Annotated in this window: 57 protein-coding genes, 1 other RNA gene and 2 pseudogenes (2 of these 60 only partly in view); 26 read left to right on the top strand and 34 right to left on the bottom strand. The window is 62.4% G+C overall.

Annotation, left to right across the window (positions count from 1 at the left end; genetic code table 11):
* Together BLS60_RS19180 and gudD are read left to right on the top strand one after the other, a co-directional pair.
* On the top strand, positions 1-7 hold the final stretch of the coding sequence (locus tag BLS60_RS19180; protein ID WP_092371228.1) for a LacI family DNA-binding transcriptional regulator. Its footprint begins 1,034 nt before the window's first position; the window shows 7 of its 1,041 coding nt (coding positions 1,035-1,041); its start codon lies off the left edge, out of view; it ends in the stop codon at positions 5-7.
* Between the two features lie 397 nt (positions 8-404).
* Positions 405-1,751, top strand: coding sequence for a glucarate dehydratase (gudD, locus tag BLS60_RS19175; RefSeq protein WP_092371225.1), 1,347 nt, complete (start codon positions 405-407; stop codon positions 1,749-1,751).
* Positions 1,752-1,923: 172 nt separating this feature from the next.
* Here gudD and hrpB read toward each other — a convergent pair whose 3' ends face one another.
* On the bottom strand, positions 1,924-4,455 hold the full coding sequence (gene hrpB, locus BLS60_RS19170; RefSeq protein ID WP_092371222.1) for an ATP-dependent helicase HrpB: 2,532 nt from the start codon (positions 4,453-4,455) through the stop codon (positions 1,924-1,926).
* A 151-nt stretch (positions 4,456-4,606) separates the two neighbouring features.
* Here hrpB and BLS60_RS19165 point away from each other — a divergent pair, with 151 nt between their 5' ends.
* The 4 genes from BLS60_RS19165 (at position 4,607) to ssrA (ending at position 7,008) form a co-directional block, all read left to right on the top strand.
* A complete protein-coding gene (locus BLS60_RS19165) occupies positions 4,607-5,026 on the top strand; it encodes a polyribonucleotide nucleotidyltransferase (protein ID WP_092371219.1) in 420 nt (139 codons plus the stop codon).
* Positions 5,027-5,213: 187 nt separating this feature from the next.
* Positions 5,214-6,101, top strand: a complete 888-nt coding sequence (locus BLS60_RS19160; RefSeq protein WP_092371216.1) for a cation diffusion facilitator family transporter — start codon at positions 5,214-5,216, stop codon at positions 6,099-6,101.
* Between the two features lie 155 nt (positions 6,102-6,256).
* On the top strand, positions 6,257-6,532 hold the full coding sequence (locus BLS60_RS19155; protein ID WP_070882777.1) for a hypothetical protein: 276 nt from the start codon (positions 6,257-6,259) through the stop codon (positions 6,530-6,532).
* An 84-nt stretch (positions 6,533-6,616) separates the two neighbouring features.
* Positions 6,617-7,008, top strand: a transfer-messenger RNA (tmRNA) gene (gene ssrA, locus BLS60_RS19150).
* A gap of 100 nt (positions 7,009-7,108) precedes the next feature.
* On the opposite strand, the gene BLS60_RS19145 is transcribed toward ssrA, so the two are convergent.
* Positions 7,109-7,549 (bottom strand): NYN domain-containing protein, encoded by a 441-nt coding sequence (locus tag BLS60_RS19145; RefSeq protein WP_338061643.1) that lies wholly within the window; start codon positions 7,547-7,549, stop codon positions 7,109-7,111.
* Positions 7,550-7,690: 141 nt separating this feature from the next.
* On the opposite strand from BLS60_RS19145, the pseudogene BLS60_RS21685 reads away from it, so the two are divergent.
* Positions 7,691-7,861, top strand: a pseudogene (locus BLS60_RS21685) (TolC family protein); the annotation flags it as partial.
* A gap of 126 nt (positions 7,862-7,987) precedes the next feature.
* Here the strand turns inward: BLS60_RS21685 and BLS60_RS19140 are convergent.
* The 4 genes and pseudogenes from BLS60_RS19140 to BLS60_RS19125 all read right to left on the bottom strand — a co-directional run.
* A pseudogene (locus BLS60_RS19140) lies at positions 7,988-8,692 on the bottom strand (ABC transporter ATP-binding protein); the annotation flags it as partial.
* Entirely contained in the window at positions 8,689-9,519 is an 831-nt protein-coding gene (locus BLS60_RS19135) for an ABC transporter permease (RefSeq protein WP_092371197.1), read from the bottom strand. The pseudogene BLS60_RS19140 and the gene BLS60_RS19135, both read right to left, overlap by 4 nt.
* A 3-nt stretch (positions 9,520-9,522) precedes the next feature.
* Positions 9,523-10,515 (bottom strand): aliphatic sulfonate ABC transporter substrate-binding protein, encoded by a 993-nt coding sequence (locus BLS60_RS19130; protein ID WP_092371364.1) that lies wholly within the window; start codon positions 10,513-10,515, stop codon positions 9,523-9,525.
* A 285-nt stretch (positions 10,516-10,800) separates the two neighbouring features.
* Complete coding sequence (locus BLS60_RS19125) at positions 10,801-12,120, bottom strand: OprD family porin (protein WP_092371194.1); 1,320 nt, start codon at positions 12,118-12,120, stop codon at positions 10,801-10,803.
* Between the two features lie 379 nt (positions 12,121-12,499).
* Between BLS60_RS19125 and BLS60_RS19120 the strand changes: the two genes are divergently transcribed.
* Entirely contained in the window at positions 12,500-13,459 is a 960-nt protein-coding gene (locus BLS60_RS19120) for an aliphatic sulfonate ABC transporter substrate-binding protein (RefSeq protein ID WP_092371191.1), read from the top strand.
* A complete protein-coding gene (locus BLS60_RS19115; protein WP_092371188.1) occupies positions 13,456-14,685 on the top strand; it encodes an acyl-CoA dehydrogenase family protein in 1,230 nt (409 codons plus the stop codon). Before BLS60_RS19120 ends, BLS60_RS19115 begins: the two co-directional genes overlap by 4 nt.
* A 323-nt stretch (positions 14,686-15,008) precedes the next feature.
* On the opposite strand, the gene BLS60_RS19110 is transcribed toward BLS60_RS19115, so the two are convergent.
* Positions 15,009-15,512, bottom strand: coding sequence for a ProQ/FinO family protein (locus tag BLS60_RS19110; protein ID WP_092371185.1), 504 nt, complete (start codon positions 15,510-15,512; stop codon positions 15,009-15,011).
* Between the two features lie 282 nt (positions 15,513-15,794).
* Here BLS60_RS19110 and BLS60_RS19105 point away from each other — a divergent pair, with 282 nt between their 5' ends.
* The gene (locus tag BLS60_RS19105) at positions 15,795-16,259 is read left to right on the top strand and encodes a hypothetical protein (protein WP_143024629.1); all 465 of its coding nucleotides are present in this window, start codon (positions 15,795-15,797) and stop codon (positions 16,257-16,259) included.
* Positions 16,260-16,301: 42 nt separating this feature from the next.
* On the opposite strand, the gene BLS60_RS19100 is transcribed toward BLS60_RS19105, so the two are convergent.
* Genes BLS60_RS19100 through BLS60_RS19090 form a run of 3 tightly spaced genes read right to left on the bottom strand, consistent with a single transcriptional unit; the run spans position 16,302 to position 19,266 of the window.
* The gene (locus tag BLS60_RS19100; RefSeq protein WP_092371179.1) at positions 16,302-17,078 is read right to left on the bottom strand and encodes an ABC transporter ATP-binding protein; all 777 of its coding nucleotides are present in this window, start codon (positions 17,076-17,078) and stop codon (positions 16,302-16,304) included.
* Entirely contained in the window at positions 17,075-18,148 is a 1,074-nt protein-coding gene (locus tag BLS60_RS19095) for a FecCD family ABC transporter permease (RefSeq protein WP_092371176.1), read from the bottom strand. The genes BLS60_RS19100 and BLS60_RS19095 overlap by 4 nt, the downstream gene beginning before the upstream one ends.
* The gene (locus tag BLS60_RS19090; RefSeq protein ID WP_092371361.1) at positions 18,145-19,266 is read right to left on the bottom strand and encodes an ABC transporter substrate-binding protein; all 1,122 of its coding nucleotides are present in this window, start codon (positions 19,264-19,266) and stop codon (positions 18,145-18,147) included. The genes BLS60_RS19095 and BLS60_RS19090 overlap by 4 nt, the downstream gene beginning before the upstream one ends.
* Positions 19,267-19,619: 353 nt before the next feature.
* Here BLS60_RS19090 and BLS60_RS19085 point away from each other — a divergent pair, with 353 nt between their 5' ends.
* The 3 genes from BLS60_RS19085 (at position 19,620) to BLS60_RS19075 (ending at position 22,111) form a co-directional block, all read left to right on the top strand.
* Positions 19,620-20,342: a response regulator gene (locus tag BLS60_RS19085; protein WP_092371358.1), complete on the top strand. Its 723-nt coding sequence runs from the start codon at positions 19,620-19,622 to the stop codon at positions 20,340-20,342.
* Positions 20,339-21,733, top strand: a complete 1,395-nt coding sequence (locus BLS60_RS19080; RefSeq protein ID WP_092371173.1) for an ATP-binding protein — start codon at positions 20,339-20,341, stop codon at positions 21,731-21,733. Before BLS60_RS19085 ends, BLS60_RS19080 begins: the two co-directional genes overlap by 4 nt.
* Positions 21,734-21,886: 153 nt before the next feature.
* On the top strand, positions 21,887-22,111 hold the full coding sequence (locus BLS60_RS19075) for a hypothetical protein (RefSeq protein ID WP_070882739.1): 225 nt from the start codon (positions 21,887-21,889) through the stop codon (positions 22,109-22,111).
* Between the two features lie 6 nt (positions 22,112-22,117).
* On the opposite strand, the gene amn is transcribed toward BLS60_RS19075, so the two are convergent.
* Positions 22,118-23,593, bottom strand: a complete 1,476-nt coding sequence (gene amn / locus BLS60_RS19070; RefSeq protein ID WP_070882738.1) for an AMP nucleosidase — start codon at positions 23,591-23,593, stop codon at positions 22,118-22,120.
* 71 nt (positions 23,594-23,664) lie between these two features.
* Entirely contained in the window at positions 23,665-25,005 is a 1,341-nt protein-coding gene (locus BLS60_RS19065) for an aminotransferase-like domain-containing protein (protein WP_092371170.1), read from the bottom strand.
* Positions 25,006-25,086: 81 nt separating this feature from the next.
* On the opposite strand from BLS60_RS19065, the gene BLS60_RS19060 reads away from it, so the two are divergent.
* Entirely contained in the window at positions 25,087-26,037 is a 951-nt protein-coding gene (locus BLS60_RS19060; RefSeq protein ID WP_092371168.1) for a threonine dehydratase, read from the top strand.
* Between the two features lie 30 nt (positions 26,038-26,067).
* Here BLS60_RS19060 and BLS60_RS19055 read toward each other — a convergent pair whose 3' ends face one another.
* From BLS60_RS19055 to rplM, 10 genes are all read right to left on the bottom strand, one after another.
* On the bottom strand, positions 26,068-26,946 hold the full coding sequence (locus BLS60_RS19055; protein WP_092371165.1) for a hypothetical protein: 879 nt from the start codon (positions 26,944-26,946) through the stop codon (positions 26,068-26,070).
* Positions 26,947-27,092: 146 nt separating this feature from the next.
* Positions 27,093-27,290 (bottom strand): CsbD family protein, encoded by a 198-nt coding sequence (locus tag BLS60_RS19050; RefSeq protein WP_070882734.1) that lies wholly within the window; start codon positions 27,288-27,290, stop codon positions 27,093-27,095.
* 61 nt (positions 27,291-27,351) lie between these two features.
* Complete coding sequence (locus tag BLS60_RS19045) at positions 27,352-27,717, bottom strand: BON domain-containing protein (RefSeq protein ID WP_070882733.1); 366 nt, start codon at positions 27,715-27,717, stop codon at positions 27,352-27,354.
* Positions 27,718-28,010: 293 nt separating this feature from the next.
* Complete coding sequence (locus BLS60_RS19040; RefSeq protein WP_092371162.1) at positions 28,011-28,433, bottom strand: ClpXP protease specificity-enhancing factor; 423 nt, start codon at positions 28,431-28,433, stop codon at positions 28,011-28,013.
* Positions 28,434-28,482: 49 nt separating this feature from the next.
* Positions 28,483-29,100 (bottom strand): glutathione S-transferase N-terminal domain-containing protein, encoded by a 618-nt coding sequence (locus tag BLS60_RS19035; RefSeq protein ID WP_070882731.1) that lies wholly within the window; start codon positions 29,098-29,100, stop codon positions 28,483-28,485.
* Between the two features lie 80 nt (positions 29,101-29,180).
* Positions 29,181-29,963, bottom strand: coding sequence for a cytochrome c1 (locus BLS60_RS19030; RefSeq protein ID WP_092371159.1), 783 nt, complete (start codon positions 29,961-29,963; stop codon positions 29,181-29,183).
* Positions 29,963-31,189: a cytochrome b gene (locus tag BLS60_RS19025; RefSeq protein ID WP_092371156.1), complete on the bottom strand. Its 1,227-nt coding sequence runs from the start codon at positions 31,187-31,189 to the stop codon at positions 29,963-29,965. Before BLS60_RS19025 ends, BLS60_RS19030 begins: the two co-directional genes overlap by 1 nt.
* Entirely contained in the window at positions 31,186-31,782 is a 597-nt protein-coding gene (gene petA, locus BLS60_RS19020; RefSeq protein WP_070882728.1) for a ubiquinol-cytochrome c reductase iron-sulfur subunit, read from the bottom strand. The genes BLS60_RS19025 and petA overlap by 4 nt, the downstream gene beginning before the upstream one ends.
* Before the next feature lie 475 nt (positions 31,783-32,257).
* Complete coding sequence (gene rpsI / locus BLS60_RS19015) at positions 32,258-32,650, bottom strand: 30S ribosomal protein S9 (RefSeq protein ID WP_070882727.1); 393 nt, start codon at positions 32,648-32,650, stop codon at positions 32,258-32,260.
* Positions 32,651-32,664: 14 nt separating this feature from the next.
* Complete coding sequence (rplM, locus tag BLS60_RS19010; RefSeq protein WP_042556349.1) at positions 32,665-33,093, bottom strand: 50S ribosomal protein L13; 429 nt, start codon at positions 33,091-33,093, stop codon at positions 32,665-32,667.
* 248 nt (positions 33,094-33,341) lie between these two features.
* On the opposite strand from rplM, the gene BLS60_RS19005 reads away from it, so the two are divergent.
* Entirely contained in the window at positions 33,342-34,379 is a 1,038-nt protein-coding gene (locus BLS60_RS19005; RefSeq protein ID WP_092371153.1) for an NADP(H)-dependent aldo-keto reductase, read from the top strand.
* A gap of 213 nt (positions 34,380-34,592) precedes the next feature.
* Here the strand turns inward: BLS60_RS19005 and nfi are convergent, their stop codons facing one another.
* Entirely contained in the window at positions 34,593-35,300 is a 708-nt protein-coding gene (gene nfi / locus BLS60_RS19000) for a deoxyribonuclease V (protein ID WP_092371150.1), read from the bottom strand.
* A 128-nt stretch (positions 35,301-35,428) separates the two neighbouring features.
* Between nfi and BLS60_RS18995 the strand changes: the two genes are divergently transcribed.
* Positions 35,429-36,445: a GlxA family transcriptional regulator gene (locus BLS60_RS18995; RefSeq protein ID WP_070882724.1), complete on the top strand. Its 1,017-nt coding sequence runs from the start codon at positions 35,429-35,431 to the stop codon at positions 36,443-36,445.
* 73 nt (positions 36,446-36,518) lie between these two features.
* Here BLS60_RS18995 and zapE read toward each other — a convergent pair whose 3' ends face one another.
* From zapE to BLS60_RS18980, 3 genes are all read right to left on the bottom strand, one after another.
* Positions 36,519-37,613, bottom strand: coding sequence for a cell division protein ZapE (gene zapE / locus BLS60_RS18990; protein WP_070882723.1), 1,095 nt, complete (start codon positions 37,611-37,613; stop codon positions 36,519-36,521).
* Between the two features lie 260 nt (positions 37,614-37,873).
* On the bottom strand, positions 37,874-39,223 hold the full coding sequence (locus BLS60_RS18985; RefSeq protein ID WP_092371147.1) for a tryptophan--tRNA ligase: 1,350 nt from the start codon (positions 39,221-39,223) through the stop codon (positions 37,874-37,876).
* Between the two features lie 137 nt (positions 39,224-39,360).
* Positions 39,361-39,990 (bottom strand): alpha/beta hydrolase, encoded by a 630-nt coding sequence (locus BLS60_RS18980; RefSeq protein ID WP_092371144.1) that lies wholly within the window; start codon positions 39,988-39,990, stop codon positions 39,361-39,363.
* 130 nt (positions 39,991-40,120) lie between these two features.
* Here BLS60_RS18980 and BLS60_RS18975 point away from each other — a divergent pair, with 130 nt between their 5' ends.
* Both BLS60_RS18975 and BLS60_RS18970 read left to right on the top strand, forming a co-directional pair.
* Positions 40,121-40,561, top strand: a complete 441-nt coding sequence (locus BLS60_RS18975) for a Z-ring associated ZapG family protein (protein ID WP_070882720.1) — start codon at positions 40,121-40,123, stop codon at positions 40,559-40,561.
* Positions 40,562-40,645: 84 nt separating this feature from the next.
* The gene (locus tag BLS60_RS18970) at positions 40,646-41,287 is read left to right on the top strand and encodes a TetR family transcriptional regulator (RefSeq protein ID WP_070882719.1); all 642 of its coding nucleotides are present in this window, start codon (positions 40,646-40,648) and stop codon (positions 41,285-41,287) included.
* Between the two features lie 557 nt (positions 41,288-41,844).
* Here BLS60_RS18970 and azu read toward each other — a convergent pair.
* Both azu and BLS60_RS18960 read right to left on the bottom strand, forming a co-directional pair.
* On the bottom strand, positions 41,845-42,294 hold the full coding sequence (azu, locus tag BLS60_RS18965) for an azurin (RefSeq protein WP_092371141.1): 450 nt from the start codon (positions 42,292-42,294) through the stop codon (positions 41,845-41,847).
* Positions 42,295-42,604: 310 nt separating this feature from the next.
* Positions 42,605-43,492, bottom strand: coding sequence for an MBL fold metallo-hydrolase (locus tag BLS60_RS18960; RefSeq protein WP_092371138.1), 888 nt, complete (start codon positions 43,490-43,492; stop codon positions 42,605-42,607).
* 331 nt (positions 43,493-43,823) lie between these two features.
* Between BLS60_RS18960 and BLS60_RS21410 the strand changes: the two genes are divergently transcribed.
* Both BLS60_RS21410 and BLS60_RS18955 read left to right on the top strand, forming a co-directional pair.
* Positions 43,824-44,579 (top strand): hypothetical protein, encoded by a 756-nt coding sequence (locus BLS60_RS21410; protein WP_143024628.1) that lies wholly within the window; start codon positions 43,824-43,826, stop codon positions 44,577-44,579.
* A gap of 378 nt (positions 44,580-44,957) precedes the next feature.
* On the top strand, positions 44,958-45,254 hold the full coding sequence (locus BLS60_RS18955; protein WP_208597323.1) for an REP-associated tyrosine transposase: 297 nt from the start codon (positions 44,958-44,960) through the stop codon (positions 45,252-45,254).
* Between the two features lie 445 nt (positions 45,255-45,699).
* Here the strand turns inward: BLS60_RS18955 and BLS60_RS18945 are convergent, their stop codons facing one another.
* Positions 45,700-47,199, bottom strand: coding sequence for a CoA-acylating methylmalonate-semialdehyde dehydrogenase (locus BLS60_RS18945; protein ID WP_092371135.1), 1,500 nt, complete (start codon positions 47,197-47,199; stop codon positions 45,700-45,702).
* A 204-nt stretch (positions 47,200-47,403) separates the two neighbouring features.
* The gene (gene aptA / locus BLS60_RS18940) at positions 47,404-48,750 is read right to left on the bottom strand and encodes an omega-aminotransferase AptA (protein WP_070882713.1); all 1,347 of its coding nucleotides are present in this window, start codon (positions 48,748-48,750) and stop codon (positions 47,404-47,406) included.
* Between the two features lie 165 nt (positions 48,751-48,915).
* Between aptA and BLS60_RS18935 the strand changes: the two genes are divergently transcribed.
* The gene (locus BLS60_RS18935) at positions 48,916-49,836 is read left to right on the top strand and encodes a LysR family transcriptional regulator (RefSeq protein ID WP_070882712.1); all 921 of its coding nucleotides are present in this window, start codon (positions 48,916-48,918) and stop codon (positions 49,834-49,836) included.
* Positions 49,837-50,020: 184 nt separating this feature from the next.
* On the opposite strand, the gene BLS60_RS18930 is transcribed toward BLS60_RS18935, so the two are convergent.
* Complete coding sequence (locus BLS60_RS18930) at positions 50,021-50,371, bottom strand: hypothetical protein (protein ID WP_092371132.1); 351 nt, start codon at positions 50,369-50,371, stop codon at positions 50,021-50,023.
* Positions 50,372-50,591: 220 nt separating this feature from the next.
* Here BLS60_RS18930 and BLS60_RS18925 point away from each other — a divergent pair, with 220 nt between their 5' ends.
* The 5 genes from BLS60_RS18925 to BLS60_RS18905 all read left to right on the top strand — a co-directional run bounded on the left by BLS60_RS18925 (position 50,592) and on the right by BLS60_RS18905 (position 54,389).
* On the top strand, positions 50,592-51,524 hold the full coding sequence (locus BLS60_RS18925) for an aldo/keto reductase (protein WP_092371129.1): 933 nt from the start codon (positions 50,592-50,594) through the stop codon (positions 51,522-51,524).
* Positions 51,525-51,640: 116 nt separating this feature from the next.
* On the top strand, positions 51,641-52,300 hold the full coding sequence (locus tag BLS60_RS18920; protein ID WP_092371126.1) for a TetR/AcrR family transcriptional regulator: 660 nt from the start codon (positions 51,641-51,643) through the stop codon (positions 52,298-52,300).
* Entirely contained in the window at positions 52,300-52,887 is a 588-nt protein-coding gene (locus BLS60_RS18915; RefSeq protein WP_092371123.1) for an IMPACT family protein, read from the top strand. The genes BLS60_RS18920 and BLS60_RS18915 overlap by 1 nt, the downstream gene beginning before the upstream one ends.
* A 60-nt stretch (positions 52,888-52,947) precedes the next feature.
* A complete protein-coding gene (locus tag BLS60_RS18910) occupies positions 52,948-53,460 on the top strand; it encodes a YbaK/EbsC family protein (protein WP_092371120.1) in 513 nt (170 codons plus the stop codon).
* Positions 53,457-54,389, top strand: coding sequence for a 2-hydroxyacid dehydrogenase (locus BLS60_RS18905; protein WP_092371117.1), 933 nt, complete (start codon positions 53,457-53,459; stop codon positions 54,387-54,389). The genes BLS60_RS18910 and BLS60_RS18905 overlap by 4 nt, the downstream gene beginning before the upstream one ends.
* 136 nt (positions 54,390-54,525) lie before the next feature.
* Here BLS60_RS18905 and BLS60_RS18900 read toward each other — a convergent pair whose 3' ends face one another.
* The 3 genes in view from BLS60_RS18900 to mpl are tightly spaced (at most 2 nt apart) and all read right to left on the bottom strand, a layout consistent with a single transcriptional unit that may run on beyond the window.
* The gene (locus BLS60_RS18900) at positions 54,526-54,819 is read right to left on the bottom strand and encodes a YceK/YidQ family lipoprotein (RefSeq protein ID WP_092371114.1); all 294 of its coding nucleotides are present in this window, start codon (positions 54,817-54,819) and stop codon (positions 54,526-54,528) included.
* Positions 54,812-55,444 carry a flavin prenyltransferase UbiX gene (ubiX, locus tag BLS60_RS18895; protein ID WP_164090966.1) on the bottom strand — a complete coding sequence of 211 codons (633 nt, stop codon included), beginning with the start codon at positions 55,442-55,444 and terminating at the stop codon, positions 54,812-54,814. The genes BLS60_RS18900 and ubiX overlap by 8 nt, the downstream gene beginning before the upstream one ends.
* 2 nt (positions 55,445-55,446) lie before the next feature.
* Positions 55,447-55,454: the final stretch of a UDP-N-acetylmuramate:L-alanyl-gamma-D-glutamyl-meso-diaminopimelate ligase gene (gene mpl / locus BLS60_RS18890; protein ID WP_092371111.1), read on the bottom strand. 1,345 nt of this gene lie beyond the right edge of the window; 8 of the gene's 1,353 nt are visible here — the last part of the coding sequence; the start codon falls outside the window, past its right edge — the gene reads right to left on this strand; it ends in the stop codon at positions 55,447-55,449.

Raw genomic sequence — 55,454 nt, 5'->3', positions numbered from 1 at the left:
GGCCTGAACGGAAGTCGGCTGCCCGTAGCCTGGGCTAGGGTGAGCTGGTCTGGGCTGGGCTGGGCTGGGCGCCGCGATACGCGGGAGCAGGCAAGCTGGGTATCAAATAAAGCCACGCATAGAAAACGACCCACGCTCCCCGCGTAGGAGATTCCATGTCAGCGAGGCCCTATGCCTGAGGTCGTTTCCGAATCAGATTCACGCCATGATCGCCATCAGCCGGGGGCTCTTCAAACTCCCCAATCGCTCCAAATGCATCTTCTAAAACCGCCAACCTGCAAATTCCGCACTTGAATGATAACGCTATCTGTTTATGATGATAACGTTATCTTTTCGACTATACCGCTGCCCGGCAGGGCAGCCAGACCATCCGCAACGCCGACGTCGGCAACAGGAGTCAAGCGATGAACAATAACAACACTCATACAGGCACCCCGGTCATCACCTCACTAGAGGTCATCCCTGTTGCCGGCCACGACAGCATGCTGCTCAACCTGAGCGGTGGGCATGCGCCCTTCTTCACCCGCAACCTGCTGATCCTGCGTGACAACGCCGGCCATGTCGGCGTGGGCGAAGTGCCCGGCGGCGAAGCCATTCGCCAGACCCTGGAAGACGCGCGCGAGTTGCTTCTCGGCCAATCCATCGGCCAGTACCAGAAACTCCTCGGCCAAGTGCGCCAGGCGTTCGCCGACCGTGATTCTGCCGGTCGGGGCCTGCAGACCTTCGACCTGCGCATCACCATCCATGCCGTGACCGCCGTGGAAGCCGCCCTGCTCGACCTGCTCGGCCAGCACCTGGACGTACCGGTCGCCGCCCTGCTTGGCGAAGGCCAACAGCGTGATGCCGTGGAAATGCTCGGCTACCTCTTCTATATCGGCGACCGCACGAAAACCGACCTGCCCTATCGCCAAGAAGCCGATGCCGATAACGCCTGGTTCCGTGTACGCAACGAAGAAGCGCTGGATGCTCAAGGTGTGGTGCGCCTCGCCGAAGCGGCTTACGAGCGCTATGGCTTCAAGGACTTCAAACTCAAGGGCGGCGTGCTGCGCGGCGACGAGGAAATCGAAGCGGTCACCGCGCTGGCCGAACGCTTCCCGGATGCGCGCATCACCCTCGACCCCAACGGCGCCTGGTCGCTGCAGGAGGCCATCCGTCTGTGCCGTGACCAGCACCATGTGCTCGCCTATGCCGAAGACCCGTGCGGCGCCGAGAACGGCTACTCCGGCCGCGAGGTAATGGCTGAATTCCGTCGTGCCACGGGCCTGCCGACCGCCACCAACATGATCGCCACCGACTGGCGCCAGATGGGCCATGCGATCCAGCTGCAATCGGTCGACATTCCCCTCGCCGACCCGCACTTCTGGACCATGCAGGGCTCGGTGCGTGTGGCGCAGATGTGCAACGACTGGGGCCTGACCTGGGGCTCGCACTCGAACAACCACTTCGACGTATCGCTGGCCATGTTCACCCACGTGGCTGCCGCCGCGCCGGGCAAGATCACCGCGATCGACACCCACTGGATCTGGCAGGACGGCCAGCGCCTGACCAAGGAGCCGTTCCGTATCGAAGGGGGTCTGGTCAAGGTGCCGCAGAAGCCGGGCCTCGGCGTGGAACTGGACATGGACGCCGTGGCCAAGGCCCACGAATGCTACAAGGGCATGGGCCTGGGCGCGCGCAACGACGCCGTGGCCATGCAGTACCTGATCAGCGGCTGGACCTTCGATAACAAGAAGCCCTGCCTGGTGCGCTGAGTACTGTCGAGAGCAACCTCTGGCCCGCAAGCCTGGAGTGAGTCAGCGGTACCCGGGAACTCGCCATCCTGGGTATCGCTGCGCTCAACCGCAGGCTCCGGTTCGGTAGCCGTGCCGGCCACGCGGTAAGGACCTCGGCAAAACCCCGGCCGCCCAGGCTAAGCGATTGTTGTTATTTCCGCGGTTTGGCCCGCGCCGTCGGTTCGGCGATCAGCGGGTCGTCGGGCCAGTAGTGTTTCGGGTATCGCCCCTTCAAATCCTTTTTCACCTCGGCATAGGTGGTGCGCCAGAAATTAGCCAGGTCCTGGGTCACCTGCACCGGCCGACGGGCTGGCGACAGCAGGTGCAATAAGACCTGCTGCCGGCCATTGGCGATGCGCGGTGTCTCGGCCAGGCCGAACAGCTCCTGCAGGCGCACCGCCAACACGGGTGGGTGTTCGCTGTAATCCAGACTGATACGCGAACCGGAGGGCACCGGCAGGCTGCGCGGAGCCCACTCGTCGAGACGCTGTGGCAGCGGCCAGGGCAGCAGGGTTTGCAGCATCGATGGCAGGTCGAGGTTGCCGAAATGGCTCAGCCGCGTGACCTTGCCCAAGTAGGGCGCCAGCCAGGTATCCAGACTGGTCAGCAGTGCCGCATCCGAGACATCCGGCCATTCGCTCTTGCCTTGTTGCATATCCAAGCCACGCAGCAACATCACCCGCGCCTGCCACTGGCGCAGCTCGGGCGTCCATGGCAACAACACCAACCCCTTGCGCCGCACCAGATTGACCAGTGCAGCAACCCGCGCCTCGGCGCTCAAGCCCGCCAGCGCTTCGCTGGACACCACCAGGTCGCCCACCTTGCGCTGCCGCTCGGCACGCAGCACGCCCTCGCGCTCATCCCATTCGAGCAGGTCCTGGCTGGTCACCTGTTCAGCCAACACGGAATCGAACAGCGCCGGGTCCAAGTCAGCGGCCAGGTAGATGCGCTCCTCGCGCTGGCCCTGACGGCTGCCCAGGTCGGCGACCACCAGCCAGGCGTGCTTCATCAGCGCATCGGCTTCGTTGAACAGCGCCGCACGGCCATTGGCCAGGCGATATTCGGCGCCGCCGTCTCGCCGCTGCCGGCCGATACGATCCGGATAGGCGAACGCCAGCAGCGCACCGAGCCAACGGCTGTGCTCCGGATCGCTGACTGCCTCGCTAGCCGGCACACGGCGCAGGTAGCCCTGAAACTGCCGCGCCAGTTGCCGGGCTCGTTGCACGCCCCCCTGAGCGCCCCTCGCGGCTCGGCTCTCCCCGGAAAGCAAGGCCAGACGGCTGTGCAAGTCCGCACCGGCGCCGCGCGAGATATCGCGCTCGCCCAACAGCGCCGCCAAGCTGCAGGCCAACTCGCCCAGGCCAAGGGCCTGCCCGCGCAATAGCAGATGGGCGATACGCGGATGCGCCGGCAGCTCGGCCATGGCCTGGCCGTGCGCGGTGATCACGCCCCGCGCGTCGAGTGCGCCGAGGCGCTGCAGCAGGTCGCGGGCCTGGGCATAAGCGGCAGCAGGCGGTGGGTCGAGCCACACCAATTCCTCCACCTCGACGCCCCAGCGCGCCAGCTGCAGCGCAAGCCCCGCCAGATCGGCCTGAAGAATCTCCGCCGAGGAATAGGCGGGCAACTGCTCATGCTGCGCCTGCGACCACAACCGGTAGCACGCGCCTGGCTGCAGGCGCCCGGCACGGCCGGCACGCTGCGTGGCCGACGCCCGGGAAATGCGCTGGGTATCCAGGCGGGTCATGCCGCTGCCCGGATCGAAACGCGGCACCCGCGCCAGACCAGCATCGATCACCACGCGCACGCCGTCGATGGTCAGGCTGGTCTCAGCGATATTGGTCGCCAACACCACTTTGCGCAGCCCCGCCGGTGCCGGCTCGATGGCCGCGCGCTGGGCCGACAATTCCAGCTCACCATGCAACGGGCAGACGCGCACATCGGATCGGCCTGCCAGCGCCTCACCCAATTGCTCGGCCACCCGGCGAATCTCTGCCTGGCCTGGCAAAAACACCAACAGGCTGCCCGGCTCATCGGCCAGCGCCTGCAACACCGTTTGCAATACCTTCGGCTCTAGCCACTCGCCCGCCTGCCAGGGCGCGCCCCAACGGGTCTCCACCGGGAACATGCGCCCTTCGCTGCGCAGCACCGGCGCACCATCAAGCAGCCCGGCCAAACGTTCACCTTCCAGCGTCGCCGACATCAGCAACACCTTGAGCGGCGCCTCGCCACTCTCAGCGCCGCGGAACATCGCTCGGCCATTGAGGGTCAGCGCCAGGGCCAGATCGGCGTCGAGGCTGCGCTCATGAAATTCGTCGAAGATGACCAGCCCTACACCTTCCAGCGCGGGATCATCCTGCAGGCGACGGGCAAGGATGCCTTCGGTCACCACCTCGATTCGCGTGCGCGGGCCGACCTTGCTGTCCAGGCGGATGCGATACCCCACGGTCTCGCCGACTGTCTCGCCCAACTCGCTGGCCAGCCGCTCGGCCGCTGCGCGTGCAGCCAGCCGGCGAGGTTCGAGCATGATGATGCGCTGCCCGGCCAGCCACGGCTGGTCGAGCACCGCCAGCGGCACGCGAGTTGTCTTGCCGGCACCGGGCGGCGCTTCGAGCGCCACTTCATGGCGGCTGGCCAACGCGCGACACAGATCAGGTAACAGGGAATCGATCGGCAGGGTATTCATCAAGGCTCCATCATCAGCCGGCGATTATACGGCGAACCGTCTCTCGGCTTCGCCGGTCAGATGGCATCGAACGCTGCGTATTCGCAGCGCCACAGCAGCTTTGCAATCCACGCCTTGCTATAGTGGCGTCCACTTTTTCTGGAGGTGCTCGATGCGCACGAAATCCCGCGTTATCGGCGGCGTTCTCGCCGTCACATTGGTCACTCAGCTCACTGCCTGCGGCACCCTCTTCTACCCTGATCGCCGCGGTCAGATCGAAGGCCGTGTCGACCCGCTGATCCTCGGCCTCAACGCAATCGGCATTCTGTTCTATGTGATCCCCGGCCTGATCGCGTTCGGCGTCGACTTCGCCACGGGCGCGATCTACCTGCCAGGCGGCCTCAGCGCGCAGGTCAACCCCGACTCCCTGCAGGACGTGGTCGGCGCCGACGGCAAGATCGACACCGCCAAGCTCAAGGCGCTGATCGAAACCCAGACCGGCCACAGCCTGCCGCTCGACGATCCGCGCCTGATCCAACACAGCGGCAGCAGCGAGCAACTAGCAGCCTACGGCCTGCGTCCAGCAGCCTGAGAACAGGCCGACGCCCAGCTACGCGTCGGCCCGCTGCGTTATCAACGGCTCGTAAAGTTCTTCTTCAGCGGTAAGGTCGCCCTGTGCCCTGCGCCGCTTTCTTGCCTGTTTTTGCGGGGCCGCCCAGGCCTCGCAGACCTTCAATTCGCGTTCTGCATACTTTTCGACAGCCGCACATGGATAACCCATGACCCTCAATCGCCAGCACGCCCGCCTGATGCGCCAAGCCACCGCCGCCGCACTCTGCGTGGCGCTGACCCTGGTGCTGTGCAAGGCAATCGCCTGGTGGGCCAGCGGTTCGGTAAGCCTGCTCGCTGGCCTGACCGACTCGCTGCTCGACAGCGCCGCCTCACTGCTCAACCTGATCGCCGTGAACATCGCTCTGCGGCCTGCCGATGACGATCACCGTTACGGCCACGGCAAAGCTGAAGCCCTCGCCGGGCTGGGCCAGGCGCTGTTTATCGGCGCCAGTGCAATACTCGTCGCGGTACAAGGCTTTGATCGTTTGCGCCATCCGGAACCGCTCAACGCGCAGGCGTTGGGTATCGCAGTCATGCTGTTGTCCATGATCCTCACCGTCGCGCTGCTGCTGTTTCAGCGCCACGTGGTGCGCCAGACCGGCTCCACCGCCATCCACGCCGACTCACTCCACTACCGCTCCGATCTGCTGCTTAACGGCGGCATTCTTCTCGCCCTGCTCCTTGCCTACTTCGGCTGGCAACAGGGCGATGCGCTGTTTGCCATCGCAATCGCCGGCTACATTCTGTGGAGCGCGTTCAGTATCGCCCGGCAGTCGGTTGGCGTGCTGATGGACCAGGAGCTCGCTCCCGAAGTCAGCACGCGCATGGCCGAGCTGGCCTGCACCGTGCCAGGTGTACTCGGCATCCACGACCTGCGCACACGCCTGTCTGGCACCCGCTGGTTCGTGCAACTGCATGTCGACCTGCCGGGCAACCTCAGCCTCACCGAGGCCCATGCGCTGTGCGAACGCGTGGAGGACGCCATTCGCGGCGAATTCGACCAGGCCGAGGTACTTGTGCATGCAGATCCTGCGGACAGCCCTGCACCAAGTTGATGCAGGCGATGCGCCAGCAGAAAAACACTGAACCGCCGTTGCGTAAGGCCAGTCAGGTTCTGTAAGCCCAAATGATTTGGGTGGGTCGCTCCCGGCTCTCCTCACCCTCAACCAGGGCGGCACCGGGAACCTATTCGTGATGAGAGGATTACCACATGAAGCGCGTATCCATGTTCGTCATTGCCGCCGTACTGGCCGCACCAGCCTTCGCAGCCGATGACCTGTGCACCGTCAACCTGCAGAAACTCGACAACCGCGTGGCGACTGAAACCACCATCGCCGATCCGCTGAAAAGTCAGGTTGAAGAAGCCAAGCAGCAAGCCCTGCAGGCCCAAGCCGCCGGCGATCTCAAAACCTGCGGCACCCATGCCGAGCGCGCCCTGCAACTGCTCGACGCCCCAGGCGACGATGGCAGCGGCACCACTCGCTAAGGCATACGCCGGCTGATCCGCGCAGTGCACGCCTTGGTCGACTCTCCAGCGGCTTTGGCGTACACTACGTGTCTAGCAAGTTTCGGGGCCGATTAGGATTCGACGCCGGTAGCGAAGCTCGAGGTGCATGCCGACTTGGTAACAGAAGTCGTAAATCCACTGTTGCAACTTTCTATAGTTGCCAATGACGAAAACTACGAGGGCTACGCTCTCGCTGCGTAAGCGGCGCGACTAGTCCTTCTGGTAGCTTCGGCTCCAGCGATCACTAGGGGATGCCTGTAAACCCGAAGTGATTGTCATGCAGAACAGGATCGCCGCGTAGTACGTTGTGGACGAAGCGGCTAAAACTCACACAACTCGTCCAAAGCACCCTGCCCGTCGGGCGGCTGAGGATTAACTTAATAGACACGGCTAAGCATGTAGTACCGACAGTGGAGAACTGGCGGACGGGGGTTCAAATCCCCCCGGCTCCACCAAATCGAAACACCCTAAGCCCCTGATTATCCTAGTGATTTTCGGGGGCTTTTGGTTTCTGGCGTTTGTCAGTGTCCCGAAAGTGTCACAGTAAGGCCAGGGTCACCAATAGTCTGGCTTCACGATGGCCGGCTTCCTGACAAGAGGAACCTTCACCGGCAGCTGACAAACCGACAGCTCGTCATCAGTGATGTATGTGCGCAACCAGTCCACATGTTTCTTCAGCGAACCTGGGGGATTGCGTACAAGCTCTTTGTCTTCTAAGCGGTGAGGTAGAATCACGCCTAACCGAATATTCGGAAAGTCTTGGCGAATTGCAGCCAGGGCAGGTCCAAGGTCGGTGTCGCCTGAAACAAGCACGATTTGCTCAATTTTGAGCTGATCGGAACGACATGCAGTGCGGTACATTCCCAAGGCGATGTTGACGTCCGTCTCTTTCTCCTCAAGCTGCCAAATTGCTACCTGATTCCTGCGAGAGGCTTCCTGCCCTTCCATGTAACGAGGTGCGTAACCCCTTGCAAGGCGGTGACGACCCTGGGTCACGGAAACACCCTTGGCCTGCAAAGCCCGAATGTAACGGTGCTGTGCATCATTAGAAGCCTGACCATGAGTGGCAAGCCGGGCAATGACGGGAGACGTGAAATAGTCTACGGACACCGTCGCAGATGCTGGATCCTGGATGTGGAGAACGGCGCGGCCAGCTTGATCGATGTGCTCAACGCCGACGAGACGCTGTTGCAAGCCTCGGATGCCAGGGCAAATGCCGAGACCGAATCGACGCGCGCAGCGATTGCCGCGTTCCGGGCTCTGGGCGGCGGCTGGCAACCTGAGCATCGATCAGTCGCCGAGCGCTGATACCTAGTGTTAGCGTCCACTTAACTTGGCGGCTCACTTGGTTAAACAGCGGTCGTCAGAAAGCTGCAACGGGCTAAGTAAACCGGTTGAATCCGAACTTATGCCCGCGGGGCCCTTGGACTGGAACAGCTCAGTCAATGCTTCGCCTCGCAGATGGGCTAGTTCTGCACAACGGCGGTCACGCGGACGTACCAGCGGCACGGCCAGTTCACGTTGCAGGCGGCTCGGCGTGCCGCCGAGAATCAGCACACGGTCGCTGAGGTAGAAGGCTTCGTCGAGGTCGTGGGTAACCAGAAGTACGGCGACCTCGTAGCGTGCCGCCAGGTCCACCACCAGATCCTGCAGTTTCATGCGGGTGAAGGCGTCCACCGCACTGAAGGGTTCGTCGAGCAACAGCACTTGCGGTTTTCCGTACAGGGCGCGGGCGATGGCTACTCGCTGGGCCTGGCCGCCAGAAAGGTGCTTGGGCAGCGCAGCGCCGCGCCCTTGCAGGCCAACGTCGCGCAGCAACTGTTCCACCCATGAGCCGTCAGCCCCCCGGCCATCAGCGAAACCCACGTTCTGCGCCACACTGAGCCAGGGCATCAGCCTGGGCTCCTGAAACACCACACCGCGGCCACCGGCGAACGTGAGCAGCGGGTCGAGTTGCAGCCCACCGTGGTAGTCCTGATCCAGCCCGGCGGCGATGCGCAGCAAAGTGCTCTTGCCGCAGCCGGAGGGGCCAAGCAGGCCCACCACTTCCCCTGCAGCCAGGCTCAGGCTGACGTCTTCGAGCACGCGCACGTCGGCAAAAGCCTTGTGGATATTCTGCAGTTTCAATAGCGCACTCATGCTCCGTCCTCCCCACCTTGGTAGCTGTCGCGCCAGCGCAAGGCACGGGTTTCCCACGCTTTGAGCAGGCTGTCGCTGAGCTTGCCGAGTAGCGCCAGCAGCAGAATAGTGGCGATCACCAAATCGGGACGCGAAGTTTCCCGGCCATCACTGAGCAGGTAACCGAGGCCACGCGTGGCGGCAATCAGTTCGGCTGCGACGAGGAACATCCAACTCAGGCTGAGCGCGCCCCGCAGGCCGGTGAACAGGTTCGGCAGCGCGGCGGGCAGAAGGATGCGGCGCACCAGCGCCAGCGGCGATAGGCCATAGAGCCGGCCCACTTCCACCAGCTTGCGATCGATGTTGCGAATACCGGCGAGCAGCGCCAGGTACACCGGGAAGAACGCGCCGAGGGCGATCAGCACGATCTTTGGCGTTTCGTCGATACCCAGCCAGAGCAACAGCAACGGTACCCAAGCCAGGCTGGGGATGGCTCGCAATGCCTGGAAAGTCGGCTCTAGATAGGCCTCAGCGCGACGACTGAGCCCCACCCAGGTGCCGATTACGAGAGCCAGCACGGCACCAATGGTAAAGCCGGCGCCCACCCGTGCCAGGCTGGCGCTGAGGTGGCGCCATAGCTCGCCGCTCTGCGCCAGCCCGTAGAGCGTTTGCGCCACTTGGCTCGGCGCGGGCATCTGGTGCGCGGGCAAAACGCCGCTGCGCACCAACGTTTCCAGCAGGGCCAGGAGCAGGAGGGGCACTACCCAACCGCGCAGGTCGGTCAGCATCGGCCGCCAGCCTGGGAGCCGTTCAGCCCAGCGAACGATGACAAGGTTGAGCGCACTCATCGATCAGTTCCTCGCCTTCGCAACGGCAGGGCCGATCACCTGGGCGGCCAATTGCGGCTGGATAAGTTGGTCGACTACCTGAGCCACGTCGGTGCCCGGACGTACCAGTTGCTCGTCGAGCAGGATAGGCGCGGCGGCCTTCAGCGCCTTGATGTGCTCGGCGCCAGGCTGCGGATTGCTGAAGTCGGTGCGCGACAGTTGCAGTTTGGCCACTTCCAGCGGCAGCTTGGCTTCGTCGGCGAGCAATTGGGCCAGGGCATCGGGGTTGGCGATGGCCCACTGGCGCGCCTGCTCATAGGCAGCGATCACCTGCTTGATCAGCTCGGGCTGCTGCCTGGCGAACGTTTCGGTGACGCTGAGTACGCTGTAGCTGTTGAAGTCGCGGTTGCGGTACAGCAGGCGCGAACCGGCTTGCAGCTCACTGGACGCCATTAGCGGGTCGAGCCCGGCCCAGGCCTGCACGTCGCCGCGCTCCAGGGCGACGCGGCCGTCGGGGTGTTGCAGGTGGACGATTTCCACGTCGTTTTTATCCAACCCGGCCTTTTGCAGGCTTTGCAGAAGGAACAGGAACGGGTCAGTTCCCTTGGTGGCTGCGACCTTCTTGCCCTTTAGGTCGGCCAGCGACTGGATAGGCGAGTCCTTGGGCACCACCAGTGCCGTCCACTCCGGGCGGCTGGCAACGTAAACGGTGTTAATCGGCGCGCCGTTGGCGCGGCTGAGCACGGCAGCGAGGCCAGCAGTGGACGCGAAATCGGTGCTGCCACCATTGAGGTATTCCAGCGAACGATTGCTGCCCTGGCTGAACACCCATTTGACGCCGATGCCCTGCGGCGCGAGAGCTTTTTCCAGCAGGCCCTGTTGTTTGAGCACCAAACTGGTGGGGGCGTAGTAGGCGTAGTCCAGGCGGATTTCTTTCGGTGGTGCGGCGTGTACGGCGGCCGGTAGCCAGGCAGCGAACAGGGCTGCAAGGCCAACACGCAAGGCGTTCTTGGTCATGGTCATCTCCTCATTTGGATGAAGTTCCTTCCGGCCCGTTGGCGGGCCGGTCAGGAGATGTCAGTGGGGCTAGTACCTGCTCAAAGGATGGTGAGACAGAGCAATGCAAGGCAAAACGCAGCGCGGACGGGTCGGAGTCGTGGGCGACTGTAGTGTTGTATATGTGTCTGACTCGCTTCGCTCCCCCTTCGGGGCGGCACTGGCGTGCGTTAGCCGCAAGCGGCTTTCCAAGCGTTTTAACGCAGCATTGCTTACGCCCAGCAGACCTTGAGCAGATTCGTTGCTTTAAATAAGGGTCAGTGTGTAGCTCAAGATCAGGCGGTTCTCGTCGGCGTCGGTGGCGACATTGCCGCGCTGGGTCGCGTTGCGCCAGGACGCACCGAGGCCTTTGAGCGGTCCGTCCTGCAAGGTGTAGTCGAGACGAAAATCGCGTTCCCATTCTTTCAAATCACCGCTGACAGAGTCGACGTTATCGCCCTTGAGGTAGGCAACGCTGGCTTTCAGACCAGGCACGCCAAGATTGGCGAAGTCGTAGCCGTACTCGGCCACCCAGGTGCGCTCGCCAGCGTTCTGGAACTTGCCGATCTGCCGGTCGGTGATCAGGTAGGAGGAGGAACCGCCGCCCTGGTTGAGGAAGGGGAATGCGCTATCGCCGTCAACCTGCTGGTAGCCAAGGCTGGCGAAGTGGCTGCCCAGGGTATAGGTGAACAACGCGCTCCACGTCTGGTTGTCGACCTCACCTGTGCTGCTGTCGCCGGCACGCCAGTAGCCGGCGCTGCGGTAGCCTTCGGCACGGCCGGAGGCGCTGCCGTTCTTGCCGTCGGAACCGCTGTTGAAATAGCGCAGGTCGGTCTTCAGCGAACCTGGGCCGATGGCCCAGTTGTGCACCAATCCAAGGAAGTGCTGTTTGTAGAAATCTTCCAGGTTGCCGTAGTAATACTGCAGCGTCAGATCACTGGTCAGCTTGTAGTCGCCACCGGCAAAGTAGAACGTGTTGGTATCAGCGTCGCCCGCGGCCCCGGCGATGCGCAGGGCAATGTCGTCGGTGGAACTGCGGGTCTTGGTGCTTTCCAGCTGGCCGGCGGTCAGAGTCAGGCCGTCAATCTCGTTGGCGATGATCTGCCCGCCTTCGAAGGTCTGCGGCAGCAGCCGTCCATCGTTGAACGTCACCACAGGCAGCTTCGGCAGCAGAGTGCCGATGCGCGCCTCGGTCTTGGACAGACGCACCTTGGCGGTCACGCCGGCCTTGCTGTAGTCGTCCACGGCACTGCCGTCCCGCTCCAGCGGAAACAGTTGGCCGGGAGTGCGATCACGGCCGGTCTTGCCGGCAGTGCCGCCAGAATCCAGCTTCACGCCTAGCAGGCCGATGGCGTCGAGGCCAAAACCGACTGTGCCCTCGGTGAAACCGGAGTTGTAGTTGAAGATGAACCCCTGCCCCCACTCCTGCGCCTCGCCATTATTGTTGACGGTGTTCAGGGTATTCACGTCGTAATAGAAATTACGCAGGCCAAGGCTGGCCTTGCTGTCTTTGATGAAACCGGCGGCGGTCGCTTCGGTGGCAAGTGCGGCCAGAGCGACGGCAAGCGCCAGATTAGACTTGTTCATGCGTGATGCTCCACGTGCTGTATGTGCTATTCGGGTTGGCAGTGCACAGGGGCTCGGCAGGACAGCGTCTTGGCGCAGGTCGCGGCGGATTGGCATGAGAGCCCCTGATTCGGGCCCGATGCGGTGATCCGCTGTCGGCTGACGACTAATCTACGAGGTGATGATTAATTCATAAAAAGAATTATTAATTACCTTGTAGTAACTAAATTGCATATAGGAGAAGCGCCACCGGTGGTCATAACCTAATTCCTAAAAATTATTTATCAGGCTCGTTTTACATCGCTTAGCTTGTCGCTACCGGATCACCGGACTTCCCGTTCAACACTAGAAGTACGTGTGAGCCGCCACTGGCCGGCACGTGTTCGCAGCGAGAGCCGCCATGTCCAAGAAAAACTCCACCAGCAGCAAGCTGATTGCCATTTCCATAGCCGTTGGCCTACTTGCTACACCGCTGGCCCATGCCACCGAGCAACTACGCATTGGTTATCAGAAGTCCTCAACGCTGATCAGCCTGCTGAAGAGCCAGGGCACCCTCGATAAAGCGCTGGCCGATCAGGATATTCAGGTCAGCTGGCACGAATTCCCGAATGGCCAGCCTCTGCTGGAGGCCCTCAATGTCGGCAATATTGACCTGTCCGCGGATGTCGCCGACACCGTGCCGGTGTTCGCCCAGGCAGCCGGCGCCGATCTTGCCTACTTCGCCCAGGAAGCACCCTCCCCCAGCGCCCAAGCAATCATCGTGCGCAAAGACTCACAGATCAAAACCCTCGCCGACCTCAAAGGTAAAAAGATTGCCGTGACCAAGGCAGCCGGCGTGCATTACCTATTGATCGCCGCACTGCAGCAGGCTGGCCTGAAGTTCAGCGATATCGAAACGGCCTATCTGACGCCAGCCGATGGCCGCGCCGCCTTCGAGAACAACAGGGTCGATGCCTGGATTACCTGGGAGCCGTTCCTCAGTGGTGCCGAGCAACAACTACCTACCCGCATCCTCGCCGACGGCAAAGGCCTGGCCAGCTACCAGCGCTATTACCTGACGAGCGCGACGTTCGCCGAAAGTCATCCGCAGGTATTGCAGACCGTGCTCACCGAACTGGTGAAAACCGGCGACTGGTTGCGTGCCAACCCGCGCCAGGCCGCTGAGATTCTCAGCCCATTGTGGGGCAACCTTGATCCGGCCATCGTCGAGCAGGCCAATGCCAAGCGCAGCTACGAGGTACGACTGGTGCAACCGAACAGCCTCTCTGAACAACAGAAAATTGCAGATGCCTTCTTTGCTGCCCATCTGCTTCCCACGTCGGTGAATGCACGCGACGCCAGCGTCTGGAGCCCACAATGACCGCCGAAGCGCGCGTGCATGCCAACCTGCGCGACGATCCACTATTCGCCGCGCACCTCTTCCCTGCAGACTTCGGTAGACGAACGACCAAGATCGAGCGCCTGGCCCGGCGACTGGCAGCCAGTGTCGTGGAACGTGATCGAGCAGGCGGCAGTGCACAGGCAGAGCGCGAGTTGCTGCGTGAGAGCGGCTTGCTGACCTTGGCCGTACCGCAGCAATACGGCGGCCAGGAAGTGGCCTGGCCAGAGATCTATCGCATCGTGCGTTACCTGGCGGCGGCGGACAGCTCCCTGGCTCACCTGTTCGCCTTTCAGCACCTGCAGGTTGCGACCATCCTGTTGTTCGGTAACCCCGACCAGCAACGCCACTGGCTGTCTCGTACGGTGCAGGAGCGCTGGTTCTGGGGCAACGCCACCAACGGCAGAGATACCGGCCTGACGCTCAGCACCCGCGAGGAACATCACGAGCTTAACGGCAGCAAGTCGTTCTGTTCCGGTGCGCTCGGCGCTGATGCGCTGGTAATCAGCGCGCCGCGCGGAAAGAGCGCGGAGGATCGGGTGTTCATTGTCCTGCCTAGCCAGCGCGATGGTCTGGCGGTGAACAGTGACTGGGACGGCTTCGGCCAGCGCCAGACTGACAGTGGCACGGTGCAGTTCGAGCAGGTATTCGTCGACAACAGCGAGCTGCTCGGTCCGGTCGGCCCTAGCCCGCGCACCACCCTGCGCGCCTGCCTGTCGCAACTGATCCTCACCCAGCTCTACCTGGGCAACGCCCAAGGCGCGTTAGACGCAGCCTTGCGCTACACCCGCGAGCACAGCCGTGCCTGGCCGGCCTCGGGTGTGGCACAAGCCAGTGATGACCCATTTATTCAACAACGCTATGGCGAGCTGTGGCTGCGCTATCGCAGCGCTGTGCCTTTAGCCGAAGACGCCGCCCGGCGGCTACAGGCTGCATGGGAGAAGCCCGCGCTGACGGCTGCCGAACGCGCCGAAGTGGCGCTGGCCATCAGCGAGGCCAAGGTCGTGGCCGTGCGCGCCGCGCTGGATATCACCAGCCAGATCTTCGAAACCATGGGCGCCCGCGCGACCAGCTCACGCTACGGCTTTGACCGTTTCTGGCGCAACGTGCGGGTACACAGCCTGCACGACCCCATCGATTACAAGGTACGTGATCTGGGGCAATGGCTGCTCAACGGCCAAGGCCCGCAGCCGTCGTTATACGGCTGACGGGAAGGAAAAACCGCTGGTATCTAGGACAAGACGGTGCTTACCCGGCAAAAGATTAGCTCGCCTGAAAATACCCGCCCTGAGAGACGTGCCGTCGAAATGATGACCCTCGTCGACGCCCGCTTACTGCAAAACACACCGCGGGCGTACATCAGATCAGCACTCATTGTCTGATAGAGAACCTGAGAGACTCAGAAGTACGCATCCCTGAGCGCGAGGAACGCCGCCCAGGACAGCAGTCTGGCTGACCCGACCCGCCGAGACATCGGTAGCGCAAGGCTACATGAGCTGAATAGGCGTGCCTTTATAGAGGCTCTCTGGATTCAACCCGCTGTATTTTCCGCAGCGGTATCGGACGCGTGGGTACGCTCCTGCGGCTTTGACTGTGCACGCCGTGCCTTCCCCCGCTGCTGCCTGGCCTGCTGCTTGGCACGCACCGCCTGCGCTGCCGTTACCACGCCGACTGCCTGGCCGTTCAGATCCAGGCGCGGCGCATTCTCCGTCATGCTTGCCCAATAGCGACTACCCCGGCACCAGGAGGCGAGGCCCAGCTTGAGCTGCTCACTGGAAATGCCGAGTCGCTCAAGGTGTTGCTCCGCATCTTTGAGAATGCCCTCTTTGAGCGGCACCTTGGGAGCTGGATTCACCGGGAAAGCCAATGGAAAGTGCTTCTGCAAACGCCAGATCGCTTCCACCACAGGATCTTTCTCACGAGGTTTCGCCTGCTCGGAAGGCGCCCGCTTGCGCGGCTTCGTGCTCTCGGTTTTTAACGGCTCTTTTTCCGCCCGCAAGCGGTCGCGTAGCTCAGCTAGTTGCTCAAAACCCATCGTTCAGCTCACCGTCTCAATGTCGATGCGCATTATAAGGGTTTCCATGCAGTTCTTCGAAACTGTCCGGCCATTCGTATGGATATCCGGTGACAAGTCAGTGATGTCGGCGAAATCGTAAAAGGCTCCCCGACCAGCAAGCCGAATATCCTGCATCTGCAAACCACCCGCCTGCGTGCGAAGCGATCAAACAGGCTTGCGGGCTGCAGCTAGTCACTCTGCGCAAAGGGTGGCAATATGCCGTCACACCGCAGGAAGCGAACCCCGCATGGAAGGATCCCCATGGAACGTCATCCCCGTTATTTCTCTCGTTTTCATTATCTAGGCACAGCCGCAACGGACTGCTCAGGCGTATTGCCCTGGATTGCGCGCCGCTGCATGCCGAACGTTCTGCGTAGTTGCGAAAAACATCTGACGGCAAATCCAGGGCACGTAGATACCTGGGCCGCTACTGCTGCGAATACGCAGATATGGACCGAAAGGGAACTCGGCAAGAACGGCATCATCCCGCCTAATCTCTCCTTGATGACACACGATACCGGCCTTACCGAAGGTCAACTGCGTGCGTGGGTCACCAGCGCCGAGTCCTACCAGGACGGCAGCGGCTACCGAGTGCTGTTCCGGCCCGATACGCCAAAGGCGATCCTTGCGCTGATGCCTAGAATCAGCTCGGCAGGCATGCTGGTCGTGGCCTATGAAAAATACGCGATGAGCTATAAGCGTACCCAGCTCGCGGCAACAGCCTAGCGCTGCGTTTGGCGATACGCAGCCCTGCACCGCCAGCAGCCTTCAGGCGCGCTCGGCAGGCGTCAGGGCACGGTCGACCAGCACTTGCAGACGCCCCCGCGAACAACGCTCGACGCGAGCCTCCACGCCATACACGTCGGCCAGCAAGCGCGGCGTCAGGATGTCTTCGGGGGCGCCGCTGGCATACAACCTGCCGTTATGCAGCACCACCAGAAAGTCCGCACTGGCGGCTGCCAGATTGATGTCGTGCAGCACGGCGAGCGCCATCAGTTGGTGCTCGCGTACCAGCTCGCGCACGCTGTCCATCACCCGCAGTTGGTAGTGCAGGTCGAGCGCGCTGGTGGGTTCGTCGAGCAACAGCACCTGTGGCTTGCGCGCGATCAGTTGTGCCAGCGAGACCAGTTGCCGTTGGCCGCCGGAGAGACTGTCCAGCGATTGCTCTGCCAGACTCTCGATGCCGATGCGCGCCAGCGCCTCGAAGGCCGCGCGCAGCACATCGGGTTCATTGCCGACCCGCAGTGCTGCCAACACGCTTTCCAATACGCCAAGGGCGATGCCCGGCGGCAACTGTTGCGGCATATAGGCCATCAGACGGGCGCGCTCCGTCGGGTTCAGTTGCAGCAGATCTCGCCCGCCCAGGCTCAGCTGTCCGCGCATGCGCTCCAACCCGGCAAGGGCGCGTAGCAGCGTGGACTTGCCGGCGCCATTGGGACCGACCAACGCCACCAGGCTGCCGGTAGGCAATTCGGGCAATGTCAGGTCGTGAATGATCTGCCGGCGCCCGTAGGCGACCTGGATGCCGTCGACCTTCAGGTTCACAGGCGCCTCCCGCGGCGAAATATCAGTGCGACGAAGACCGGCACGCCAACCAACGCGGTGACAATGCCCACCGGCACGATCACACCCGGCAGGATCAGCTTGCTGGCGATTGACGACAGCGACAGCAGCAAGGCACCCACCAGCGCACTGGCCGGCAGCAGAAAGCGTTGATCCTCACCGACCAGCAGGCGCGCCATATGCGGGCCCACCAGACCGACAAAGCCGATGGTGCCGACGAACGCCACCGCTGTTGCCGCCAGCAGGCTGATACGCAGCAGCGAGGCATAGCGCAGCCGGCGCACGTCGACGCCAAAACTGCGGGCGCGATCCTCGCCCATGCGCAACAACGTCATACTCGGCGCAGCGCGTAGCGAGAACGGCAACACCACCGCGAGCACCGCAGCGAGGATGGCGAGCTTTTCCCAGTTGGCTCGCGCCAGGCTGCCGAGTGTCCAGAACACCAGCTGTTGCAACACGTCTTCAGTCGCCAGCAGCTGCAGCAGCGAGACCAGCGCATTGCAGCTGAACACCAGGGCGATGCCGAACAGCACCAGGCTCTCGACGCCGGCGCCGCGCAATCGGGCCATGGCTTGCAGCAAGAGCAATGAACAGCAGGCGAAAATGAATGCAGCCACGGTCACCTGGCCGCTCGGCGCCAGCCAGCTGATGGTGAGCGGATAGGCGATCGCCAGCGACGCGCCGAGCGCTGCTGCTGACGACACGCCGAGGGTAAAAGGGCTAGCCAGCGGATTATCGAGGATCGCCTGCATCTCGGCGCCAGCCAGCGACAGCGCGGCGCCCACCAGTACGGCCATCAGTGCGTACGGCAGGCGTACGTTCCAGATGATTACTCGCTCGGTGGCGCTCAGCGAGTCGGGGTCGAACACACCGGCCAGTAGCTGCCCAAGGCCCATGCCGGAGGCACCACTGGCCAGGTCGGCAAGCACGCTGACCACTAACAGCACACCCAGCATCACCACCAGCGCACAGCGCCTGGCCAGCAAACGCCGATAACCTAGCGCCGCCCGCTCCAGGTCCAGCGGCGTGGCGCCTTGCACATGGCTGTTCATGGCTGTGGCTGCGCGTCGACCCAGTAACGACCGTCGAGATCGACGGCCAGGAAGCGATTGATCTCAGCCATGGTGGCTTCGGGGTCGAGGCCGGCAAAGCGCTCCGGATGGATCCAGCGCGCCATGTTCTCGATCGCCAGGATGTTGAACGGCGAATTGTAGAAGTCATGCCACAGCGCATGTGCCTCGCCTGCCTGCACAGGGCGTAGTGGCGCGAACTCTGGCCGCGCGGTGATCTTCAACAGGCTGTCGCGAGCGGTCTTTTCGTCCACGCCGGCGCCAAGCAGCACGCCAGGCGCGCGATTGCCGGTGGCGATGTAGATGTCCGGGTCGGCAGTCAGCACATACTCCACGCTGACATCACCCAGCGCGCCGGGCACCACGCCGGCGGCGATGTTGCGCCCGCCGACGGCCTCCAGCACGCTGCCGAGGCCGCTTTTGCCGGTGGTGTGGCCAGGGGCCTGCCAAACGCCCGGCAGCAGCTCGAGAAATACCTTCGGTCGCTCGCCGTCCTGAATGCCCGCCACTGCATCGGTTACGCGCGCCAGATGGCGATCATAGAAGCTCAGGTATTGCTGCGCCTGCTGCTCGCGGCCGAGCAGACGACCGAGCGCCTCCAGGCTCACCCGCGTGTTCTTCAGCGGGTGGACGCGAAAATCGATGAACAGTACCGGAATGCCCGCCTGGGCGAGCAGGTCGGCCACCGGACTGTGCTGGGTGGGTCCTTCGCCAGCGATGCTGAAAATCGCCAGGTCCGGTTTGAGTGCGAGGATCTGCTCCGCGCTGACACTCTGTTCCGACGCCTGGCCGATCAGCGGGATGTCAGCAATCGCCGGGTACTGCTTCGCGTATGCCTCATAGGTATGCGGATCGAGCAGGCGCATATCGTTCTGCCAGCCAACTACCCGGCCAAACGGCGCCTCGCGGTCGAGCAATGCCAACGCGAAGAACAGGCGACCCTCGCCGAGCACCACGCGCTTGGGTTGCGCAGCGACCTCGACCTTGCGCCCCAGTACATCGGTGACTTCGACTGCATGAGCGGAACCGACCATCCCCAGCCAGGCGGCCATGAGCAATGCGGGCAGCGTAATCGCGCGCCGCAGAAAGCGAATATTCACAGTGATCTCCACAGGCAATCAGGTATCGCTCCATCGGCGGAGCAGGGTGTGGCTGGCGCCGGTGCGTGTCGCCAGCAAGTGTGAATGTCGACCTGGCACGCCACAGAGGGCCGGTACCAAATCTGGGCGTCGCAGATGGGCTGAGCGGCCATGGTGTTCAGAACAGAGCCGGCATCCTTAAATACAATCAGTCGTATTTGTGTTCGGGTAATTCTATCGACTAGCCTTCCCTCGCCTGAGCGCCGAGATGTATCGATAGCCCCATCAAGCATGCACTCAACACAATTCATTACATTTCATCGCGGATGGCGGTGTATGTTCTCGCCCCCGCGACCGATCTCCAGGTATTGCCGATGTCCAAGCCGGACCACATTCTGATCGTTGACGACGATCCCGATATCCGTCAGTTGCTCTGCACCTATCTCAGCGAAGCCGGTTATCAGACTTCGGCCGCCAGCCAGGGCCAGGAGATGCGTCGGCGTCTGGACGAGCAACTGGTCGACCTGGTGGTGCTCGATCTCATGTTGCCGGGTGAAGACGGACTTAGCCTGTGTCGCGAACTCCGCGTGCGCAGCAACATTCCGGTGATCATGCTTACTGCACGGGGCACCCTGGTCGACCGCATCGTCGGGCTGGAAATGGGCGCTGACGATTACCTGCCTAAGCCTTTCGACCCGCGTGAGCTGCTGGCGCGCATCAAAGTGGTATTGCGCCGTACACAGAGCTTTCCCGAGCGCGCCCGCCTCGACGAGGCCGCCAGCCTGCGTTTCGCCGGCTGGCGCCTGGACACCGCCACACGGCAGCTGCGTTCACCGGCAGGACTGGTGATCAGCCTGGGCAACTCCGACTTTCGGGTACTGCGCCTGCTCCTGCAGCACCCGAACCGCCCGCTGAGCCGTGACTTCCTGCTGGGCCACGCCTTCGAGAAGGAACGCGCGCCCTTCGATCGCAGCATTGATGTTTGCATCAGTCGCCTGCGCCAGCATCTGGAGGACGACCCTCGCGCTCCCAAACTGATACGCACCGTGCGTAATGAAGGCTACTCACTCACCGTGGACGCGGTGGAGCAGGTATGAAGCGACTCTGGCCGGACTCTTTGTATGGGCGTCTGGTGATCATCCTGGTTGCCGGCATGCTCGCCGCGCAGGTGCTCACCAGCAGCATCTGGTACGAGGTTCGTCACGGCCAGGTGCTAGAAATTCCCACTCGGCTGCTGGCCACACGGCTGGCCGACCTGCTGTTGCTCGATCGCCGTGACCCGACGCAGGCGGTGGCTCTGATGGAAGCGCTGCAGGCACCTGACTTCCAGCTGCTCGACGCGCCGCCAAACCCGCCGCCGACCGCAGTGGGCGATGCCGACCGCAATCGCGAAGAGCTGTTGCGTGAGGTGGTTCGCGAGCGTACCGGTGAAACCCCGTCGCTGCGCCTGCTTGGCCTCGAGCTGCTCGACCCGCACGGCCAGCCGGCCACCCTGCCGGTGTTGTTCGGCACAACACCGTCCAGCGGCCGCTTTCTGGTCGAACTGCAGCTGCCCAGCGGCCGCACGCTGTATATCCAGGCCACCGAGCAACAGGGCTGGACCAGTAGCTCGCCGCTGTTACTGCTGTTCGACTACATCCTGCGCATCTACCTGCTGCGTATCTTCGTGGTGGTGCTGATCGCCCTGCTCGCGGTGCGCCTGGCGTTGCGGCCGCTCAAGCAGATGGCCGCTGCGGCTGAAGCGCTGGGGCGCGATATGCATCGCCCGGCATTGCGCCTTGACGGCCCGCAGGAGGTTCGCCAGGCCGCTCAGGCCTTTAATGCCATGCAACAGCGGCTAGTCGACGGGATGGCTGAACGCACCCGTTTTTTTGCCGCGGTTTCCCACGATCTGCGCACCCCGATCACTCGGTTGCGCCTGCGTACCGAACTGCTGAGCGACGAAGCCATCCGTCAGCGCTTTCGTGACGACCTGCAGCATATGGAGGAGATGGTCGCGGCCAGCCTGGATTTCGTGCGCAGCGGCGAACTCGAGGAAGCCCGCGAGCGGGTGGACGTTGGCGCGTTGCTCCAGGCTCTGCAGGCGGATTTCGATGACCTCGGCGTCGAGGTTCGCGTGTCCGGCCAGGCGCGCGCCATCGCCGTCCACCCCGGCGGGTTGCGGCGCTGCCTGCAGAATCTGCTCGACAACGCCATGCATCACGGCAGCGGACCTATCGACATCAATGTCGACGACAGCCGCGAGCAGCTGTGCATCCAGATTGGTGATCGCGGCCCGGGCATTGCGCAAGCCCTGCTCGATCAGGTCATGGAACCCTTTCACCGCCAGGATCCATCCCGCAGTAACGGCAACGGCCGTTATGGCCTTGGGCTGAGCATCGCGCGCAGCATCGCCAGCGCCCATGGCGGCACGCTGGAGCTATCGGCACGCCCGGGCGGTGGCCTGCTGGCAACGCTGCAGTTGCCGCGCAGCACTGTGACGTCCTGAACAGGATGGGAAATCTGACCCACGCTTGGGTAACGCTGCGCCCAGGCATGACTGCACGCAGCGTGCTCAGCGCCTACGCACGTATCGAGTGAGGTGGCGAAAACTGACATTCCGGGTTAGTTTGGCGGCCCGTTTTCCAGCCGATTTTATGCCATGTCCCTACGCAACCTGCATCGTCTGACCATTCTCGGCCTGGTGTTCTTCATCCTCGGCCTGCTCGGCGTCGTGTATGCGCTGTACGCCATCTACAGCGGGCCGCGGCCGGCGGATCCAGACCTGACCCGCAGCCTGGTAATTGCTGCGGGCATGCAGCTCACCGGTTACGTGCTGCTCAACCGTAACCGCTGGCGGATGATGGCTGGCAAGCCGCGCAAATGAGGCGCCTCAGCGGAACGGCGGCTCGTCGAAGCTGCGCAGCTTGCGCGAGTGCAGCGAGTTGAGCTGGCCGCGCAGCAGGTCCAGCGCGGCGATACCGATGTGCAGATGCTGGGTCACCGCCCGCTCGTAGAAGGCGCCCGCTGCGCCCGGCAGTTTGATCTCGCTGTGCAGCGGCTTGTCCGAGACGCACAGCAAGGTGCCGTAAGGCACGCGTAGGCGATAGCCCTGCGCTGCGATAGTGCCGCTCTCCATGTCCACCGCGACGGCCCGTGACAGGTTGATCAACGGCCGCTCCTGGGCCCAGCGCAGCTCCCAGTTACGGTCGTCGTAGGTCAGCACGGTGCCGGTGCGCAGCCGCCGCTTGAGGTCATCGCCACGCTCGCCGGTCACCTGGGCGGCGGCATCCTGAAGCGCCTGCTGTACCTCGGCCAACGCCGGCAGCGGAATGTGCGGCGGCAGCACGCGGTCGAGGATGCCGTCACGGCGCATGTAGGCGTGAGCGAGCACGTAGTCGCCGATGGTCTGCGACTGACGCAGGCCGCCGCAGTGGCCGATCATCAGCCAGCAATGCGGACGCAGCACGGCCAGGTGGTCAGTGATGTTCTTGGCGTTGGACGGACCGACGCCGATGTTGACCAGGGTGATGCCGTCGCCATCGGCAGCCTGCAGGTGATAGGCCGGCATCTGGTAGCGGTGCCAGACCACGGTCTCGATGATCGCCTGCATCTCGCCTTCCGGCATGCCGCGTTCGATCACTATGTTGCCTGGCAGCACCATGCGCTCGAAACGCGAATCGGCCACCAGCATATCCAGACCGTGACGGATGAACTGGTCGACATAGCGGTGGTAGTTGGTCAGCAGAATCCACGGCTGTACATGGCGCCAGTCGCTACCGGTGTAGTGCACCAGGCGACGCAGGGAGAAGTCCACCCGCGCGGCGTCGAACAGCGCCAGCGGCAGCGGGTCGGTGTTTTCCCAGTCGTACAGCCCATCGGCCGTGCCATCGGTGGCGGCCGACAGGTCGGTACTGGGGAATACCCGCGCCAGCTCTGCAGCGGTGACGCCCGAGCCAGCGAGCTCATCGCCCTGCTCCACCACGTACGGATAGGGAATGTACTGCTGGCTGACGCCCACTTCGACGGTCAGGGTGAAGTCGGCCATCAGCGGCTGCAGTTGCTCGAGCAGGTACTTACGGAACGCCGCCGGGTGGGTGATGGTGACGCTGTAGGTGCCGGGCACCTGGACCTTGGCGTAGGCGCGCACGGTGGTGGGTACTTCGCCCTGGCAGTCGTAGGTCAGGCGCAACTCGGGGTAGCGATACAGCTCCTGCTGCTCGGCATCAGGACGGATGCGATCCTTCAGGTAGCGCTTGAGCGCCTGACTCAGGCCTTCGGTGGCGCGCTGGTGCAGCGCAGCCAGACGTTCGACGGCTTCTTCAGCAGAGTGGACGACGATAAAAGCGCCGTCTGTAGGAAGGGACATGCACGGATCCTTATCGTGGAATTCTTGCACCATAGCTGACACGCATTACAGCCTGGGTGCAAGCGTGCTGATCAAGACGGCCACGCAGTCACGATGCGCTCCAGCGCCTGCTTGAGCTCGGCACGGCTACGGGCAGCGGCCAGGCTGATGCGGATCGCGCTGGCCGAGGCCGGGCCAACGGCGAATACCTCGGCCGGCACAACCTCGACTCCGGCGGTTCGGCAGGCCGCCGCCAGATCACAGCTGGCGCTTGCCTCCAGCCACAAATGCGGCGCTACCTCGCGGCCCAGCGGCATGCGCGCACCGAGTATCCGCGTGGCCAGACGCCAGCGCTGCTGCAACTCCTCGCGTTGCCAGGCCAGTTTGCGCGCAGCGGTGCCGTCCTCGATCCAGGCGCAGGCCAGCGCCAGGCACAGCGGCGAAACGGCCCAACCGGTAGCGTGCCCTTGCGGGTCAATGCGTTTGAGCAGCACTTGCGGGCCATGCACGAAGCCCAGCCGCAGGCCTGGGGCTACGGTTTTCGACAGGCTGGTGACCAGCAGGCTGCGCGCCGGTACTGCCGCAGCCAGCGGCGCCTGGCTGCCCAACGCCCCGTAGACGTCATCCTCGATAAGCCACAGGCCATGACGCTCCACCAGTTCGGCGATGCGCTGGCGGCGCTCGGCATCCATGCTACTGCCCGTGGGGTTCTGCAAGCAGGGCGTAAGCACTAGCACCTTCGCGCCGGTGGCGCGTACCTGACGGTCGAGCGCCTGAGGAAGAATCCCGCGCTCATCCATCGCCACGCCATGCAAAGGCAGGCGCAACTGCCGCGCCGCGGCCTTGATGCCGGGAGCGGTGAATGCTTCGACCAGCACCGGGTCGCCCGCTTCGCACAACGCCAGCAGCGCCGCCGATACACCCTGCTGAGCGCCTGCACAGAGCAGCACCCGTGACGGTGGATAATGCAGGCCGCGCTGCTGCAGCCACAGGCTGCCGGCCAGCTGGCCACGCATTTCCAGCTCGGCAGGCGCGTAGGCCTGCAACGCGTCGATACCGCCACTGCCGATGAGTTGCTGCAGGCTTCGCGACAGATCATCGCTGTCGCCATCGTGCACCGGTACGTTGGTCGACAGGTCGATGCCCTGCGCAGGCGCGCCAGGCTGCTTGAGATGGAACAGGCTGGCTTCGTGGCTATCGGCCAACACGTAGGTGCCACGGCCCACTTCGCCAGATACCAGATGGCGGCGGGCAGCTTCCCGGTATGCCTGCATCACCGTGCTCGGGTTGATGCCCAGCGTCCAGGCGAGCCGGCGCTGCGGCGGCAGGCGCTCGCCGGGCTTGAGTTCGCCCTTGCCGATGGCAGTGGAAATCGCCTCGACCAACGCCAGGTAAGTGGGGAGCGTGCTGCCGTGCAGATCAGGTAACCACATTGTTTGCCATGCAATATAAAGATTTACCCATACAATGACAGGGCCGTAGCATCAGGTCAAAGCCACCCGGGGAGCCCCCAGATGTTCGACCTAGCCGCGCTACGCCAAGCCGCCACCCTGATTCGCCCCAGCGTCCCGGCGACGCCACAGTTCGCCTGGCCGCTGCTGGCCGAACGACTGGGCTGCGAGGTGTGGGTCAAGCACGAGAACCACACGCCGACTGGTGCCTTCAAGGTGCGCGGCGGCCTGGTCTACGTGGACGCCTTGATGCGTCGCGAGCCGACCACCGCCGGACTGGTATCAGCGACCCGCGGCAATCATGGGCAAAGCATGGCGCTCGCCGCCCGCAAGGCCGGGGTGCCGATCAGCATCGTGGTGCCACAGGGCAACGCCCGTGAGAAGAATGCGGCGATGGCAGCCCTGGGCGCCGAGGTCATCGAGTACGGCCGCGACTTCGACGAGGCCCGTGGCAAAGCCGCCGAACTGGCAGCGCAGCGCGGCCTGCATTTCGTGCCGTCATTACACCCGGATCTTATTTGCGGGGTGGCCACCTACGCGCTGGAGCTGTTCGAGGCGGCGCCGCCGTTGAAGCGCATCTATGTACCCATCGGGCTGGGCTCGGGCATCTGCGGGGTGATCCGTACCCGCGACCTGCTCGGTCTGGATACCGAAGTGATCGGCGTGGTAAGCGCCGCCGCAGACGGCTATGCGCAGAGCTTTGCCGCCGGGCGAATCATCTGCACCGACAGCGCCGAGACCATCGCCGATGGCATGGCCTGCCGCATGCCGCAGCCCGAGGCGCTGGAGATCATCCGCGCCGGTGCCGCGCGTATCGTGCGTGTCGATGACGACGAGATTCGCCAGGCGATTCGCATCTTTCATGAGGACACCCACAACCTCGCCGAAGGTGCCGGAGCGGCAGCCCTGGCGGCGCTGATTCAGGAAAGCGAGGTCAATCGCGGCGAACGTGCGGCCGTGGTACTTAGCGGCGCGAATATCGACCGCGCGGCGCTGGCGTCGATACTCGCCTGAGGCGCGCGGAGCCAGGCAGGGCCGTAAGGCTCAGACGCTGATCGATACCATCGAACCGAGCGAAATCGACACACCACCACCGCCCATATCGATGCTGGCCTTTTCGACCTCGGCCAGTTGCTTGTCGATGTCATCAAGTAGCTTCTCGCTCTCCTTGTCCGGCTTGCCACTGAGCTGCGCCTTGACCATCGACAGCAGCTGCTTGAGCTGGCCGGCGACCTTCTTCAGCTCCTCGGCATCGGCGCGGCGCTGCCGATCATCGCGATCATTACGGGCTTGCTCCATGACGGTTTCGGTTTGCTCGCCATTGCCGTCAGCGTCTGCCTGGGCATCGCCCTCTTCAGAAGATGCTTGCTCGTTAGCAGCAGAAGCCGCCACCTGTGCATCAGGGTCGGGCTCGACTTCCGGCGGCACCTCACTGGGCGCCTCCACCGCAGTCGCGATTTCGCTTGCTGCAGCGCCCTCGTTGGCGCCGTTAGAGGGCTGAGCGGCACCCGCATTCACAGTGGCCGTGCCTCCACCGGACGGCTCCTTGAGCACCGAGGCGGCCTGGCCCAGTTCCTGAGCCAGCTGCTTGATCTGCCGCAACGCGCCTTTCGCGGCAGACGGGCCGAGGGCCATGACCAACTGCTTGAGCATTTCAATGCGCTTTTTGATGTCTTCGAGGCGCTGGCGAGCAGCTTCCTTGCGCGACTCCTGCTGATTGGCCTGCATCGCGCGCAACTTTGCCGTCGCTTCGCGCATGGTCTTCATGCGCTTCTGGGTGTAGTCGCTGAGGGTAAGGGTGACCGAGGACTGCTGTTTTTCACGCTCGCTGGCCGCGCTCGAAGCGTGTGCGGCGGCGTCACTCGATGTTCGAGCAATCGGCGTTTTAACGGGGGCTGCGCTGCTGGTGGAGATAGTCGACATGCTGCGTCCTGCGCCTGACGAATGTGTCAGGGTATCGGCTCAGCACAGGCAAACTTGAAGCAGTAAAAAAACGCGGAAAACAAAAAGCCCCGGCATCGACCGGGGCTTCTTGGGAAAACGGTGGCTAATTCAACGCCAGCGGCGAATCAGTACTTGCTGCGGAAATCGCGCAATTCTTCTTCGGCCTTGTCTTTGGTCCAGCCATAACGTTCCTGCAGCTTGCCAGCCAGGTATTCGCTATGGCCTTCGGCGACATCTACGTCGTCGTCGGTCAGCTTGCCCCAACGGGTTTTCATATCACCGCTGAGCTGCTTCCACTTACCTTTGATAATGTCGGAATTCATGATTCGGTTCTCCTGCATACGGGGAGGAAAGCAGGCTCGGCGAGCCTGCCCGGAAACATGATCAGTCAGCAGTTTTCAGGCCGTCAGCGGAGACCGCTTGAACGCCTTTGATTTCTTTGGCTTTGGCGACTGCGAGATCACGCTCGGCTTCAGTGGCAACCACACCGGACAGGGCAACAACACCCTTGTTGGTTTCAACTTTGATATCCAGACCGCTAAGGCCGTCGTCTGCCAGGAAAGTGGATTTCACTTTGCTGGTGATCCAGGTATCGGATACAGCTTCTTCAGCTTTATCCATGCTGTTAGCAGCCAACATAGTTGGTTGGGTGGTGTTGACGGTATCAGCGAAAGCGGTACCCGCCACGGACAAGCTCAGGGCGGTCGCAGTGATAGCGGCAAAAGCGAACTTATTGATTGGCTGTTTCATGGGTAGCACTCCTAGTTATTCACAAAAGGAGCCAGCACCGTTGATGGGCCTGGCTTGCTAGTAACTATCGCAAGCGCTGTGCCAGCTTTTTAAATACGATAAAAATCATTTAAATCAATAACTTATAAAGTTACGCAAGCATATGATCCCGTGCAAACTGCAACTTCAAGCGAAACGGCTCAGGCAGATTGCACGATAAGGTCATGAGCGTCGCCACGCCGCTTACCTGGCTGGGGTGAAAAACGAAAATGCCGCTCGAGTGAGCGGCATTTCCAAGGGCTGCAGTGCGCTGATTACTTGACGACCTTCAGGCTCGGTCGCCCGCTCGGGCGCGGCGGCTCATCGTCGGGAGGCCCCTGCTCCTGGGTAAGATCCTCGACCTCGGCAACATCGGGCTGCGGCGCTGGCGGCTCCAGATCGAAGACCATGCCCTGGCCGTTTTCACGGGCGTATATCGCCAGCACTGCGGGTGCAGGCACGAACAAATTGTGCGCGACGCCGCCAAAACGGCCTTCGAAGCTCACGGCAGCATTGCCAATATCCAGTTCGCGCACAGCGGTGGGCGATACGTTGAGGACGATCTGCCCGTCGCTGACGAAGCCGGTGGGCACGCGAACCCCAGGGTACTCGGCGTTGACCAGCAAATGCGGCGTGCAATCGTTGTCGACGATCCACTGATAAAGCGCGCGAATCAGGTAAGGACGACTGGAGTTCATCAAACCTCCTGGCTTGGATACGCGGCCTGCGCCGCGTACAGAAAATGGATCAACGCATGTCCCGTTCTACAGCGGACAGGCTCTGGCGAAAACTCTCGCGCGCGAACTGTCTGTCCATGTAGTCGAGCAGCGGCTTGGCCGGCCTTGGCAATTCGATTCCGAGCACCGGCAGGCGCCACAGAATCGGCAACAGGCAGCAGTCTACCAAGCTCAGCTCGTCGCTGAGAAAAAATGCCTTGTCGGCAAACAGCGGCGATACACCGGTCAGGCTTTCACGCAGCTCCTTGCGCGCCTGCACGCGGGCCGGCTCCTTGCTGCGCGGGTCGAGGATCAGGTCGACCAGCGAGCACCAATCGCGCTGGATGCGGTGCATCAGCAAACGGGTGTTGCCGCGCGCGACCGGATAAACCGGCATCAGCGGAGGGTGCGGGTAGCGCTCCTCCAGGTACTCCATGATCACCGTCGGCTCGTACAGCGCCAGGTCACGATCGACCAGAGTCGGCATGCTCGCGTAGGGGTTGGCTTCCAGTAGTTGGGTCGGCAGACGGCCCGGCTCGACGCTGATGATCTCCGCGGTAACGCTCTTCTCGGCGAGCACGATGCGTACGCGGTGAGAATAGTGGTCGGCAGGGTCGGAAAAACAGGCCAGCTTGTTGGTCGCAGCCAAGGCGATCCTCCAGATTTATAACGCAAAAAAACCTGCGCGCCCCAAAAGAGCGCGCAGGTCGGCCATGATACCGGATGCGGTCAGTGCACGTCCTTCCAATACTCACGTTTGAGTAGGTAGGCGAACACGAAGAAGACCGCCAGGTACAGCAACACATACGTGCCGATGCGTCGCATGTGCAGCTTGTTGGGGTCTGCCGAGTAGGCCAGGAAGGTCACTAGGTTGCGCACCTTGTCGTCGAACGCCTGCGGGCTGAGCGCACCGCTATCGGGCTCGAGCACCAACTGGTCGCAACCTTCGTGAGTAAGCGGATTGCCGGTCAGCGGGTCGTACTGCTTCTTGCCGTTTTCTACCACCGGCACCTGCTTGCAGCCCATGTACTGGCGCCCTTGCAGCGTGCCCAGCACATTGGGCATGCCGACATTGGGGAACACCAAGTTGTTGGCACCCAGCGGCCGGCCCGGATCGTCGTAGAAAGTGCGCAGGTAGGTGTACAGCCAATCGTTGCCGCGCACCCGCGCTACCAGAGTCAGGTCGGGCGGCGCCGCGCCAAACCAGCGCTTGGCGTCCTCGGGCTTCATGCCGATGTTCATGTGGTCGCCAATCTTGGCGCCCGTGAACACCAGGTTCTCCAGCATCTGTTCTTCGGAAATACCGATATCCGCGGCGACCCGCTCGTAGCGCTGGAACTTGGCGCTGTGGCAACCCATGCAATAGTTGGCGAAGGTGCGCGCGCCATCCTGCAGCGCCGCCTTGTCGGTCAGGTCGATATCGGCGCTGTCCAGTTTCACATCATGTCCACCAGCCGCCAGGGAGAGTGCAGGCAACACGGCGATCAAACATGCAGCAAATAGCGTTCTCATCAGCCTGTCACCCTTTCAGGAACCGGTTTGGTCTTCTCCATCCTTGTGTAAAACGGCATCAGGATGAAGTACGCGAAGTACAGCGCCGTGCAGAGCTGCGACAGCAGCGTACGGCCCGGCGTCGGCGGTAACACGCCCAGCACGCCGAGAATCACGAAGGACACGCAGAACACCAGTAACCAGAGCTTGCTCAGCCAGCCCTTGTAGCGCATCGAGCGCACCGGGCTGCGATCCAGCCAGGGCAACACGAACAGCACGGCGATGGCCGCGCCCATGGCGATGACGCCCATGAGCTTGTCTGGAATTGCCCGCAAGATTGCGTAGAACGGTGTGAAGTACCACACCGGGGCGATGTGCTCGGGGGTCTTGAACGGGTTGGCCTGCTCGAAGTTGGGCTTCTCGAGGAAGTAGCCACCCATCTCGGGGAAGAAGAACACCACGAAGCAGAACACGAACAGGAACACCACCACACCGACGATATCCTTCACCGTGTAGTACGGGTGGAAGGGAATGCCGTCGAGTGGAATGCCGTTCTCGTCCTTGTACTTCTTGATGTCGATGCCATCCGGGTTGTTCGAGCCGACCTCGTGCAACGCCAGGATGTGCAGCACCACCAGACCGAGAATGACGATCGGCAGGGCCACCACGTGCAGGGCGAAGAAACGGTTCAGGGTGATGCCGGAGATCAGGTAGTCGCCGCGAATCCACTCCGTCAGCGCATCACCGATGAAGGGAATGGCACCGAACAACGAGATGATCACCTGGGCACCCCAGTAGGACATCTGCCCCCACGGCAGCAGGTAACCCATGAACGCTTCGGCCATCAGCATCAGGTAGATCAACATGCCGAAGATCCACACCAGCTCGCGGGGCTTCTGGTACGAGCCATAAAGCAGGCCACGGAACATATGCAGGTAGACGACGATGAAGAACGCCGAGGCGCCGGTCGAGTGCATGTAGCGCAGGATCGCGCCGTGGGGCGTATCACCGGTGCGCACGTCACGCATGATGCCCTCGACGGAGGCGAAGGCCGCCTCGGCGGTAGGCGTGTAGCTCATGGTCAGCCAGACGCCGGTGAGCAGCTGGTTGACCAGCACCAGCAGTGCCAGGGAGCCGAAGAAATACAGGAAGTTGAAGTTCTTCGGCGCGTAGTACTTGGCGAGGTGGTCGTTCCACATCTTGGTGGCGGGGAAGCGTGCGTCCACCCACTCCATGAATTTGCTCATCCTGCTTGCTCCTGATCGACGCCGATGATGATCACGTCAGCCGACTCGTAGGTATGCGGCGGCACTGGCAGATTCAGCGGCGCTGGCTGCGATTTGTAGACGCGGCCGGCAAGGTCGTAACGCGAGCCGTGGCACGGGCAGAAATAACCGCCGACCCAGTTCTCGCCGAGATCGGCAGGCGCCACCTCGGGGCGGAATGATGGTGCGCAGCCCAGATGAGTACACAAGCCGACCAGCAGCAGAATTTCGGGTTTGATCGAGCGGGTTTTCGGGTCGACGTAAGCAGGCTGCACGGATTTGCGCGAGTCGGCGTCGGCCAGCTGCTCCTCGATCCTCGCGAGATTGCCCAGAATCGCCTCGGTGCGGCGCATGATGAACACCGGCTGGCCGCGCCACTCGGCAACCATCTGCTGACCAGGCTCGATCTTGCCGACGTTCACCTTGACCGGAGCACCCGCGGCCTTGGCCTTGGCGCTCGGGTACCACGACCCTACAAACGGAATTGCAGCCCCCACCGCCCCGGCAGCACCGACCACCGAAGTGGCTGCCACCAGAAAGCGACGCCGGCCCGCATTCACGCCGTCATTGCTCATTCAGTCGTCTCCCATCCGCCTTCCGGCCTGTTGTCAGGCCTGTGATAAATAAGTGTTGGTCGCGCAGAAAAGCGGCCAGATGGTAATGAATGAAACCATTCACGACCAACGGTTATCTCGTTACCAAAAGAGTGAAGCGCTTGGCGGGCAAGGGCTGCGCCGCGGCGACGTGATGTCGCGAGCGTGCCACCTTCGCAGGCCACTATCCATTCCTGCGGCGCGCCTGCCTGAGCAGGGGTTACCACTCGCGGCGCTCGAAGGATGGTGGACAGACGCCCTCTCCAGCTCTGCTGCAATCCGGCGCGAGATTCGCATAGCCGCGCGAGGAGACTCATGACGCGCATCAACGAAGCGGTGACTTCGCAGGCAACCGCTGCGTTCAGGCACTGCCGCGCATGACAGAAGACAAATACCGGGCATAAAAAAACGCCCAGCTCCGTGAGGAAACTGGGCGTTTTTTGCGTACCGAAGCGAATTAACGCTTGGAGTACTGAGGACGCTTACGCGCTTTACGCAGACCAACTTTCTTACGCTCGACTTCACGAGCATCGCGGGTCACGTAGCCTGCTTTACGCAGAGCCGGACGCAGAGTCTCGTCGTAGTCCATCAGAGCGCGGGTGATACCGTGACGGATCGCACCAGCTTGACCGCTCACACCGCCACCGATAACGGTAACGTAGATGTCGAACTTCTCGCCCATCTCGGTCAGTTCCAGCGGCTGGCGAACTACCATGCGGGCAGTTTCACGACCGAAGAACGTTTCCAGGGTGCGGTTGTTGATGGAGATCTTGCCAGTACCCGGACGCAGGAAAACGCGTGCGGTTGCGGTCTTGCGACGGCCAGTGCCGTAATTTTGAGTCGCCGACATAATGAACTATTCCGTTAAATCTTCAGTTCTTGAGGCTGCTGAGCAGTATGAGGGTGAGCAGCGCCCGCATAGACTTTCAGCTTACGGTACATGTCGCGACCCAGCGGGTTCTTAGGCAGCATGCCCTTGACCGCGGTCTCGATCACGCGCTCAGGCGCCTTGGCGATCAGCTTGTCGAAGCTGATCGACTTGATGCCACCCGGGAAACCGGAGTGCGAGTAGTACATTTTGTCGGTGGTCTTGGCACCGGTCACACGAACCTGCTCGGCGTTGATGACGACGATGTAGTCGCCGGTGTCAACGTGAGGGGTGTACTCGGGCTTGTGCTTGCCACGCAGGCGGCTAGCGATTTCAGTAGCCAGACGACCCAGGGTCTGGCCAGCAGCGTCGATCACAAACCAGTCGCGCTTTACTGTTTCTGGTTTAGCGGTAAAAGTTTTCATTCTTTATAGCCTCAGGGGCCGCCCAGCAAAAATAGACGGCGGATCTTACTGAATAGTGCGTACTTTGACAAGTCAAAGGCAGCCGGATGCGGGCGCTATTCGGGGGCTCGGGTCAGCGCGTCCGCGTACGGCAAGAATCTTCGGCAGGCGGCGCATCACTTCCACCGCAGAAAGAGGAGGCGGATTATCCTGATTGCGAAAAAAATTTCAACCTGCTTGTATGGGCTTTTTTGTCAGAGGACTCTCCAATGGAATACCGCCCGCTCGGCCAAACCGACCTGAATGTCAGCGCACTGTGCCTGGGCACCATGACCTGGGGGGAGCAGAACGACGCCCCAGAGGCATTTGCGCAGATCGATCGTGCCAAGGCCTACGGCATCAATTTCATCGACACTGCGGAGATGTACCCGGTACCGCCGCGCGCCGAAACCTACAGCAAGACCGAACAGATCATCGGTGAATACTTCAAGCAGCGTGGCGACCGTGCCGACTGGATTCTGGCCAGCAAGATCGCCGGCCCGGGCAATGGCATCACGCATATTCGCGACGGCCAGCTCAAGCACAACCGCGAACACATCGTGGCAGCGCTGGATGCCAGCCTCAAACGCCTGCAGACCGACTGGATCGATCTGTATCAGCTGCACTGGCCTGAGCGCCCGACCAACTTCTTCGGTCAGCTTGGCTACAACCACCAGGACAGCGACTCCACGCCCATCGAGGACATTCTCGACGCGCTCGACGAGCAGGTCAAAGCCGGCAAGATCCGCCATATCGGCCTGTCCAACGAAACCCCATGGGGCACCATGAAATTCCTGCAGGCGGCCGAGCGCCGCGGCATGTCACGGGTGGTTTCCATCCAGAACCCCTACAACCTGCTCAACCGCAGCTTCGAAGTGGGCCTGGCGGAAGTGGCAATCCGCGAACAATGCGGCCTGCTCGCCTATTCGCCATTGGCGTTCGGCATGCTGACCGGCAAATACGAGAACGGCGCCCGCCCGGATAACGCCCGCCTCACCCTGTTCAGCCGCTTCGCCCGCTACAACAGCCCGGAAACCGTGGCGGCCTGTTCGCGCTATGTGGCGCTGGCGCGCGAGCACGGCCTGGACCCTGCACAGATGGCCCTGGCGTTCGTCACCAGCCGTCCGTTCGTGACCAGCAACATCATCGGCGCCACCTCGCTGGAGCATCTGGAAGCCAACCTGGCGAGCAGCGAGCTGACACTCAGCGATGCCGTGCTGGAAGGCATCGAGGCAATTCACAAGGCACAGCCCAACCCTGCGCCATAAAGCGGCGTCCTTGCGGGGCGATGTGCCTTCGGGAATATCGCCCCGCGTCCGTAGCCTGCGGTTGAGCGCAGCGATACCCAGGTTCGGTCTTGCCTACGATGGTGATGCCAATACTGCCCTGGGTATCGCTGCGCTCAACACCGGGCTACGTTGCGTGAGCTCTTTCAGCCGGCAGGGTGGGCGACAGCCCATCATATCCTTGCACCAAGCGGCCTAGAGAAGCGTGGGGCCCTTCCTATCACGCCGTGAAGCCAGGCGATCAGCCAGCCGCGTCGGCTCCGGTAACCGATAGCCGGTATCCCAGCTCAACACCAGCTCTGCTGCAGTCGCCATGCTCACCCGATGGCCCGGCGAGACGATCAGCGGCCGCACCTTGCGCTTGCTGCGTAGCATCCAGCCGATCTGCCGGCCCTGGCGATCGAGCAACTCGACCTTGTCGCCCCGCTCCTCACCCAGTTCACCGTGCGATCCGGTAAGGATCTTCTTCGCCACACCAATGGTGGGCCGGCCGCTGACGACCCCGAGGTGAGCGGCAATGCCCAGGCCACGCGGGTGGGCGATACCGTGGCCATCGACCACGATCAGGTCCGGCTCCGATGGCAGCCCCGCCAGCGCGTCGATCAGCGCCGGCAGCTCACGAAACGACAGCAGGCCCGGCACGTAGGGCATGCTGGTGGGAATGCGCGCCACGCACTCGGCGATCGGCTGCAGGGTTTGCGCGTCGAGCAGGATCGCCGCGGCGCGGGTGATGGTGCCGCCCTCCTCGAAGCCGACATCGACCCCGGCGAGCAGCCGCAGCGGCGCAAAGTCATCGTCCAGGCAAACCTGCTCGGCCAGCTGTTTCTGCAGGATTCTCGCCGCGGCCGGGGTGCCATCCCAGTCGGCGAATGGCGAGGCGGCGAGTTCGGAAAAGGCGATCATGGCGACAGCTCCTTGAACAAAGATTGCAAGACCACGCTGGACGCAGCACTGATAAAAGAAGACGATTCAGCCACAGCCTGACAGCTTCACCATCAGCTGGCCCAATCACTCGAATAAGAACAACAGCCATGCCCAGCCTGCTATCCCCGCTCACTCGGGTGAGCATTCTCGCCACGCCCGGCGTATTCGCTTCGACCCTCATGCAAGCCAGAGATTTCTTTCATATGGCCGGCTTGCGCCACGGCAAACAACAGGGCCTGGGGCTGGTGCCTACCTTCGAGGTGCGCCTGGTCAGCCCGGACGGTTTGCCGGTACGCAGCTTCAGCGACGTGCAACTGCCGGTCGACGGCCCGCTCGATGACCAGGCCGAGCTGATTATCCTGCCGGCGTTCTGGGACGATTACGACGCGCTAAGCAGCCGCTACCCGCACGTGTTCGATTGGCTACGCGAGCGCCACGCCGCCGGCGCCAGCCTCTGCGGGGAAGCCAACGGAGCGTTCTGGCTGGCTGCCAGCGGCCTGCTCGACGGCAAGGAGGCGACCACCTGTTGGCGGTTCTTCGGCGAGTTCTCCACGCGTTTTCCCGCCGTGGTGCTCAACCAGGACAAGCACCTGACCGACGCGGATAACCTGTACTGCGTAGCCGGCCCGACATCAGCGTGCGATCTGTATATCTACCTGATCGAACGTTTCTGTGGCACCAGCGTGGCGCAGAGTGTGGCCCGCGACATCCTCTACGAAGTGCGCCGCAGCTACACGCCGGGGCGCATCGGCTTCGGCGGCCAGAAGCAGCATCAGGACCCGAAGATCCTGCAGATCCAGCAATGGCTTGAGGATCACTTCGCCGAGCGTTTTCGCTTCGAAGACGTCGCCCGTGAGCATGGCATGAGCATCCGTAATTTCATGCGCCGCTTCCACGCGGCCACCGGCGACAAACCGCTGTATTACCTGCAAAGGCTGCGCATCGAAACGGCCAAGGGCTTGCTGTCGTCCTCAGCGAAGAGCATCAAGACGGTCAGCTACGAGATCGGCTACGACGATGCCAGCTTCTTCGCCCGCCTGTTCCGCCAGCACACCGGCTTGTCGCCCAACCACTACCGCCAACAATTCCAACAGCAGACCCAGCAGCCCACCAGCCGCGCCTAACCGCGGTCATAAAAAAGCCGCGCGCCCTGCTTCTCAACGAAGCGGGCGTGCGGCCTTGGCCACGTTCAGTCGATCAGGGCTTGTGCGGGCGCGACAGAAACTCGTGGGACTGCATTTCCAGCAAGCGGCTCAGGGTGCGCTGGAACTCGAAGCTCAGGCGACCTCCGGTGTACAGGTCCTTGAGTTCCACTTCGGCAGAGATGATCAGCTTGACGTTGCGGTCGTAGAACTCGTCCACCAGGTTGATGAAGCGCCGGGCCATGTCTTCCTTGGCCACGCTCATCTGCTCGACGTTGGAGAGGATCACCGAGTGGAAGATCTTGCCCAGTTCGATGTAGTCGTTCTGGCTACGCGGGCCGTCGCACAGCTCGCGGAAATCGAACCAGCCCACATCGCCGCCGACACGGCGAGCAGTGATGGCGCGGTTCTCGATCATCAGCGCTTCGTTTTCCTGCACGCTGGCTTTCTCATGCAGCAAACTCTTGAAGCTCTTCTCCAGGCTCTGCTCAGCGGCCTCGCCCAGTGGAAAGTGGAACAGCTCGGCTTGCTCCAGCGCCCGCAGACGGTAATCGATGCCGCTGTCGACGTTGACGATCTCGGTGTGCACCTTGAGCAGCTCGATGGCCGGCAGGAAGCGCGAGCGCTGCAGGCCGTCCTTGTAGAGACCGTCCGGCACGATGTTGGAGGTAGATACCAGGGTCACGCCGTTCTTGAACATTTCCTCAAGAAGCGTCGCCAGGATCATCGCATCGGTGATGTCGGACACGAAGAACTCGTCGAAGCAGATCACCCGGAACTGCTCGGAAAAGCGCTTACCGATCACGGTCAGCGGGTTCTTGACGTCCTTGAGGGTGCGCATCTCTTCGTGCACGCGCTTCATGAAGCGGTGAAAGTGCGTGCGCTCCTTTTCCTTGAACGGCAGCGCGTCGAAGAAGGTGTCGACCAGGTAGGTCTTGCCGCGGCCGACGCCGCCCCAGAAGTACAGGCCCTTTACCGGCGTGACGGTCTTCTTGCCGAACAGCTTGCCGAACACGCCGGGCTTGCTGCGATCATCGGCGATCAGTTCGTCGTACAGGCGCTGCAGGTGGCGCACGGCCTTTTCCTGAGCGGCATCGTGGAAGAAGTCCGGACGTTTGAGGTCGGCCTGGTAGCGTTCGAGCGGGGTCATAGTGCGTAAACCGGGCAAATAAAGCGGGGGCGACACTTTAGCGACGCCCCCGCGGAATGGCAAATAGCCCCTACGGGCGGCGAGGTTTTGCAGTCGGTAGCTGGGTGACTTGTTGGCTCAGACCGCCAGCCTCACCAATGGTGTCAGGCTTCTTTGCGGCGTGAACACATCACCCGGTGCGCTCAACACTCGAGACCCAATGGTCTCGCGGCGCACCGTCAAGGTGGATCGATGCAGCGTGATCCACCCTGCTGACCGGCTCAGGCTTCTTCTGGCGCCAGCGCTTCGCGCAAGCGGGTAATCGCGGCTTCGGTGGCAGCTGCGTCGGCGAAGGCCGGGCTTTCGCCAACCTGCTGCTCATCCAGCCACACGCCGAAAGCGTTGCCCTGCACACGGATATCCAGCGGCTCACCGGCCTGCAGGCGCTTGCTCGCCTGCCCGGCAGCCTTGCCGTCGGCGAAGGCTGGCGAGAGCAGCAGCTGCTCGCCGTCAACATCCAGCAAGCGGAAGCGGAAGCTGCCGTCTTCGTCGCGGAAGCTGACGAAACGGGCGCGCTTGGCGGCCTTCTTCTTGACCGTGTCGCTACCGGTCGCCTGGCTGCGGAACGAGCGCAAGCCAACCGCCTCACGCAGTTCACCGAGGAACGGCGTCGCGATCTTGCGTGCCTTGGCGGCGCCTGCGAGCAGAATGTCTTCCAGATCCGCCGGACGGGCAATCAGGGTGTGATAGCGCTCGCGCGCCTCGCCCAGCTCGGCTTCCAGCAACTCGTAAAGCGCCTGCTTGGCTTCGCCCCAGGCCATGCCGCCGACCAGCGCGGCGCGGAAGTCAGCCTGCTGGGTCGGTGCGGCAAAGGCCTGGTACAGCGTGAAGAGGTGCGAGTTGTCCGGGTCTTTGGCTTCGCCAGGCAGTTTGGAGTCGGTAACGATGCGCGCCACGGCATCCTTGAGTTGCTTGGAGTTGGAGAACAGCGGGATGGTGTTGTCGTAGCTCTTCGACATCTTGCGGCCGTCTAGCCCTGGCAAGGTGGCGACGTCTTCTTCGATCACCGCTTCGGGCAGCTTGAACAGGTCCTTGCCCTGGCCGAACAGGTGGTTGAAGCGCTGGCCGATGTCGCGGGCCATCTCCACATGCTGGATCTGGTCACGGCCGACCGGCACCTTCTGCGCGTTGAACATGAGGATGTCCGCAGCCATCAGGATCGGGTAACTGAACAGGCCCATGGTCACGCCGGCATCCGGGTCCTCGCCGGATTCGACGTTCTTGTCGACCGATGCCTTGTAGGCGTGGGCGCGGTTGAGCAGGCCCTTGCCGGCCACACAGGTCAGCAACCAGCACAGCTCGGGGATTTCCGGAATATCGGACTGGCGATAGAACGTCGCGCGGTCGGTATCGAGCCCCAGCGCAAGCCAGGTCGCGGCGATCTCCAGGCGCGAGCGCTGAATGCGCAGCGGGTCGTCGCACTTGATCAGCGCGTGGTAGTCGGCGAGGAAATAGAACGAGTCCGCATCGGGGCTGCGGCTGGCGACGATGGCCGGACGAATTGCGCCGGCGTAGTTGCCCAGGTGTGGCGTGCCGGTGGTGGTGATACCGGTAAGAATACGAGTGGTCATGTTCGGGTTCGCTTTACGTGGACCAACTGGATGATCGCGAGCGGGGCGCTGGTTCGCAACAAACGGGGCGCGGTATTTACCGAGGAAAATACCGCGCTCCCACCTGTTTGAATGGAGCCGGCGCGACGCGCAGCAGATCAGAGACGCGGCAGCAGCAGGTCTTTGAGATCCGTCAGCTTGCCATGGAAGAAGTGGCCGCATTCTGCCACTTTCAGCAGCTCGTGGGCACGCCCGAGGTTGGCGGACCAATCGTAGACGAGCTGCGGCTCGACCACTTCGTCGGCGTCCGGCTGGATGACCACCAGCGGGCAATGCTCGGCCGGCGGGTTGTCGCCGCTCAGGCGCATCACGGCGGGAGCGACCATGAACAGTTTCGTCACCTCGATGCCCTGCCCTTCCAGGCGCGCGCCAAGACTGGCGGCCACGAAGCCGCCGAAGGAGAACCCCAGCAGGGTCAACGGCAGCTCGGGATAGGTGGCACGCAGCCAGTGAGCAACGGCTTCGGCGTCATCGACTTCGCCGCTGCCCATGTCATGGCTGCCGGCACTGGCACCGACACCACGGTAGTTGAAACGCAGGGTGTGGTAACCGGCATCGCGGGCGGTGCGTTGCAGGGTCGACACCACCTTGTTGAGCATGGTGCCGCCCTGCACCGGGTTGGGGTGGCAGATCAGCGCAACGCCGCGCGCCTCGGCCACCTCTAGAGAAAGGGCCTCGAGCTGGCCGCTCGGGCCAGCGATCATTACGGGGGTTTCGCGCATGAGCAACAGTGAACTCCGTGACCTTGAACAGGGTCGACTCGTCTAGCATTTAACGTGCGCACACCAGCACTTAGCGGTGTACAGCGCAGGTTCCAGCCGTTAACGTAAAGCAAAGCCGTTTAGAGAGGAAGGACTCGTGGAACAGACGCTCACCGCCTGGTTGCTACCGGCACTTACCCTGGTCGCTGGCATCGCCATCGGTTTCCTGATCGCCCGCCTTGCGCCCAATGCCGCCCCCAGCCGCACGCAGCGTCAGCTGGACGACATGCAGGAACGTTTCGAGGCCTACCAGAGCGAAGTGGTTACCCACTTCAACACCACCGCCAATCTGGTCAAGAAACTGACCCAGAGTTATCACGACGTTCAGGAACACCTGTCGCACGGTGCCGATCGCCTGGCTCTCGACGAAGTGACGCGCCAACGCCTGCTCGCCACCTTGCACGCCGAGCCGACTGGCGAGAAGCGCGACCGCCTGACCCCGCCGCGTGACAATGAAATGCCCAAGGACTACGCGCCCAAGGGTGACGACGTGCCGGGCATGCTCGATGAAGGCTACGGCCTGAAGAACCGCTATTAAGCAGCGGCGCGAGTAACTCGAACCCCGCCGCATGGCGGGGTTTTGCTTTACGACCCCGAATCGGCAGAACAGGGAATCGATTCGATGCCATCACCCAGCCCACATCACCCTACCCGTCAGGCGCTGATGGATGCAGCACGTCAGCTGCTCGACGGCGGGCGGGCCTTCAGCAGCCTCAGCCTGCGTGAAGTCGCCCGTGTTGCCGGCATCGTGCCAACCGGCTTCTATCGCCATTTCAAGGACATGGACGCCCTCGGCCTGGCGCTGGTTGCAGAGGTGGGCGAAACCTTTCGCGTCACGCTGCGCCAAGTGCGCCGCAACGAGTTCGAACTGGGCGGCATGATCGACGCCTCGGTGCAGATATTTCTCAGTGCGGTGGAGCAGAACCGCGGCCAGTTTCTGTTCCTCGCTCGCGAGCAATTCGGCGGCTCGCTGCCCGTGCGCATGGCCCTGGCCACGTTTCGTGAAGGCATTGCCGCCGACCTGGCGAGCGACCTGAGCCGCCTGCCCAAACTGCAGCATCTCGATGAACCCGCGCGCAGCATGTTGGCCGATCTGGTGGTGAAAACCGTATTCGCCACCCTGCCGGAGCTGATCGACCCGCAGTCCGCGTCTCTGCCCCTGCACCGCCGCCCACACACGAAGATGACCGAGCAGCTGCGCTTTATCCTGATCGGTGCCAAACGCTGGCGTGGCATTGGCTCAAGCGACAGTGGCGAAGACTAGAAGCGCGCCTCCGGCAGCTGAGTAAAAAATCACCAGCGCGCTGCAGCGCACGCGCTGGTAATCCCCGAGTAAACCACCACCACGTTATCCACAGGCTGCTCCACAGTGAGAGTGGATAACCGCGCCTCCATAACGTCCTCCAGGCTTTTAACATCCTGAAAATATTGAAGTATTTATTGACTTCAACACACAGTCGGTGTGCTTTTCACGCGACCACGCAGCTGATCAAAAAACAACCATAACGTGTCAGGGCAGCAAGCCCGGGGCCTGCAGACCGACATACGCATCTTATCCACAACGCTGCCCACAGCAGATGTGGGCAATTACTGGAGATCAACCTGATGATGCCTCCAACGCTCTGTTTTACAACATAAAATTCCTGATCAGAAAAAGCGCTACGGGCTGAAAGCGCCGCACGCCAAGCCCTGCGTACGGTTGCACACACGTTCGATACAGCGTTATCAACAGCCTCTGTGCGTAACTTGACGACAGACCTGCTTTTTCACAGGCATAAAAAAGCCGCTGACGAACCAGCGGCTTGGCGTGAGACACGATTTTCAATCGACCAGGGTAAGCGCACCTTTCATCAGCGCGGCGTGGCCTGGAAACGAGCAAAAGAATTGATAGCTTTCAGCCGCATCCAGCTTGCTGACATCGAAGGTCACCGAATCCGATTCACCGCCTCCGATCAGTTTGGTGTGAGCGATCACACGCTCATCGCCCTCCTTCAAGTAACCCTTGTCGACCCCGGCCGCCATACCGTCGGTGTTGACGGCCTGCACGTCGCGGGTCTCTGTTAGCACCAGGTTATGACCCATCACGTGCTTGGGCAGATTGCCGACGTGTTTGAGATCGATAGTGAAGGTCTTGCAGCTCTTGCTGACCTTGATCTCCTTGGTATCGAAGGTCATCTGGTCGGTGGAATGCACCTCCACCGAACACTCGGCAGCCAACAACGGAGCACTGGCCAGGGCCAATACAGAGGCGACGACTAACTTGCGAATCATGGGGGTCTCCTTGGCAGTAATAAGCAGAAGCTGCGTGCAGCGTGCCCTATCGCGCGGCCGTTTCCCATGACCTGAGGCAACAGACCGCAGGCTCATCCAGAAAAGCTATCGAAGCGATCCAGACAAACAAGCGGCCGGACTATGGCACAGGCCCTACTCTGTGCCCAACGACCTGAAGGAGAGAATCATGACAATCGTTGACAGCCTGCAGCAGTGGTTTGCCGCTTACGCTCAAGGCGCGAGCGGCACGTCCCGTTAAACACCTCATATACGACCGCCAGGCGAAGCCTGAAGCGCCAGGTGGTGCCTATTACGGCCACTTCACCTCGCCCTTGATGACCTGAGCACCCAGCTCCAGAGAAGACTCATCGGCCAAGCCCGGGTAGCGGGTCTGCATCGCGCCGATCAACTGCTTGGAGTCGACTGCCTTCTTGGCCTCCTGCTCGAAAGCCAGCAGATAGTCACGGGTATCGATCACGGTTTGTGGCGAGTCCGGCTGGCTGCCGTCGGCGTTAGGCAGGTAGTGGCCTGGGATCACCTTTTTAGGTTTCAACGCGGTGATGGCGTCCAGCGTGCCCAGCCAATCGCGGCGGGATTGCTCGGTCTGAGTATCGGCCATCCACACATGGATATTGGCCGACACCGGAATGCCACCCACCACGGTTTTCAGCGATGGAATCCATACAAAGGTACGTGCCGGCTCAGGGCCACGCACTTCCAACACCTGGCCATCGACCTTGAGGGTCGGCTCGCTCAATGCCTGCGGCACCAGCAACGCTTTCGGCGCGTTGCCCTCCATGATCGGCCCCCAATGCGCCAGCTTGCCGTCCTTGCTCGCCTCGATGGCTGCCACGGTTTCCTTGGTAGCCACGATCTTCGCGTCCGGGAAGGCCTTGTGCACCACATCCAGGCCGAAGTAGTAATCCGGGTCGCTGTGGCTGATATAAATCGTGGTCAGCTTCTTGCCGGTGGCACGAACCTTCTCCACCAGCACCTCGGCGTCATTGCGCTGGAACTGCGCATCGATCAACACCGCCTCGGTCGGGCCAGACACGATCTGCGACGACACCGGAAAAATCGACTGCGCACCGGGGTTGTAAACCTCCACCTTCAACGGCTCGGCCGCCAACGCATGGCCAGCCAAGGACAGAGCAACACTACCGAACAACAATGGGCGCAACAGACGCAGAGCTTTCATGGCACAGCCTCGAAGGATGAGAGTGCGACCATCATAGAGAGCGCGATTCGCGCGAAATACGGCCTAACCTGCAATGCTTTGTTGCGCAGTACGGCTCAAATCAATGCCGCGGCCCAGCTCCGCCCAGACCATCCCCTGCGACCAAAAGCCATCACCCTCTGGTGGCGCACAGCCAGTATTTCGCAGTAAGGTCGGCCATCGCCTTTCAAGGAAGAACTAGGGCCCGCAAGAACGCATCCGACGCCCACCAGAAACACCTCGCCGCACTAATTGATGCCGAAGGCGCCTCTTAGATTCTGAACAGAATGAAAAACTCTAAAGAGCATGGACAATGAAAAAAACGCTGCTGTTAGCTCTGTTTACAATATTGTTTTACGGATGCACCACTGACATAGTCAATGTGCAAAAGCCCTCTCCAGATCAAGGCACGCAACTCCCGCGAGAAACTATAGCTGATACTCAAAAAAACATAGCAGCTGTTGGTGAAGATATGTTTACCGGAGGCAATCTCATGCTTGCCCCTGCTAAAACCTCATTCCTAACCGTCTCAATGAACGGCCCAGCCACGGCTAACATCTCGCATAAATTAAACAAAATCTCTTTTACATTACCCCCGACGACTCTTCGCTCAGAAGGCACCTCTGGAGACGGCCGCTTCTTCCGTTATCCTAAACTATTCAAAACATCTGACGGGAGACTCTCCCAGGGCGGCCTTTTGTCCAGTGATGGTCGTACAGATCACGCTGATAAAATTTATTGGCGGTGGTTAGACTCAAGGGGTGCTACCTACTACACCGCCAGATTGAGCTCCCCAGCAAAACTTAACGCAAGCTCAATTACAGAAGTAGTTTCAGACGCCGAGCAGTATCCAGTTCGTAGCGAACTTATCTATTCTGGAATACTTGATGGAAAAATTCGTTTTCTATACAGAGAGTTCACAATAGCAGGAACGCTAAAACCGTCGTTCACGCAAGATGTTACTTTGGACTACCTACCAGGAACGGAGTATGGCTTTAAAAAATCTCGATTCGTCATTCACAAAGCAGGCCCAGCAACTATTGAGTACACTTTGGTACAGGGTCTTTAGACATAACTAACTGGTACACAATATCGATAAGCCTGCACGAATATATGAATACAAACCAAACGCCGCCTCGGAAGGCCGAGCGGAATGGTAGGCGATTTAGCGCTACGGATACCGCGAGAGCCACGAAGGGGCCAAAGCTGGCCCTTCACAGCGCTTAGACTGGGTTGAGCGATGCGATAATCAGGGCGACGATTCCGGGGTGTCGCTCCGCTCGATCCAAGCTACACATTCGAGAATGGCCTCCATAAAACCACACGAACAGCAGAACCCGTAGCCTGCGGTTGAGCGCAGCGATACCCAGGGCGCCGATCCCGGGTGTCGCTCCGCTCGACCCGGGCTACATTTGAATGGTGTTTCTTCTGCAAGGGACTGCAGGCAATGGTGCTCTATCGCCGCGACAAAACGCCGGGCGCTACCTGGTTTTTCACGCTCAACCTGGCTAATCGCCATAGCGACTTGCTGGTCAACCATATCGATTTGCTACGCGCCAGCTTCACGCACGTGATACGGCCGCATCCCTGGCGCGTCGACGCCATCGTCATCCTTCCCGATCATTTGCACGCGCTCTGCACGCTGCCACCGGGCGATGCAGATTTCGCGGTGCGTTGGCGGCTGATCAAGAGCGGCGTTTCCCGGGCTCTGCCTACCGGCGAGCGCCTATCATCCAGCAAGTAGGGTGGACAACGCGAAGCTTGTCCACCATTGGGCTAAACGCAATACATCAGGCATACGCCAATGGCCCCTTCAGAAGGCCGAACGGAATCGTTGCGCAGAGGGTTGAGCGGCATGGATGCCGCGAGAGCCGCGATGGGCCAGGGATGGCCCTTCGCGGCGGGCCCTCGGAGCAATGATGGAGTGAGGGAAGTCGAGCGCAGCGAGACACGAATGATGGGGCACAGCGTTTTTGCTTACTTTTTTGGCGTTTGAAAAAAGTGAGTCGCCGTAAGGGCGAAACCGGTTTATCAGGCGATAGATAAGCGGCGCCGGAGTGCATCCAATCAAACGTAGCAGTTCGTAGCCTGCGGTTGAGCTCAGCGATACCCAGGAATTGCCGACGCAACAATCGCCACTAATAAAAAGGCCGATCACATGATCGGCCAGCCATCTACCTCACCCCACCTCAGCTATTACTCGGAAACGCAAACTGCGCGGCCTCGTGGCTCTTGCGCTGTGGCCAGCGCTGGGTGATGGATTTGCGGCGGGTGTAGAAGCGCACACCGTCGGGGCCGTAGGCGTGGAGGTCGCCGAACAGCGAGCGCTTCCAGCCGCCGAAGCTGTGGTAGGCCACCGGTACCGGCAGCGGTACGTTGACGCCGACCATGCCGACTTCGATCTCGTCGCAGAACAGCCGCGCCGCTTCGCCATCGCGGGTGAAGATGCAGGTGCCATTGCCGTATTCGTGATCGTTGATCAGTTGCATGGCCGCTTCCAGGCTGTCGACCCGGACGATGCACAGCACCGGGCCGAAGATTTCGTCGGTGTAGATGGTCATGTCCGCCGTCACTCGGTCGAACAATGTGCCGCCGAGGAAGAAGCCGTTTTCGCTGCCCGTGACGCTCAGGCCACGCCCGTCGACCACCAGCTCAGCGCCAGCGGCCACCCCGGCGTCGATGTAGCCGGTGACCTTGTCCTTCGCTGCTGCGGTGACCAGCGGGCCCATGTCGAGACCGCACTGGGTGCCCGCGCCGATCTTCAGGGCCTTGATCTGCGGCACCAGCTTCTGCACCAGCGCATCGGCGATCTGGTCACCCACGCACACGGCCACGGAGATGGCCATGCAGCGCTCACCGCAAGAACCGTAGGCAGCCCCCATCAGAGCGCTGACGGCGTTTTCGAGGTCGGCATCGGGCATCAGCACTGCGTGGTTCTTGGCGCCGCCGAGGGCTTGCACGCGTTTTCCGCGCTTGGTGCCTTCGGCATAGATGTATTCGGCGATCGGTGTGGAGCCGACGAAGCTCAGGGCTTTGACCTCCGGCGCCTGAATCAGCGCATCCACGGCGGTCTTGTCGCCGTGCACGACGTTCAGCACGCCGTTGGGCAGGCCGGCTTCGTGCAGCAGCTGTGCGATATACAGGGTGGAGCTGGGGTCGCGCTCGGAGGGTTTGAGGATGAAGCAGTTGCCGCAGACGATGGCCAGCGGGTACATCCACAGCGGCACCATGGCCGGGAAGTTGAACGGGGTGATGCCGGCGACTACGCCCACCGGCTGAAAGTCGCTCCAGGCGTCGATGTTGGGGCCGACGTTGCGGGTGTATTCACCCTTGAGGATTTCCGGAGCGGCGCAGGCGTACTCGACGTTCTCGATGCCGCGCTTGAGCTCGCCGGCGGCGTCTTCCAGGGTTTTGCCATGCTCTTCGCTGATCAGCTTGGCGATGGCGTCTTCATGCTGCTCGAGCAGTTGCTTGAAGCGGAACATCACCTGAGCGCGCTTGGCAGCCGGGGTGTTGCGCCAGGCCGGGAAGGCCTGCTTGGCTGAGTCGATGGCCTGCTGCACGGTGGCCACGTCGGCCAGGGCAACGCGGCGCACCGCCTCACCGCTGGCCGGGTTGAATACGTCGGCGCTATGGCCGCCGTGGCCATCGGTGAGTTCGCCGTGAATCAGGTGCTGGATGGTGGTCATGAAACGTCCTCGATAATTTTACGGCGGCCGGGGCGTCGCCCCCGGCACGAGAAATGGCGGCCTACCGGCGCATTGGCGCTGCTTGCGCAATACGTGCGGGGCCGGAGTTCCTACAGGTATCCATGGGCCGAATATTCACTGCTCGGCCTAACGATTCGGTGGATGGGTGAAGCGTCATCCACCCTACAACAGCCTGCTGGTCGATCAGTCCAGCTTGTTGAGTACATCGCCCACGGCACTGAATACGCGGTCGAGGTCGTCGATCTTGGCGTTGAACATCGGCCCGAACTGCAAGCCGTCGCCGCCGAAACGCACGTAGAAGCCGGCCTTCCACAGCGCGACACCGGCCTCGAACGGGCGGATCGACGGGTCGCCATCGCGCGGCGCCAGCTGTATCGCGCCGGCCAGGCCACAGTTGCGGATGTCCAGCACGTGCTTGGCACCCTTGAGGCCATGGATGGCGTTCTCGAACTTGGGCGCCAGTTCGGCGGCCTGCTGGATCAGGTTCTCGCGCTTGAGCAATTCGAGCGATGCCAGGCCGGCGGCGCAGGCGACCGGGTGGGCGGAATAGGTATAGCCGTGGGTGAATTCGATCATGTGCTCGGGCGTCGGCTGGCCCATGAAGGTCTGGTAGATCTCGCGGCTGGCGATCACCGCGCCCAGCGGCACGGCGCCGTTGGTGATCTGCTTGGCGATGTTGAGGATGTCCGGCGTGACGCCGAAGTACTCGGCGCCGGTCCATTTGCCCATGCGCCCAAACGCGGTGATCACTTCGTCGAAGATCAGCAGGATGTTGTGCTGGGTGCAGATCTCGCGCAGGCGCTGCAGGTAACCGGCAGGCGGCACGATGACGCCGGCCGAGCCGGACATGGGTTCGACGATGACCGCGGCGATGTTTGAGGCATCGTGTAACTCGATCAGCTTGAGCATCTCGTTGGCCAATTCAACGCCGCCGGTTTCAGCCGCGCCTTTGGTGAAGGCCATCCCTGCCTGCAGGGTGTGCGGCAGGTGGTCGACGTCCATTAGCTGACCGTACATTTTGCGGTTGCCGCTGATGCCGCCCAGGCTGGTGCCGGCGATGTTCACGCCGTGATAACCACGGGCACGGCCGATCATCTTGGTTTTGCTGGCCTGGCCCTTGAGGCGCCAGTAGGCCTTGGCCATCTTCACCGCGGTGTCGGCGCACTCGGAGCCGGAGCCGGTGAAGAACACGTGATTGAGCTCACCGGGCATCAGGTCCGCGACCTGCTCGGCGAGCTTGAACGACAGCGGATGGGCGTACTGGAAACCTGGCGAATAATCGAGGGTACCGAGTTGCTTGGCCACAGCCTCCTGGATTTCCTTGCGGCAATGCCCAGCGCCGCAGGTCCACAGGCCGGACAGGCTGTCATAGACCTTGCGCCCCGAGTCGTCGGTCAGCCACGAGCCTTCGGCCGCCACCACGATGCGTGGGTCGCGGTGGAAGGCGCGGTTGGCGGAAAACGGCATCCAGTGAGCGTCCAGCTTGAGCTGGCTGGCCAGTGGCGGCGTGGCGGTCTGCGGCATGTTCATGGCGGGTGGCCTCGTGGGTGGCGGGTGTCCGATGACGGGCAGGATGAGAAATCTGGCGGCAGTCGCACGTCTATCAGAAGCGTATCGGTTGTCAGCGAAGGTGCCACAGGCATAGAGTCACTCAAACCTGACTCTTCTTACCCTCAGTTCATTGGTGGCTAAACAATGAGTGCCCGACGCCCCGAGCCGCTGGCCCAGGTCAGCGACTTTGATATCCGCCTGCTCAAGCTGTTTCGCAGCGTGGTCGAGTGCGGCGGTTTTTCCGCTGCGGAAAGCGTGCTGGGCATTGGTCGCTCGGCGATCAGCCAGCAGATGAGCGACCTGGAGCAGCGCCTCGGCCTGCGCCTGTGCCAGCGCGGCCGTGCCGGGTTTGCGCTGACCGAGGAAGGCCGCGAGGTGTACCAGTCCACTCAGCAATTACTGGCTGCGCTGGAGAGCTTTCGCACCGAGGTCAACGGCCTGCACCAACACCTGCGCGGCGAGCTGAATATCGGCCTCACCGACAACCTAGTGACGGTGCCGCACATGCGCATCACCGGTGCCCTCGCCCGCCTGAAAGAACGAGGCCCGGACGTGCGCGTGCACATCCGCATGACGCCGCCCAGCGAGGTCGAACAGGGCGTGCTCGATGGCCGCCTGCACGTCGGCGTGGTGCCGATGGTCGGCGCACTCTCTGGCCTCGACTACCAACCGCTGTACGACGAGCGCTCGCTGCTCTACTGCGCGGTGGGCCACCCGTTGTTCTACGTGGACGACCGCGAGCTGGCAGACGATCGCCTCAACGCTCAGGACGCCATCGCGCCAACCTTCCGCCTGCCGCCGGAGATTCAGACCCAGTATCAGGTGCTGAACTGCACGGCCAGCGCCTCGGACCGCGAAGGCATGGCCTTTCTGATCCTGACCGGGCGTTATATCGGTTACCTGCCGGATCACTACGCAGCCGCCTGGATCAAGGAGGGTCGTCTGCGCGCCTTAAAGGCCGACACGCGTTTCTATGACCTCAACCTGGCCTCGGTCACGCGCAAGGGACGTCGCCCACACCTGGTGCTGGAGAGCTTTCTCGAGGAGCTCGCGGCGAGTGCGTAAGAGGTCGTTTTTGATCAATTAGAAGTGCGTTCGAATTGGCGGCTATAAGGCGGAAGCAGCCGTAGGGTGGATGTCGCTCTTTTCATCCACCATTGCAATCGCAAAGCGGTGGACGGGTCGGGCCGCGTAGGTGAGGCGTCATCCACCCTAAGTCTGCTCTCGCCACCACGCTGCCATGCAGTGCTTACTCGATCTTCTCGTAGCGGCCGCCACATTTGACGAAGCAGTTCTTGTAGACCTCCGAGCAGATTCGGTAGTCAGGCCCGGCGATTGCCGTGGGCTTCGGGCACATCGTTTTGAGATTGGGGTCTTCGGTGGAGTGCAGGCAGTTCTGGTAGCTCTGGTTCTGGCTGTCATAGATGACTTTGAAGCCTTGGTAAGACTCATCCTCACTGCGCTCACAGGCCCGCTGCGTTTCGTTGCACTGCTGGACGCAGGCCTGGCCTTCGGCAGTTTGCGGCGGCACTTCGCGGTACTGGGTACAACCGCCCAGTAGTAGAGCAAATGCGGGTAAAAACAGATGGCGAGACAACACGGGCTGCAGGGTCCTTAGGCAACGGTTCAGGCAGGCAACCTGAACACTCCAGACGTATCAGAGAAGCTGATGGGCTTTGCTGTGATGGCCCCCGCAAAGGTTGGTTCCCTCTTCGCCGGTCAACCTTAGCGACATACCCGGTAACAGGCTGTCGACAATCCATGAGGCTGGGCGTCTAGTCTCAAGCCATTGTCTCTTCAACCAGCCTCTGGAGCACGCCATGCCCAATCGTCGTCATTTCCTGCAGGGCAGCGCTGCCCTGATGACCCTCGCGGCCGGTAGCCAGCTGTTGCCGGGCTTCGCTTTCGCCGCGAATCCAGCCCCGCTGCTACAGCGCGAGATTCCGTCGAGTGGCGAGGCGCTGCCGGTGATCGGTCTGGGTACTTCACAAACCTTCAACGTCGGCATGGATGACGACAGCCTCGACGATCTGGATGAGGTGGTGCGCGCCTTTATCAACGGCGGCGCCAAGGTGATCGATACCGCACCCAGCTACGGGGCTGCCGAGGCGGTCACCGGCGAATTGCTGAAGCGCACCAAGACTCAGGGCAAAGCCTTCCTTGCCTCCAAGCTGTCGAGCACCGGGCGCGAGCGCGGCCTGGCGCAGTTCCAGGCCAGCCTGAAAGCGCTGCAAACCGACAAGATGGACCTGCTGCAGGTGCACAACCTGCAGGACACCACCCGGCAGTTGGCGCTGGCCCGTGAGCTGCGCGACCAGGGCAAGGTGCGCTACATCGGCATTACCCATTATCTCGAGTCGGCCCACGACGACCTGCTCGCCGTGCTCGCCGTGCTCGCCAAGGAGAAGGTCGACTTCGTGCAGCTCAACTACTCGGTGGGCGAACGCAATGCCGAGAAGCGCCTGCTGCCGTATTGCCGCGATAACGGCATCGCCACCCTGATCAACCGCCCCTTCCAGCGGGCACAACTGTTGGGCCGGATCAAGGGCAAGCCGTTGCCGGAGTGGGCCAACGAGATCGATGCAACATCCTGGGCGCAATTGCTGCTCAAGTTCATCATCGCCAATGAGGCGGTTACCGTGGTGATCCCGGCCACCTCCAATCCTCGTTATATGGTCGACAACCTCAAGGCCGGCCAGGGCCGCTTGCCCAATGCCGAGCAGCGTGAGCGTATCGTCCAGGCCTTCAGCTAAGCCGCGGGGGCAGACGCGGGTAAAGAGCAGCACGTTTTTGCCTGCAAGTGCTTGTCACCCTTGCAGCGCTGGAGTATCTGTTCATCCGCTGCCTTTGATCACCACGGAAACCCCTGATGCCCAACGACGTCCTCTCCCCCAGCGCTACCTCCGGCAAGCCGACTGGCCGCATCCGGCAGAAGAACGAAGAAGCGATCATCGCTGCCGCCGAGGACGAGTTCGCCCGCCATGGCTTCAAGGGCACCAGCATGAACACCATCGCCTTGGCGGTGGGCTTGCCCAAGGCCAACCTGCACTACTACTTCAGCAGCAAGCAGGGTTTGTACCTCGCGGTGCTGGATAACATCCTGTCGCTGTGGGACAGCGCCTTCAACACCCTGCGTGTCGAGGACGACCCGGCCGAAGCGCTGGAGCGTTACATCCGCGCCAAGATGGAATACTCGCGTCGCTACCCCAAAGCCTCGCGCATCTTCGCCATGGAAGTGATCAGCGGCGGCGCCTGCCTCTCGCAGCATTTCGGCAAGGACCACCAGAGCTGGTTCCGCGAGCGCGCAGCGGTGTTCGAAAGCTGGATCGCTGCAGGCAAGATGGATGCGGTCGACCCCATGCACCTGATCTTCCTGATCTGGGGCAGCACCCAGCATTACGCCGACTTCGCCTCCGAGATCTGCCGGGTCAGCGGCCGTTCGCGCCTGACCAAGCAGGACTATCAGGCCGCGGCTGACAACCTGGTGCGCATCATTCTCAAAGGCTGTGGGCTGCGGCCGAGCCACTGATGGCATTTCTGTTACTCGCCCAGTGCGACTTCCGCGAGGAAATTCGCAAGAGCCGCTTTCTCGCCCAGGCCCGCGCGATCACCAGTGCGGCAGACGCCCAGGCGTTCATCGATGAGGTAAGCGACCCGAACGCCTCGCACAATTGCTGGGCCTGGAAGGTCGGCCAGCAATACCGCTTCAGCGATGACGGCGAGCCCGGCGGCACCGCAGGCCGGCCAATTCTCGCGGCCATCGAGGCCCAGGGCTTCGATGGCGTGGCGGTGGTGGTCACGCGCTGGTACGGCGGCATCCAACTCGGCACCGGCGGCCTCGCTCGCGCCTATGGCGGCAGCGCCAACAAATGCCTGCAGAACGCCGAGCGTCGCGAACAGGTGGCTCGCACACCCTGCTCCTGCCATTGCGGGTTCGCCGAGCTGGCCTTGTTGAAGTCGCGCCTCGCCGAATTCGACGCGGTGCTGGAGCAGGAAACCTTCGACGCCCACGGCGCCGAGCTGCAACTGGCCGTACCGCCGTCCCAGATCGACGCCCTGCAACGCCTGCTCGCCGACATCAGCCGTGGGCGCAGCCGCCTGCACGTGCCCACCTGAGGCTTGACCTGCCGGCGTCGCCCGCGACATGGTGGTGCTTTTTGCACAGGGAGCCGCTGCATGAGCCTGCAATCCGTTCGCGCCTTCTTCGCCGAAAAGGCGCCTGATCTGCCTATCATCGAACTCGCCACCAGCACCGCCACGGTCGCGCTGGCCGCCGAGGCGCATGGCGTGGAACCAGGCCAGATAGCCAAGACGCTGGCCTTTCGCATCGGCGAGCGCAACCTGCTGATCGTCGCCCGTGGCGATGCCCGTATCGACAACCGCAAGATCAAGGAAACCTTCGGCGGCAAGGCCAAGATGCTCGACGCTGAGACGGTGGTCGCGCTGACCAGCCACCCGGTCGGCGGCGTCTGTCCGTTCGGCCTCGCCACGCCGCTGCCGGTGTATTGCGACGTGTCCCTGCGTGCCTTTGCCGAGGTGGTGCCGGCGGCTGGCGACATCCACAGCGCCGTGCGCATCAGCCCGGCGCGGATGGCCGAGCTGGTCGACGCCGACTGGGTAGATGTTTGCCTGTCGCTGCCTGTCGAAAATCCCGAGATTGCCGCTCCCTCACCGCTGGAGACCCCATGAAGCCCCACCTGCTGATTCTCAACCCGCTCAGCGACGCCAGCCTGGCGCGGATCGCCGAATATTACACCGTGACCCATGCGCCGAGTGCCGCAGCACGGGAAGCTGCCATCGCCGAACATGGCGACAGCGTGCAGGCGGTGCTGACCATCGGCACCATCGGCCTGACCGCTGAGGAAATCGCCCGCCTGCCGAAACTGGGCTTCATCGGCACCCTCGGCGTCGGGTACGAGAAGGTCGATCTGGAGGCCGCCCGCGCCCGCGGCATCGCCCTGAGCAACGGCGCCGGCAGCAACGCCGATTGCGTCGCCGACCATGCCATGGCGCTGCTGCTGGCAGCGATTCGCGACGTGCGCCGCCTCGATGTGGCCTGCCGGGCCGGTGTGTGGCGTGATGCCCTACCGATGACCGACGGCGTATGCGGCAAGCGCCTGGGAATTCTCGGCTTCGGCGCGATTGGAGAAAAACTCGCCCGCCGCGCCGCCGCCTTCGACATGCCGGTGGGGTACCACAACCGCTCGGCCAAGCCCGACAGCCCGCACCAGTACTTCACCAGCGCGCTAGACCTGGCGCGCTGGAGTGACTGCCTGGTGGTGGCGATTCCTGGCGGCCCCTCGACCTTGCACATGGTCAACGCCGACGTGCTCGACGCACTGGGGCCGCAAGGTTATCTGGTCAATGTGGCCCGTGGCAGCGTGGTGGATACCGCCGCATTGGGTGTGGCGCTGCGCGACAAGCGTATTCGCGCCGCCGCGCTGGACGTCTACGAAAGCGAGCCGCTGCCGCCGCGCGAGCTGCTCGATCTCGACAACCTGATCATCACGCCCCACGTCGGCGGCAACTCGCCCCAGGCGCTGGAGCAGTCGCTGACGCAGTTCCTCGACAATATCGGCCGGCACTTTCGCGGTGAACCGCTGCTGACGCCGATCTGATGCGGCGACCCAATTGGTGGGCTGAAGCCCACCCTACGGCGCAAAACTACGGCACATCCGTCGCAGGGTGGTCCGGGCGGCGATCCGCTTCAGCCCCCAAAAACCAACGAATCCGATCACCAGGGCAAGAAGCGCCCTACCCGCCGCCCCTGACCTGCAAACCAATGCCCAGGGCTTTGGCCAGCGACAGCGGCAACAACAAGGTATCGAGCAGCGCGCTGGCCGGCAGGTCGACGGCGGCATAGCGCGGCGCCTCGGCACCGAAACGCTCGACCGGGCAGCACCCGCCTTGCAGTGCGTACCAGTCCAGCCGCGTGCCGGCGTAGACCACCGGCGCGCCGGGCTTGGCGGCGTCGAGGGTGCGTGCAGTGGCGCAGCCGCCCAACTGCAGGCAGGCCAGCACCAGCAGCCAGCTCGTGCGCCTAGTCATCGCCACTGTTGAGGTGGTGCTCGCCCCAGCGTGGCAGCATGTCCTGAGGGATGTTCAGGCAGTTGAGAATGCGCGCGACGACGAAGTCGACCAGATCGTCCACCGTTTGCGGCTGGTGGTAGAAGCCCGGCGAGGCAGGAAGGATGGTCACCCCCAGGTTGGAGAGTTTGAGCATGTGCTCCAGGTGAATGCTGGAATATGGCGCCTCGCGCGGCACCACGATCAGCTGACGGCGCTCCTTGAGCGTCACGTCGGCTGCGCGCTCTATCAGGTTGTTGCAGGCGCCGGTGGCGATCGCCGAAAGCGTGCCGGTGCTGCAGGGCACCACCACCATCGCGGTCGGCGAACCGGAACCGGAGGCCACCGGGGCCATCCAGTCCTCCTTGCCGTAGACACGGATCTGCCCGTCGGTGGCACCGGTGTATTCGGTGAGAAACGCCTGCATGGCCTGGGGCTTGGCCGGCAGGCTGACGTCTGTCTCGGTGGCCATTACCAGCTGCGCGGCCTTGGAGATCAGGAAGTGCACCTCACGGTCCTCGCGCACCAGACAGTCGAGCAGGCGCAAGCCGTACTGGGCGCCCGAGGCGCCGGTCATGGCCAGGGTTATGCGCTCCGGTCCGGCCACGTTCATGCCT

Source organism: Phytopseudomonas seleniipraecipitans, assembly GCF_900102335.1.
GTDB classification, from domain to species: domain Bacteria; phylum Pseudomonadota; class Gammaproteobacteria; order Pseudomonadales; family Pseudomonadaceae; genus Aquipseudomonas; species Aquipseudomonas seleniipraecipitans.
Note: the sequence above shows the minus strand (reverse complement) of the source record. Positions and strands in the feature narration are given on the sequence as shown.

Bases quoted from the DNA above. Each gene is read 5' to 3' on its own strand.
- BLS60_RS19025 (WP_092371156.1), bottom strand. From the start codon at position 31,189: ATGAGCAAATTCATGGAGTGGGTGGACGCACGCTTCCCCGCCACCAAG.
- BLS60_RS18910 (WP_092371120.1), top strand. From the start codon at position 52,948: ATGAGCCTGCAATCCGTTCGCGCCTTCTTCGCCGAAAAGGCGCCTGAT.
- BLS60_RS19080 (WP_092371173.1), top strand. From the start codon at position 20,339: ATGAAGCGACTCTGGCCGGACTCTTTGTATGGGCGTCTGGTGATCATC.
- nfi (WP_092371150.1), bottom strand. From the start codon at position 35,300: ATGATCGCCTTTTCCGAACTCGCCGCCTCGCCATTCGCCGACTGGGAT.
- BLS60_RS19060 (WP_092371168.1), top strand. From the start codon at position 25,087: ATGTTCGACCTAGCCGCGCTACGCCAAGCCGCCACCCTGATTCGCCCC.
- BLS60_RS18915 (WP_092371123.1), top strand. From the start codon at position 52,300: ATGGCATTTCTGTTACTCGCCCAGTGCGACTTCCGCGAGGAAATTCGC.
- BLS60_RS19065 (WP_092371170.1), bottom strand. From the start codon at position 25,005: ATGTGGTTACCTGATCTGCACGGCAGCACGCTCCCCACTTACCTGGCG.
- hrpB (WP_092371222.1), bottom strand. From the start codon at position 4,455: ATGAATACCCTGCCGATCGATTCCCTGTTACCTGATCTGTGTCGCGCG.
- zapE (WP_070882723.1), bottom strand. From the start codon at position 37,613: ATGACCCCGCTCGAACGCTACCAGGCCGACCTCAAACGTCCGGACTTC.
- BLS60_RS19160 (WP_092371216.1), top strand. From the start codon at position 5,214: ATGACCCTCAATCGCCAGCACGCCCGCCTGATGCGCCAAGCCACCGCC.
- BLS60_RS19110 (WP_092371185.1), bottom strand. From the start codon at position 15,512: ATGGGTTTTGAGCAACTAGCTGAGCTACGCGACCGCTTGCGGGCGGAA.
- BLS60_RS19050 (WP_070882734.1), bottom strand. From the start codon at position 27,290: ATGAATTCCGACATTATCAAAGGTAAGTGGAAGCAGCTCAGCGGTGAT.
- rpsI (WP_070882727.1), bottom strand. From the start codon at position 32,650: ATGTCGGCGACTCAAAATTACGGCACTGGCCGTCGCAAGACCGCAACC.
- BLS60_RS19055 (WP_092371165.1), bottom strand. From the start codon at position 26,946: ATGTCGACTATCTCCACCAGCAGCGCAGCCCCCGTTAAAACGCCGATT.
- BLS60_RS19105 (WP_143024629.1), top strand. From the start codon at position 15,795: ATGGAACGTCATCCCCGTTATTTCTCTCGTTTTCATTATCTAGGCACA.
- rplM (WP_042556349.1), bottom strand. From the start codon at position 33,093: ATGAAAACTTTTACCGCTAAACCAGAAACAGTAAAGCGCGACTGGTTT.
- BLS60_RS19115 (WP_092371188.1), top strand. From the start codon at position 13,456: ATGACCGCCGAAGCGCGCGTGCATGCCAACCTGCGCGACGATCCACTA.
- BLS60_RS19135 (WP_092371197.1), bottom strand. From the start codon at position 9,519: ATGAGTGCGCTCAACCTTGTCATCGTTCGCTGGGCTGAACGGCTCCCA.
- BLS60_RS19030 (WP_092371159.1), bottom strand. From the start codon at position 29,963: ATGAGAACGCTATTTGCTGCATGTTTGATCGCCGTGTTGCCTGCACTC.
- BLS60_RS19130 (WP_092371364.1), bottom strand. From the start codon at position 10,515: ATGACCAAGAACGCCTTGCGTGTTGGCCTTGCAGCCCTGTTCGCTGCC.
- gudD (WP_092371225.1), top strand. From the start codon at position 405: ATGAACAATAACAACACTCATACAGGCACCCCGGTCATCACCTCACTA.
- BLS60_RS18970 (WP_070882719.1), top strand. From the start codon at position 40,646: ATGCCATCACCCAGCCCACATCACCCTACCCGTCAGGCGCTGATGGAT.
- BLS60_RS19120 (WP_092371191.1), top strand. From the start codon at position 12,500: ATGTCCAAGAAAAACTCCACCAGCAGCAAGCTGATTGCCATTTCCATA.
- BLS60_RS19095 (WP_092371176.1), bottom strand. From the start codon at position 18,148: ATGAACAGCCATGTGCAAGGCGCCACGCCGCTGGACCTGGAGCGGGCG.
- BLS60_RS19075 (WP_070882739.1), top strand. From the start codon at position 21,887: ATGTCCCTACGCAACCTGCATCGTCTGACCATTCTCGGCCTGGTGTTC.
- BLS60_RS18955 (WP_208597323.1), top strand. From the start codon at position 44,958: ATGGTGCTCTATCGCCGCGACAAAACGCCGGGCGCTACCTGGTTTTTC.
- BLS60_RS19165 (WP_092371219.1), top strand. From the start codon at position 4,607: ATGCGCACGAAATCCCGCGTTATCGGCGGCGTTCTCGCCGTCACATTG.
- BLS60_RS19085 (WP_092371358.1), top strand. From the start codon at position 19,620: ATGTCCAAGCCGGACCACATTCTGATCGTTGACGACGATCCCGATATC.
- BLS60_RS18960 (WP_092371138.1), bottom strand. From the start codon at position 43,492: ATGAAAGCTCTGCGTCTGTTGCGCCCATTGTTGTTCGGTAGTGTTGCT.
- BLS60_RS19155 (WP_070882777.1), top strand. From the start codon at position 6,257: ATGAAGCGCGTATCCATGTTCGTCATTGCCGCCGTACTGGCCGCACCA.
- BLS60_RS18925 (WP_092371129.1), top strand. From the start codon at position 50,592: ATGCCCAATCGTCGTCATTTCCTGCAGGGCAGCGCTGCCCTGATGACC.
- BLS60_RS18995 (WP_070882724.1), top strand. From the start codon at position 35,429: ATGCCCAGCCTGCTATCCCCGCTCACTCGGGTGAGCATTCTCGCCACG.
- BLS60_RS18945 (WP_092371135.1), bottom strand. From the start codon at position 47,199: ATGACCACCATCCAGCACCTGATTCACGGCGAACTCACCGATGGCCAC.
- BLS60_RS19005 (WP_092371153.1), top strand. From the start codon at position 33,342: ATGGAATACCGCCCGCTCGGCCAAACCGACCTGAATGTCAGCGCACTG.
- BLS60_RS19040 (WP_092371162.1), bottom strand. From the start codon at position 28,433: ATGAACTCCAGTCGTCCTTACCTGATTCGCGCGCTTTATCAGTGGATC.
- BLS60_RS21410 (WP_143024628.1), top strand. From the start codon at position 43,824: ATGAAAAAAACGCTGCTGTTAGCTCTGTTTACAATATTGTTTTACGGA.
- BLS60_RS18935 (WP_070882712.1), top strand. From the start codon at position 48,916: ATGAGTGCCCGACGCCCCGAGCCGCTGGCCCAGGTCAGCGACTTTGAT.
- BLS60_RS19045 (WP_070882733.1), bottom strand. From the start codon at position 27,717: ATGAAACAGCCAATCAATAAGTTCGCTTTTGCCGCTATCACTGCGACC.
- BLS60_RS18985 (WP_092371147.1), bottom strand. From the start codon at position 39,223: ATGACCACTCGTATTCTTACCGGTATCACCACCACCGGCACGCCACAC.
- amn (WP_070882738.1), bottom strand. From the start codon at position 23,593: ATGTCCCTTCCTACAGACGGCGCTTTTATCGTCGTCCACTCTGCTGAA.
- BLS60_RS18900 (WP_092371114.1), bottom strand. From the start codon at position 54,819: ATGACTAGGCGCACGAGCTGGCTGCTGGTGCTGGCCTGCCTGCAGTTG.
- BLS60_RS18905 (WP_092371117.1), top strand. From the start codon at position 53,457: ATGAAGCCCCACCTGCTGATTCTCAACCCGCTCAGCGACGCCAGCCTG.
- aptA (WP_070882713.1), bottom strand. From the start codon at position 48,750: ATGAACATGCCGCAGACCGCCACGCCGCCACTGGCCAGCCAGCTCAAG.
- azu (WP_092371141.1), bottom strand. From the start codon at position 42,294: ATGATTCGCAAGTTAGTCGTCGCCTCTGTATTGGCCCTGGCCAGTGCT.
- BLS60_RS18920 (WP_092371126.1), top strand. From the start codon at position 51,641: ATGCCCAACGACGTCCTCTCCCCCAGCGCTACCTCCGGCAAGCCGACT.
- BLS60_RS19125 (WP_092371194.1), bottom strand. From the start codon at position 12,120: ATGAACAAGTCTAATCTGGCGCTTGCCGTCGCTCTGGCCGCACTTGCC.
- petA (WP_070882728.1), bottom strand. From the start codon at position 31,782: ATGAGCAATGACGGCGTGAATGCGGGCCGGCGTCGCTTTCTGGTGGCA.